Source organism: Halomonas sp. Cn5-12 (genome assembly GCF_021532545.1).
Lineage (GTDB): Bacteria > Pseudomonadota > Gammaproteobacteria > Pseudomonadales > Halomonadaceae > Vreelandella > Vreelandella aquamarina.
In genome coordinates, this window is record NZ_JAKGAY010000022.1 from 1 (window position 1) to 57,671 (window position 57,671).

A 57,671-nucleotide genomic window follows, 5' to 3' on the forward strand; every position below is an offset into this window, starting at 1 on the left:
TTGCTGAGTTGCGTTAGACTGTTTCATGACCTGCCTCCCTCAATAGTGGCTCTGCATTTTGGTCCCTACCTCAACGTAATCCACGACGTTGAGGAGGGGCAGGTCAATCCATGATGTCTACTCGATCCACGCTTAGCGCTCTCGGCTCAGGCTTTACACGGTGAATGAGCCGGTAGACGTAGGCAGAAAGATACGCCCTGATTTTTTCAAGCGAGGCGGACGCCATAGCATCCACTCGCCGAAACAGCGCTTTTACCCGGACGGAAAGCTCTGCCACGCTGAATGGCTTCGTGAGATAGTCTTCTGCTTCCATTTCCAGCCTCAGCACTCTGTCCAGCTCGGCCACGTACATACGAACCAGCTCGCCGATACCTGGGTTATCCTCGATGATCAGTACGTTTCGCGTCATAGCTTCCTGGCTCTCGAAAGGGGCGTTACTCTTTCATGCTGTCGGTGGAGTCCATGTGATCGCTCTCCATGCTCATGTCGTCCATGGAGTGGCTCATGCCATCGACGAGCTGTTGCTCACCGCGCTGTATGACGACGCGTTTAATCGCCTAGGAAATTTGGAAAACTGAGTGAAAAACTAAGCGGCCATTTCTTGCCTTCGCCTTACGCCACCAAGCGCTAGAGCCGCGATTGCTTGCCGGATAGGGTAACGTGGTCTGTACTTTGACCAACCATCGACACGGATAGCCCACTGATTTAAATGGGCGGGCGGCACAAGCCGTTGGTTGATGGCGGGTATTGGCTCACTTTTACTGAATAAGGCAAGTATGAAAAATTACAGCTCGTGGCCCGTTTGGGGTGTGCTGGTCGTCACGCTACTGTTCTCTAGCGTTGGCATGGCGCAAACGCAAGGCGATGAGAGCGAGAACCCGCGTTGGTTCACCATGGATGCGATCAACACAGGGTTGGGTGAAGTTCCCGAAGAGGCGAAGCGTATGTCGCCACGGGAAACGATCCGCAGCTTTTTAAACTTCACCGAAGAGGAAAATTACGCCGATGCGGCGCATTTGTTGAACCTAGCAGACGTTGATCCTAGCGAGCAGTCAACGCGGGGAGCCGAGCTGGCCAAACAGCTGGCGGAAGTGCTAAGGCGCGGCGAGTGGCTGAACGCTTCTAATTTGCCTGGCCGCCAAGACGCTGCTATTGAGGATCCGTCTGGCCAAAACCCTTTGGCTGGCGAGCCACGGCGCAACATTGAACTGGCTGCGTTGCAGGTAGAAGGCCAAGCCTATGATGTGCGCTTAGGCCGCTACCGTGTTGGCGAGGAAGACCCCGTATGGTTGATTATGCCGGAAAGCGTGTCGTCGATTCCCGCACTGTATGAGGAGTATGGCCCCTCCATGCTGGAAAGCTATATTCCCGAACGCTTCAAAGCGTCGTTTGGCGTGCTGAAAATCTGGGAGTGGCTGGCGATCCCTATTTTTCTGATCACGATTGGCTTAGTGGGAGTGGCAACGTATTACCTTGTCAGTTTGGTCGCGCGCATTCTGCCCTCCGGGCTCTCGACCATTTTTGCTGATCAAATTGGCGTGCCCGTCGCGTTCATTGTGGTGTCATTGTTCACCCAGATGCTGCTGGATTACGTGGTGTCGTTTTCAGCGGTAGCGACCACGACGTTTAGGGTGCTACTGATCGCGATCATGGCCTGGGGGGCAGGCACTATTGCGCTGCGGTTGGTCGATACCATCATGCTGCGCATGACCCGCCGCTTGGTGGGGGAAATCGACGATACCAAACCCAAAGACAAACGCCGGCTGCTGACCTCACTCTACGCCCTGCGCCGGGTGATTATTTTAATCACCGTGGTGGCGGTTTCGGTGTATGTGCTGGGGCAAATCCAGCTGTTCGAATCGTTGGGCCTGTCCATTCTGGCCTCGGCCAGTGTGTTGGCCGTGCTGGTCGGTATCGCGGGGCAGACGGTGCTGGGCAATATTCTGTCGTCGTTCCAACTCTCACTGGCCAAGCCCATCCGCATTGGCGATTTGGTGATCTTCGAAGGGCAGTGGTGCTATGTGGAAGGGATTTTCTACACCTTCATTCGGCTGCGTTCTTGGGATGAGCGGCGGTTGATCGTGCCGGTCACGTACTTTACGTCCAAACCGTTAGAAAACCTCTCGGTGAAAAGCACCAAAATGTACCGCTTCTTGGAGCTAACCCTGCACCTGAGTGCCGATATCTCCCAGGTTCGCGAGAAGTTTTTAGAGTTTGCCAAGGAAGAGGAGTGCGTGATTGAGCACCATAAGCTGCTCTGCTACGTCACCGGCCAAACTTCCCACGCACAAACGGTCACCTGCTACTTAATGACCTCGGACCCGCTAGCGGGCTGGACCGCTGAGATGAACGTGCGTGAGAAGCTGATGGCCTATATCCGCGACGAACATCCCGAGTGGTGGCCCCGCGACGTGGTGGTGATTAGCCATCATGATATTGCGCGTGGGGAGCATGCTAGACAATCAAGCGGCCAACAGAAAGGTGCGACTGGACAAACCGGTGAGTCAAACGACTCAAGTGACGCACCGGACGGCGGTGCTGAGTAAGTTCGCCAGAAAGGGCAGCGGCCATGCCGCTGCCCTTTTTACTAAGATGATTCAGCCGCCAGCTGCGCTTCGGCAAGCCGTTTCGCGCCAGCAAAGTCTGCTTTTCCTGACCCCAGACGAGGTATCTCTTCCACGGTGAGCCAGTCGCTGGGAATCATTAACGCGGGCGTACCGTGGCTACGCAGGGCGGTTTTGAGCGTTTTGGCGTCCAGCGCTGCTTCGCTCAGTAGGACGATGCGCTCGCCTTTGTTTGCATCGGGCAGGCTGACGGCCATCAGCGGTATGTTGGGGTCGTCGACGACCGCTCTGACCGCGGCTTCGACGGCGCTGAGGCTGACCATTTCGCCGCCGATTTTGGCAAAACGGGCGTAGCAGTCGATCAGTGTTAAAAAGCCATCTTCATCGATAAACCCTTTATCGCCGGTAACGTACCAGCGCTGGCCGTCGAAGCTTTTGAGGACCTGTTCGGTGCGCTGGGGGTCGTTGAGATAGCCCTGCATCACCTGTGGTCCGCTGATCACAATCATACCTGGCTCGTTGGTGGGTAGCTCCTCGAAGCTCTCTGGATCGACGACCTTAATGCTGGTGCCGGGGAGCGGCATACCCACGGTGCCGGGCTTATTACCTTTTTGTACCTGCTGGTAGTGAACGCCGACGGCGTCGGGTAGGTTAACGGCCGCCACGGGAGCGGTTTCTGTCGCGCCGTAACCTTCATAAATCGCCTTACCGAATTTTTGCGCAAACCCTTCACGTACGCTGTCATCCAGTTTCTCGGCACCAGCCACCACAATACGCAGGCTTTCCAGCATGGCGGGCTGTACCTTTGGGCTGCGGTTGAACAGGCGCAGCATGCTGGAGGTGCCGAACATAATGGTGGCTTTATGCTTGGCCACCGCGTTGGCAACACCTGGGGCATCGGTGGGGTCGGCGTGACTGACCAGCGGTAGCCCTTCGATCAATGGCAGTAGCTGGGTGACGGTAAAGCCGAACGCGTGAAAGAGCGGCAGCGAGGCCATGACCACATCGTCGTGCTGGGTATTGAGCACGTCGGAGGTCTGTTTGATATTGGCCATCAGGTTGCGGTGGCTCAGCATCACACCCTTGGGCTGCCCTTCGCTGCCGCTGGAGAACAGAATGGCCGCCGTGGCGTCCGCATTCCGCCCATAGCAGAACAGCGCTTGTAACAACCAAGCGGGCAGCAGGCGCACGGCAAGAAACGTAGTGACGCGCTCAAACCGGGAGATCCCCGCCTGTAGATCTTCCAAATAGATCACCTGCTTGCCTTCTAGCAGCGATTCCACCGCCAGCCCCCGCTGGCTCAGCTTTTCCATAAAGCGGCGCGAGGTGACGACGGTGCGAATATCAGCTTGCTGCAGCGCAGAGGCAAGGGCAGCTTGGCTGGCAGTGTAGTTCAAGTTCACCAGCGTTTTGCCCGCGAGCAGTGTGGCCATATTGGCCAGTACCCCAGCAGTGCTGGTAGGCAGCAGTAGGCCAAGCGTCGATTCGTTGAGGCTACGGTGGCGAAAACGCTTGGCGAGCAGCAGGCTAGCGGTGAGCGCTTGACCTGCGTTGAGTGAGCGGTTCAAGGTGTCGGCCAGCGCTGGGGCGCTTGGGCTGCGTTTGACACTGTTGATCCAGGCCTCAGGCAGCGAAGGCAGCTCCTCCATGGCGTGTTGCCACGAGTGGGTCGCCTGCTCGAAGATACGCCGTTTGAGTACGTCGGCGGGGGTGTCTTTGGGCAGCGGTTTACCAAAGGCGACTACCACAGAGCGGTGCAGCGGCGCATTGCGTAGCTCTTTGAGTTTACTAGACGAGCGGGAGAATTGGCTGCCCCACAGGCCACGCAGGTAAAACGGCACGATGCGCACGTCTGGGTGGGCGTGTTTGCAGGCGCGTTCGTAGCCTCGGCGCAGCTCGCCCAGCTGGCCGTTGCGGCTAATCGCTCCTTCGGGAAACAGGCAAACCACTTCCCCTGCGTTGAGCTGCTCGGCCACGGCGGCCAGCGCGTTCTCGGCCCCAGCGCCGCGCTCGATGGGAATGCAGCCCAGCGCTTTAAAGAACCAGCGTAGGTACCAGCGCTGGTAGATGTTTTTCAGCATCACAAAGCGCACCGGGCGCGGGCTGGCAATTTGCACCATCGCCCAGTCTACCCAGCTAATGTGGTTGCCCAGCAACAGCACGCCGCCTTGGGCGGGCAGGTTTTCCAGCCCGTGAACGTCTACGCGGTAACGGCGGGTAAGCAGGAAGCTGAGAATGAAGCGCACTAAGCTCTGGGGCAGTTTGAAAATGGTGTAGCCACCGCCCACCATCGCCACGCTGGCGACCAATAGCAGCAGGTAATGGCTATCGACCCCCGCCAGCGCGAACAGCGCGGTGAGCACCAAAAAGCCCAGCATCGAAAGGTTTTGGATCCAGTTATTGGCGGCCAGCACGGTGCCTAGCTCGTGATCCGCCGCATGAAACTGGATCAATGCGTTGAGCGGCACGATAAATAGCCCGCCCATCATGCCGATGAGCACAAAGTTGAGCGCTTGGCTGGTGGGCGTGGTGAGGAGAGGAAGGCACCAAAGTCCGACGGCGACCCCGACAGCACCCAGCGGAATTAACCCGGTTTCAATACGGTTGCGGGAGAGCTTGCTGGCTAACAGCGAGCCGAGAGCAATGCCGATACCGCTGGCGGCGAGAATGGCTTGCAGCACCAGCGTGTTCTCAATGCTGAGCGCCTCTTTGGCATAGGCGGGAAAAGCGGCTAGCAGCACTTGCCCCACCGACCAGAACGTCGCCAACCCAATGATGGAGAGCCGCAGCACCGGCTGGCGGGCAAGAATACTCAGATTGTTTTTTAGCGCAGTGCCGCTGCGGTAGCGTGCCCACGTTAGCGGGGTAGCCGCAGGCTGTGCTTCATCTAGTTTGAGCCGATAGAGGGCGACGACCTGCAGGCCGCTGTTAAGCACCAGTAGCCAGCCCAGTGGAGCGATATGGCGCAGTAGGTCGCTTGGCGTACTGGCGCTGGGGGTGACCCAGTGTTCAAACAGGGCGGTAAACGCCACCGTACCGGCCAGGATCGCACCAATGGTAACCGCCTGCACTAGCCCGTTGGCTTCGGCTAGCCGGGGTTTACCAAACAGCCCTTTCACTAGGCCGTACTTGGCGGGTGAGTAGAATGCAGACTGAATAGCCAGCAGCAGCGTCATCGCAAAAGCGAGCCAGAACCAGCCCTGGTAGTAGGCGGCGGTAATGCCCAGCGACACCGCCACCGCCGCCCAGGCGGAGAGCCTTAGCACACGTACTTTGGGCGTGCTGTCGGCAATATGGCCTGCTGGACTGAAGAGGAGAATAAACGGCAGCAGAATTAGCCCATTCACCAGAGCGGTAAGCACGACCTGGGTCGCGCCATCGTAGCTTTTGAAAATCGTATTCTGAATGACGATTTTGTGCCCGAGATCTACAAAGGCATTGAGAAAGATGGCCATCAAGTAGGGCCAAGCGCCCGCGATGCGCAGCAAAGGTTGCATGGTATGTTGCCTTAGTCGCCGAAAGTTAACGCACTGTCGGCAAACGGGGTGAGTGTTGCAACGCTCACCGTTCAAGTTGAGTTATATGGGCTTTCCGGTATCGTTAATGTTTAGATGCCTGATGCCCATCGATGATGTGTCAGCATATTGCCCGTCTATTCACACCAGAAAAAGCCGTCACGAGAAACTTCCGATGAATCGTACCCCTTTTCAGGCCTTGGCCTGCCCATTAGACGGCGAACCGCTCCAGTTGGAAGGTGGCACGTGGCGGTGTGCCTCAAACCATAGTTTCGATGTGGCGAAACAGGGCTATATCAATCTGCTACCAGTGCAGCAGAAACGCTCCACCGACCCTGGTGATAGCAAAGCCATGGTGGCCGCACGCCAGCGCTTTTTGGCGGCGGGTGACTATGCGCCTATAGCAAAGGCGCTTAGCCAGGCGGTGATGCGCCACTGTGAGCAGGCAGAAACGTACAGTTGCCTGGATGCAGGCTGTGGCGAGGGTTACTACCTGCGCCAGTTGGCCCAACAACTGCCAGACGTGCAGGCGCTTTCACTGATGGGGCTGGATATCTCGAAGTGGGCGGTGCAGTCGGCGGCGAAGCAAGACGATAAGCACGCACCGATCAGCCGTTGGGTAGTGGGCAGTAACGCCCAATTGCCGGTGCAGTCAGCAACGCTGGATAGCGTGCTGTGTATGTTTGGCTTTCCGGTATACGGTGAGTTTGCACGTGTACTTAAGCCGGGCGGGCAACTGCTTCAAGTAGAAGCGGGGCCGGAGCACCTGCGCGAGCTGCGGGAAATTATTTATCCCACCTTAAAACCTGCACGTGAGAAAGCGCCTGATGTATCGGAAGGGTTTGTTCACCGAGCTTCCGAGCAGATTCGCTACGCTATTTCATTAGAAGGGGCAGACGTTATCCGCGATTTGCTGACCATGACGCCGCATTTGTATCGTGCCAGTGCGGAGGGGCGCGAGCGAGCAGCTAACTTGGAGCAGCTAACGCTGACTATTGATGCTCAACTAATCGTATGGGAGAGGATTTAATACCCAAACGCAAAAAGGCCCGCCGAGGCGGGCCTTTCTGTTTGAACCGTTCACCTAATGGGTGAGGGTTCTAGCAAACTTTTCAGTGCTATCTAGAAAGATAGGACTTAGGAGATTTGCTTGATGTTAGAAGCCTGAAGGCCTTTTTTACCCTGGGTAACGTCAAAAGAGACGTTAGCGCCTTCCTGAAGGGTTTTGAAGCCGTCAGACTGAATTTCAGAAAAGTGTGCAAACAGGTCGTCGCCACCGTCAGAAGGAGCGATGAAACCGAAGCCTTTGGTGTCGTTAAACCATTTAACTGTGCCAGTTGCCATTGTGTAGATCCTTTGCGCTAAAGCGCCGTAATAAAGTTCCTGGTATTACCCAGATGAAGTAGCGGGTGAAACAAGGAATACAATATCAGGCTGCCGAAAAAGATCGTACACTTCTGAAACCATGCTGCTTGCTAACCAACTGACGCTACAGTGTCATGCTTCTTAGCCTAGGTCAAAGCCTTTCTGCATTTATTTTCATAGGGCAGCGAGTGGTAGGTTCGCTACTTCCAACCCATTTTCCAGGTGCTATCGTCTTTTAGCGTTGATCGTATTCATGATGGCTCCAGTCAATAGTGTTGAGCAGGGGCACGCCGTCTATCCTAGCTAAAGTGGCGGGAGACTCCATGCTAAGCTATTTAGTCGGCGTAATGGAGCTCAAGCAAACGCCACGCTGGTTTGGCAACCCGCGATGATGCTACATGACGTGGTTTTCCATTGATTTATACCAACCTGATTTAAACCAACAGGGCATTCAATGACATATTTATGGAAGCGCTACCTTCAAGCGTCGCTCATTTTGCGCGTCACCATCGCGCTGGTGATGGGTGTTCTGGTGGGTATTGTGGGCGGTGACTGGGTGGCCGTTTGGCTGGCACCGCTGGGTGATTTACTGCTACGTCTCCTGACTTTCCTCATCGTACCGATTGTTCTGTTTACGCTCATGGTAGGGGTGAATCAGTCTCGGGAAGGAAGCGCAGGGCGCGTTGGCGGCAAAGTGTTTATTTACTATTTGGCCTCTTCTGCATTCGCCATTGTGGTGGGCTTAACCGTGGCAACGCTATTTAGCCCAGGCAGCGGCATGACGCTCAACGACAGCGCGAGCTTCTCGGTACCCGAGAATCCCGGTGTGGTCGATGCGCTGCTCAATATCGTGCCGGGCAATATCGTGGCCGCTTTTGCCGAGCTCAATATGCTGGGCATCATCTTTACCGCGCTGGTGTTCGGGATTGCGCTGTTGAAAATGCGCCAATCTGAGCAGCAGCACGCGCTTGGCGAGCAGCTTTATCAAGTTATTGAAGGGTTAAACGAGGTGACCCTGAAGGTGATGTCGGGGGTGCTGCATTTTGTGCCCATTGGCGTCTTTGCCATTGTTGCTGAAACGGTGAGCCAGCAGGGGATGGAAACGCTTCTTTCGTTGGGTGACATGGTGATGGTGCTGTACATCGCACTCGGCGCACAGCTGTTGATCTACTGCGCGGTGATGCTGCTGTTTGGCGTGAAGTTACGCAGCTTTTTTGGTGAGGCGCGCACGCCGATGGCCACCGCGTTTGCAACCCAAAGCAGCTCCGGCACACTGCCTGTCACGATTAACGCCGCGCAGCGTTTAGGCATCCCGAAAAGCATTTATAGCTTTAGCCTGCCCCTGGGAGCAACGCTCAATATGGACGGTGCCGCCATCCGTATTGCCATTTCAGCGGTGTTTGCCGCCAACGTGATTGGCGCGCCTCTGGATTTGATGAGCATGGTGCAGATTGTGCTGATCGGCACGCTGGTGACGGTAGGCACGGCTGGGGTGCCGGGGGCGGGCATTATCATGATTGCCACCGTGTTTGCTCAAGTAGGCCTGCCCATTGAAACCGTGGCGCTATTAACCGCCATTGATGCCCTGGTAGGCATGGGTGCAACAGCGCTGAATGTCACGGGAGACTTGGTCGGAACGACCGTGATTGCCCGAAGTGAAGGGCATACGCTGGCTGAAGCGCCTGATGAAGAAGGCGGCCACGCGGTGGAGAACGGCTAATCCGTATTCAGACGATAGGGGAGGTCAGCATGGTTTACGATCATGAGTATCGCTACTTAGAACGCGCCGTGGCGCTAGCAGAAGAGGCGCTCAACGCCGGTGATGGACCCTTTGGCAGCGTATTAGTCAGCGCCTAAGCCGTTTCAACCAGAGTTTAACAAACGCCGCCTTGCGCAATGCAAGGCGGCGTTTGTTAAACTAATGACGCAATAAGAGATTACGCAATGAGAGAGGCTAGTGCTTCAATATGACGTAGAAGGCGTGAATGATGCCTGGAATGAAGCCAAAGAGCGTCAGCAGGATATTGAGCCAAAAGTGTCCTTTGAAACCGACCTCAAAAAACACCCCTAGCGGGGGAAAGATAACCGCAAAAATCATCTTGATCGGGTCAGTCGCGGTAAACGCCATGTAGCCTCCTTTGCTTACACCGTTAGTATAATGTTGCCCAGCCGCCAGTGTAGAACTAATCCCTACACTTGGCTAATTAGTCACTCCATCATACCACTACCATTTTACGTAGCCGTTCCCCGATGAACGTCATAACGTTGAGCGCTCACTGATGATTCATTGGGGTTTTTCATTGGAAAGGATGCCATGACTCGCTATCTCCCTCCTTCATTATTGTTACTCAGCACCGCTTTTGCCGCCCCCGTATGGGCACAAACCGATACAGAAGCCGTGCTGCCCACTGTAGAAGTCAGCGCACCGCGCTTGGCGCGTGAGCTTTACGCCACGCCTGCTGCGGTCTCGACGATAGATCAAGACGCCATTGCCCAAGGCCAGCAACGGGTGCGTTTGGATGAGTCGCTCAACCGGGTGCCGGGCGTTTTCCTGCAGAACCGCGATAATTTTGCCCAAGGGCAGCGTATTTCGATTCGCGGCTTTGGTGCCCGTGCGCCGTTTGGGGTGCGAGGCATTACGGTGATGGTGGACGGTATTCCTTACACGCTGCCGGATGGGCAGGCCCAGCTAGATGCGATTGATTTGGATAGCGCTGAGCGCATTGAGGTCATTCGTGGGCCGTCCTCGGTGCTCTACGGCAACGCGGCGGGTGGCGTGATCGACATCACCACCGCCGATGGACGCGACAACCCCGGCACTCGGCTGCGCATGGGTGCCGGTAGCGATGGCTACCAGAAAGTGGCGCTGCAAAATGGCGGCGTGCAGGGGGATTGGTCGCACCATATCAGCCTCACCGGGCTGAACGTAGATGGCTACCGGGAGCAGAGTTCCACCGAGAAGTATCTACTCAATGCCAAGCTGCGCCGTGAGCTGGGCAGCGATCGGGCACTCACCGCCATCATCAACTTGCTGGATAACCCCCGCTCGGAAGACCCCGGCGCGCTCAACGCCCGCGAGGTGGCCGAAGGGCGCGACCAAGCCGCACCGAACTCGCTGGCGCTAGATGCCGGTCAAACCGTCGACCAGCAGTTGATCGGCCTGCAATACGAGGATTTGTCTGCAGGGGAGGGCGAGCTGTACCTGAAAGGCTTTATCGCTCAGCGGGATTTTGAGCAACAGCTACCGTTTGTGGGCAGCAGCCGCTTGGGCTATCAGCGCGATTACATGGGCGCTAGCGCCGAATATCACCACGAGGTAACGCTAGGCAACCTGCCGCTGAATTACATCGTTGGGGTGGATGCCGCACGCCAGAAAGATGACCGCTTCCGCAACGATGTGAATCCCCAAGGGGCGGTGGGCGAGCCGCTCGCGGATGAAACCCAAACCGCGACCTCCACTGGCGTGTTTGTCCAGGGGGATTTAGCGCTGTCGGAGCTGCTGACGCTGTCGTTGGGCACGCGGTTTGACCGGGTAGATCTCGATGTCGACGACGATTTTGCCGCCGATGGCGACCAGAGCGGCCAGCGCACCTTCAACGAATGGAGCGGCTCTGCCGGGCTGAGCTACCGCTATCGCCCGCAGCACCAAGCGTATATCAATACCGGCACGGCCTTCGAGACGCCGACGTTCTCTGAGTTTGCCAACCCCGCTGGCGGTGGCTTCAACCCCAGCGTAGAGCCGCAAAAAGCCTGGAACCGTGAAGTGGGGCTGCGTGGTTACATCGAGCCGCTGGCGCTGGATTACGATGTCGCGCTCTTCTCCGTCCGCGTGCGCGATGAGCTGGTACCCTACGACGAAGGCGGCCGTACGTTCTACCAGAACGCCGGGGATACCAACCGTGATGGTGTCGAGCTGGCGCTGGGGTGGCAGTTGGCCGACCAGTGGCGCTTGGACAGTGCGCTGACCCTGGCGCGCTACGAGTTCGACGAGTTTGCCACTCCTTCTGAACGCTTCGATGGCAACCGCATTCCCGGCCTGCCGGAACAAACCTGGGTGAACCAGCTAACGTGGGAGAACCTTGACGAGCGCTTCGCCACGTTAGAGACCGAATACGTCGGTGACTTGGTGGCCGATAACGCCAACGAGACGTCGGTGGATAGCTACTGGCTGGTGAACCTACGGGTGGGCGACGGCTGGCAACTGAGCCAACAGACTCGGCTAAGCGCTTATGTGGGCCTGCGAAATCTGCTGGATGAAGAGCACTACTCCAATGTGCGCTTGAACGGCACCTTTGGACGCTTTTACGAACCCGCACCAGGGCGCAGCGTTTATGGTGGTGTCGAGCTGAGTTTTTAACGCTGGCTATGCTTAAGGCTGACTCAGGGTTCAGGTAGCGCCAGATGCAAAAAGGGCGGCCTATGGCCGCCATATCAGTCAGTTAAAGTATTGATCTATCAGTTACGCTTGGTAAGTCTGCTGTGGGAGGCCGCTTTAGCGGGCGAATGGCGCCGTCAGGCGCCTTGGCTAAGCCACCAGTCGCGAGCTGAAGCTCCCTCCCACCAGCACTAGCTGACTCCGTAGAGCTAGCGGTTACTCCGGTAACGCGTAGCCAATCACGTAGTCACCCATCTTGGTGCCAAAGGTACCGTGACCACCGGCCGTCACCACCACGTACTGGCGGCCGTCGGCGCCGGTATAGGTCATCGGCGTGGCCTGACCACCGGCGGGTAAGCGCGCTTTGTAGAGCTCTTCACCCGTGGTGATGTCGTAGCCGCGTAAGTACTGGTCCAGCGTGCCGCTCAAGAAAGAGACGCCGCCAGCGGTGGTCAGCGGGCCGCCCAGCGCGGGCACGCCCACGTTCAACCCAATCGGCAGGCCAAAGGGCATGCTGTCGCGGGTGGTACCGTTGCGATGTTTCCACACCACTTCCGACGCTTGCAGGTCGATACCTGCCACATCGCCCCAGGAGGGCGCTTGGCAGGGTAAGCCCAGCACGGAAAGCAGCGGGCCTAGTTCTACCGCATAGGGTGCGCCTTCGTTAGGCTGTAGGCCTTGTTCACTGGCGGAGCCTTGGCCCTCTTGCACTTGGTCACGGGGCACCAGCGTAGAAACAAACGCGAGGTACTTCGCACCGGTAAACAGCGCCTGGCGTTCAGGGTCGACCGCAACGCCACCCCAGTTCATTACCCCCACATTACCCGGGTAGACGATGCTGCCTTCCAAGGAGGGCGGCGTGTACTGGCCTTCGTAGCGCAGCGAGCGGAACTGGATGCGACACATCATCTGATCGAACGGTGACGCGCCCCACATATCTCGCTCGGTGAGCGGTGGTGGCAGCAAGTTCAGCGCCGAACGTGGCTGCGTTTCTGCGGTCCAGTCGCCTTCGATAGCCCCTTGCGGTGCGGGCACTTCTTCGATTGGCACGATGGGCGCGCCGGTTTCCCGGTTGAGCACGTAAAGGCTGCCCTGCTTGGTGGGCTGAATCACGGCGGGCTGGGTGCCGTTAGCCGTTGCTAGGTCGATCAGAACCGGCTGAGCCGGGGTATCCATGTCCCACAGGTCGTGGTGAACGAATTGGTAGACCCAGGCCACTTGGCCGTCGTTCAGGTTCAGCGCTACGAGTCCTGCGCTATACGTTTCATCGTTTTCAGAGCGATCGGCACCGTACTGGTCCGGGGTGGCGTTGCCCATGGGCAGATACACCAGCCCTAATTCTTCATCGACGCTGATAGGGGCCCACACGTTGGGAGAGTTGCGGGTATAGGTTTCACCCTCTTCGAGTGGGGCGGTGTCGTCTGGGTTGCCACTGTCCCAGTTCCACACCAGCTCGCCTGTGTGCACGTCGAAAGCGCGAATCACGCCGGACGGCTCGTCGATGGAGCTGTTGTCGGTGACGTGACCGCCCAAAATGACCAAATCTTCCGTCACCGTGGCCGGGGAGGTGGAGTAGTAGCCGCCGGGGGAGAACTCGCCAATGTTATTGGTGAGATCCACTTCGCCGTTGTTGCCAAAGCTTTCGCAGCGCTCGCCGGTATCGGCATTCAGCGCAATCAGGCGGGCATCGGCGGTGGGCAAATACAGCCTGCGCGGGCACATTACGTCCGTGGCGCTAATCATCTCAGAAGCGTCACCTTCATCGGATGCTAGCGCCAGGCTGTCGCCGAGGCCGCTGATGAAGAGCAGGAAGGCCAGGTCCAGGTCGAACTGGCTGCCGTCATCAAACAGCACGCGAGGAGTGGCCGGGCCGTTTTCCGCAGGCGTCGTGCCATCGTTAGCGCTGCTGTCGGTGTTGTCAGCGTCGTCGTTTGAGGCTTCGTCGTTAGAAGAATCGTAGTTAGCGGCATCGTAGTTAGCAGCATCATAGTAGGCGAGGCCGCGGCAGGTCATGTGGGCCCAACCGGAGAAGTCGTCGGCGCCCATGGTGCTGATATTGGGATCAAACTCCCACAGAGTTTCGCCGGTTTCCGGTGACAGCGCCATGGCACGGCTATGCGACGTGCAGATATACAGGCTATCGTTGACTTTCAGCGGCGTGTTCTGGTTAGTGATTTCCGGCGGGGCATTGGGGCCGGGTTCATCGCCGGTTTGAATGCGCCATACCTCTTCCAGTTCGCCAACGTTCTCGGGCGTGATTTGGTCGAGTGACGAGTAGTGGGTGCCAGCATTGGTACCGCCGTAGGCAGGCCAGTCGTCGCCCGCGACCTGGGCCGGATTAACGTCCTCGGTGTTATTGGCGGACTCGATGGTGCCCTCGATGGTGCCTGGGTAGCTAAACTGGCTGGCGATGGCGACGATGATAGCGGCGCCAATGCTGGCCATAAGGGCGAGGCTGCCACCGCGCGAGTTGAGCGGTTTGCGCCACCACGGCAGCAGCATGATGATGCCGATTAGGCAGGGAATGGCGACCCTAGGTACCAGTTGCCACCAGTCTAGGCCTACTTCCCAAAGCGCCCACACCAGGGTGGCGAACAAAATGAGGGCGTATAGCCAAAGTGCTGCGCCTTTGCGCAAGGCCAGCAGCAGCCCAGCCACCACCACGGCGACCCCAGCAATTAAGTAGTAAGCACTACCGCCCAGCATAAGCAGTTGGCCGCCACCTACGGCAAGTGCTACGCCAGCTATCGCTAGCAGCAAACCCAGCAGCAAGGCTGGCCATTTGCCACGATCACGCGTGTGTTCATCCATGAGGTAAACCCCTATTGACAACAAGTTGATGCTGCTTTGATAAACATCAAAGCAGCGGCTCCACAACGTGCCCTAACCCATCGGCAGCGCCGATGGGTTAAAACACACATTGATTAGCTGTGATTTTAATAATCAATTCGCTTTTGGTCTAACACTTTGCTGGCTAATTATTTCTATCGACAAAAAAGCCGCGCTATTCACCATAGCGCGGCTCAGATAGATAAGCTGGGAAAGGTGTCAGATTTAACCTAGCGTAACCTCGTTAACAGCAGCCTGGTGCTTAATCAGATAGCTTCACCAGCATTTTGCCGGTATTGCCGCCTTCAAACAGCGCTAAAAAGGCGTCTGGCGTGCTTTCAAGTCCTTCTTTGATCGTCTCTTTATAGTCCAGCTTGCCATCAGCCACCTGAGGAGCGACTTCATTTAAGAAGTAGCCATAGCTGGCCCAGTGGTCGGCGACAATAAAGCCCTGCATTTTGGCTTTACGTGCCACCAACTGCGACAGGTTACTTGGCCCTGGGGCTGGGGTTTCCGCATTGTAGCCATCAATCATCCCGCAGACGGCAATGCGTGCGCCTTCGTTAAGTTGGCTGAGTGCCGCTTCCAAACAGATACCGCCTACGTTCTCAAAATAGACGTCGATGCCGTTGGGGCTGGCGAGTTTAATGGCATCGCTTAACTCTTGCGCGCTGCGGTCACGGTAGCTGACCGGTTCAACGCCTAGCGACTCCAGCCAAGCAAGCTTATGCGCAGCACCTGCGATACCCACGACATGGCAGCCTTTTGCTTTTGCCAGCTGCACCACCAGAGACCCCACCGCGCCGCTGGCGGCACTCACCAAAACGTTATCGCCCGGCTTGCACTCGGCAATCAGGTTAAGGCCTGTCCAGGCGGTCATGCCGGGCATGCCCAGAACGCCTAGGTAGGCTTGGTCTGGCACGTTGTGATCTGGAAGAGCGGTGACACTATCTCCCGGCAGCTGTGCGATATCGCGCCAGCCGCCCATGTGGCTCACTTTATCGCCCACTTTCAAGTTGGGGTGGTTAGAGGCGATGACTTCGCCAATCGCGCCGCCCTCCATTGGCTTTCCAAGCTGAAAGGGCGCTACGTAGGTGTGCACGCCGCTCATCCGGCCACGCATGTAGGGGTCTACCGAGAGCCAGTGATTGCGAATGCGTACTTCGCCTTCATCTAGGTCGGGAAGCTCCTGGCTCTCTAAGGAAAATAGCTCGCGCTTAGGTAGGCCGGTGGGGTGGTCGGTGAGGGTATAAAAACGAGATAGCATCGCTGCCTCCTGCATCAAGATGGTAAGTTACGCTTCTAGCAGGGTAGAGACCATTAGCACGCATGCAAGTTCGCGGACTTAACACGAGCATATAAAAAAGCGGCCCTGGGTGGGGCCGCTTTACTCAGCATTTGCTGCAACGCTGATCGCTTAAGGGGTATCACACGCTTGCGGATGTGTTATCCGTTAATCTACCAGGGTGATCATTACAGGTGCCGTGCCTCGGCGAATCATCCCGAGGGCTCGCGCTGCCCGTTTAGAAAGGTCGATCACGCGTCCTTTTACGAACGGGCCACGATCATTGATCATGACTTCGACTTCTTGTCCGGTATCGGGGCGGGTGACCAGCACCTTGGTACCGAAGGGCAGACTCGGGTGCGCTGCAGTCAGCGCTTGTTGATCGAAGGGCTCACCACTGGCGGTGGTGGCCCCTTGGAAGCGGTCGCTATAGAAAGAAGCCACCCCTTCTTGTAACTCAGTTTGCGCATTGGTTTGATGAGCAACTGCTTGATTGGCCGTCAAAAAAAGCAGTGCGACTGCCAAGCAGGTCGTTCGTAGTCGGTGTTTATGGGCTCCCATAGGAGTACCTCAGTGGTTCGTAAAGCGGACTCCGCATTCGTCGACGAGGTGCCGATAGGCGTATGGATAGTAGCTTGCTATGCAGGGGTCGGCAAGCTTTAAGAAGATCGGCGCAATTGGCCGCATAATTTCACTTTTTATCACATGCCGGTATGCCCTTGCGTTTCAGTGAGTTATGCCGTTCCCATGAAGCCAGTTAATGATGATATTTGTGCGGTGCAATATTTTTCATTAAACGCTCACTTTAACTCGTTTAGCGCCATATAATTCATGTACGACATCACTGCGCTCTACTGCTGACCACTATCTCGCCAATGAACAAGGATGCACCCATGGCTAAGTCTTCCTCTCTTACTCTTTTGATTGTGGCGGTGGGCGGCGTTGCCGTTGGCTACTTTGCCGCGCAAGCGTTACCCAACCAAGCGGCCGCTATGGAAGAGCCTGTAGCAGAAACTACCGCTGAGCAGGACACTACGCCTGCTGCGCTACAAGGCCTGGATTATCTGACCTTGGGCGAGCGTGCGCGGGGTGAAATCACTTCTGCCAGCGAGCTTAACGGTAAGGATGGCAGTCGCTTCACTCGCTACGCTATTTCACTTGAAGAAGAGACATTGGTGGAAATCGCTTTAAGCGGTGCACTGAAAGGTACGGTCGCGCTGTATGACGACCAGCTCCAGCTATTGGCCAACGCTGAAACGGTACGCCACCGTATTGAAGAGGGGGCGATTACATTGTGGTGATCAGCGGTGTTGATGCCCATAGCTATGGGCCTTTCAACGTCAACAGCCGCACTATTGAGCTGAGCGATGCCGATACCATGACGGTGGGTACGCCCATCGATAGCTGGCTCGATACCACCGAACGTGAGATCACGCTAACCATCGAAGAAGCAGGCATGTACCAGATCGAAATGCGTGCCGATGAGTTCGATGCGTACCTAGAATTGGAAGGCCCGAACGGTTATTACCGTGAAGATGATGACAGTGCGGGTGAGTTGAATGCGCGCATTGCCGATTTTCTCGCGCCGGGTACTTACCAACTCACGGCCCGTACCGCCTATGGCACCGACAGCGGGCTGTTCACCCTCGCCATCGAGCCGCGTGATCTGCCGAACGATGTCGAGTTACGCAACGAAGGTGCGCTCACTCCCGATGAAACGCTCAACGGCTGGTACAGCGGCGAGGCTCTGACCTATCAGCTCACGATAGAGGAAAGCTCGCTCGTCACGCTGAGCATGAGCTCTAACGACTTCGATACGTATCTTGAACTGTACGGCGAAGGCGTGTCCTATACTGACGACGACAGCGGCGGTGGTACCAACGCCCGTTTAGAGCAGGCGCTACTGCCCGGCACCTATACCGTGAGCGCACGCGGTTTTAGCGCCAGCGGCAGCGGTATGTTCGAACTAGCGGTGAGCGCAGAACCCACCGAAATGCAGCCGGACACCTAAACGCGACCGCGAAGTATCGGTTCGTTTTCAACAACGCCCCTGCCGCTCTGCAGGGGCGTTGCCGTTCTACGATGATCAGCCCGCCTCATAGGGTGAGTGATTCACAAGGAGGTTAAGATGCTACGCACGTTCAAAACACTAGGAGTGGGTCTATCGCTCGCCGGAGCGCTTCTCTTGGGCGGCTGTTTGGCCGCTGATACATCGCCCTCAGAGCCGTTTGCACTGGCCTCGCTGGCCGTGGAAAAACAGTACGTGGCCCCGGGATGCCAAGGGGAGCAGTGTTCGACGGTGACTATCTCAGCGCTGGCATTTCCCCAGGCGCCTGCGTTAAGCGAGGCCCTACAAACCCGCTTGCTCACCCTAGGCATGGCGATCAGCGACGAGACGGCTGCCCCTGCCGAGAGCTGGGACGCGTACGCTGAGCGCTTCCTGAGCCTAGCTGAAGAGGACAACCAAGCCGCGCCTGGCGACATGACCAGCGAAGCGCTATTGGAAGCCACGGTGTACGCACGTCATCACGACCTGTTGGTCATCGAACTCAATAGCTATGTGTATCATGCCGGCCAAGCGCATGGGCTTCCGTTGACCGAATACATGGTCATCGATGAGCGCGAGCGGCGCATCGTCGAGCCCGAGGACATGCTGGTGGACGGGCAGGAGGCCGCTTTCGATGCCCTTTTGGCTGGCGCGCATCAGCGTTGGATCACTGAGATGGGCCTCGATGCGCAGTTTGCAACCCAGTGGCCGCTGAGTAAAAGCCGCAACATTGCGCCGCTGGAGGACCGCTGGGAAGTGACCTACAACGTTTATGACATTGCGCCCTATGCGGCGGGCCAGCCAACCCTTACGCTCCCCCTTGAGGCGCTGAAAGGCGTGGCCAAGCCGCGTTACCTGGGCCAATAAACTAGCTCTGCGATTGCTCCTAATGGCGTAAAACAAATCGCCGGTTATCGACTACGCTGAAAAGCAGCTCGCCGACACGAGACGTGTGGGGGAGCTGCTTTTTTATTGTTCCCACGAAGACCAATAGGCATGGATCGCTTATGACACCCGATACGCAAGCCGCTCGGCAAGTGCAGCTACTGGTGGTCGATACGCAGGGCCGCTTGCTGCTCAAACGCGAGGCATCGCCTCCCCACTGGACGCTACTGGGCAGCGCGCTGGCTCACGATGAAGATTACCCGGCGGCGGCAATTCGTTTGCTCTTCGAGGAGGCCGGGCTTACCTGCCCCTTGGGGCCGCTACTTCGCCAGCGTGCCCACACCGCGAAAGCGGGCCAAACCGGTGAAGAGCGCTTTTTCTTGGTGCGCTGTCCCGATACCCAGCTTGACACCCACGACAACGCCCAGGGCAGGCTGATGCTGGACGATAGCCGTGACGCCACGCCCTGCTACGCGTGGTGGCCACTCTCGGAAATCCAGAGCAGCGAGAGTGACACCTTTGCGCCGTCCTGGTTGCCAGAGCTGCTGGCCAGCGTGCTGTTTAGCGAGATGATGATGCCCACCTCAGCGGCCCGCCTTTAAGCACCCAACGACCACCAGCAGGGCGGCCGTAGGTAGCCGCCAGTCGAATACGCTCATGCCTGCCAGGACGAGTAGCAACGCTGCCAAGATAGGCACGCCATACGCCAAGCTGCCCACGAGGCTGGCGTGACCGAATCGCAGCGCTTTGTCCCACGCCACCATGGCGATGCCGTAAGGCCCCAAGCCTAGCGCGATGCCTGCCACGAGCGCTTCGCCGCGAGGCAGCGCCACGTCACCCTCCAGCCAAACGCTAGCGATACAGGTGAGTGCACAAGCAATCAACAATAAGCGCGGCAGCAGCGGCGTGAGTGAGATAGGGGCCGCTTGACCTAGCCATGAATAGAGTGCCCAGCAGCAGGCCGCCAGCAGCGCCAAGCCATAGCCGGAAGCCGAACCGCCAACTCCCCCGCTGAGCGCTTGGGGCAGCAGTAATATCGCCGCGCCCGAAAAAGCGATCAGCGCGCCGGCCACGCTTGCCCACTGCAACCGTCCCCAGCGGCTCCACTGGCTCAGCAGCACGAACAGCACCGGCCATGTATAGGTAATCAACGCCGCTTCGGCGGCGGGGGCGAGACGCATACCAATGAAATAGCTGCTAACGGCCCCAACGATCAGTAGCGGGATACCCAGCCACACGCTTAGCCGCCAGCCTAGCGAACAGGTTTGCGTAGCAGCACGACGACTCAACGGCAGAGTGGCAAGTGCACCTGCTAGCAAGGTAAGTGCTGTTAGCTGAAGAGGGGCGGTGTCGCGGGCAAGCTCCACCAGCAGCGGCGCAATGCTCCACAGCGTCACCGCTACCAAGGCGGCGCAGACGCTGAATTTCGGGGATATGACTACTGGGGAGTGAGTGGGTTGCATGACGCGCCTCCTGGAGCCTGCAGTGATCCAACCTTTGAAGAGGACCAAGTCTTGTAATGATCCTATGGCGCGCAGCATACTCATCACCCACTCATCAAGATAACGATCTTTTATGATCAATATCATCAACAGTGGTGATGTATGCGCGCACCCACGTTTGACTTAACGCTGTTGCGAACGCTAGTGGCGATTGCGGATACAGGAAGCGTGACCGCAGCGGCGAAACGGCTGGCCTATACGCAGTCCACGGTGAGTATGCAGCTACAGCGGTTAGAAGCGCAGTTAGCGGTCAGCCTGCACGAGCGAGATGGTCGGCGGCTGCGCTTTACCGCTGAAGGTGAGCGCTTACTGGCTCATTCGCGAAGGCTGCTGGCGCTAAACGACGAGGCCTGGAGCGATATGCAGGCCCGCCAGATTACCGGCGATCTTACGCTGGGCATTCCTGAGGATTACGCCTCGTTGCTGCCGTCGGTGTTTGCCTACTTTCACCAGCTCTATCCGGCGGTGGGATTAACCGTTAAGTGCGCCACCAGTGCTCACTTGGTCGAGCAAGTGAAAGCCTCGGAACTGGATCTGGCACTGGTAACGCGCCAGCGCAACTCCCCAGGGGGCGATGTAATTCGTCGTGAGCCGCTGGTCTGGGCGGTAGGGGTTCACCAGCAGCCATCATTGAGCGACCCCATTCCGCTAGCGCTATATTCCCCAGGGGCGGATGTGTTTCGTGAGGTGGCGGAGCAGGCCTTACAGGCCGCCGGGCGGGATTGGCGAGTGGCTTACACTAGCCAGTCTATGGCGGGGCTTGCGCCGATTGTGACTGCTGGGTTGGCAGTGGTGGTTGTGACGAGGAGTATGCTCACACCTACGCTGCGACCGTTAGATGAGAGTAGCGGGCTGCCTGCTTTGCCGATGATTGAGCTGGCGTTGCACCGTGCGCCGCACCGGCCTTCAGAGCCAGCTCGACGGCTGGGTGAATTGATTCGCGAACAGCTAGCGGCTCCCAGCGAAGCGTTATAAGGTATGTCATTACCTAACAATTATTTTTCTATCGTGACGCCGCTGAACTAAGCTAACGGTGACGACGCTACTGGGCAGGGAGTTTTGAATGCACGAGTTAGATCACTATATCTACCCGCATCGGGTGCTGCACTGGCTGGTAGCACTGGCGGTGCTGCTATCGCTAGCGAGTGGCTTAACCCTTGGGTTTTTGGGCTATGAACGTACTGTAGCGCTCGTCGGGAATACGCTGACCAACCTACTTTATACTAGCCATAAGACCCTGGGCGTCACGGTTCTGCTGCTGATGACGCTGCGCATTATTACCCGAATTGCCTTTGTAGTACCGGATCATGATCCGCCCCTGAATGCCTTTGAGCGCATTGTGAGCACCAGCGTGCACCATTTGCTCTATGTGGGGCTGGTCGTTATGCCGCTCCTCGGCTGGGCAGCCACCGCCACAGGCGGTTTTCCGGTGGAATTTTTCCACTGGCATTTGCCAGGGCTACTAGGTAAGAATGAGGCGCTCTCGGAAACTCTGTTTATGTGGCACGAGCGTGTAGGTTGGGCACTGGTGGTGCTGATTACGCTGCATGTGGCTGGCGCGCTGTTTCATTGGCGAATTAAGCGCGATAACGTGATGAAGCGCATGAGCCTGTTTGATTAAATCGCTGCCTACGCATCTTCTAAGTCACGCTGAACCATAGCCATAAAAACGGGTGGTTTGGCGTGCTTTTTCCGTACTCATAAGCTGCCGTTGGAGAGTAATGGGGCTGCTCTGGTTCCTTGAGTGTAGACCTCTTTTTAGAGCCCTGAGTAAACATGATGCTAAAGCGTGAGATGGCTCAGCCTTTCCGTTAGTCGCTGAATCAGCTGCCCGCTGTGACGCCAATAGTGCCAGTAGAGCGGTACGGTTAATCCTTGCCCCGGTGCGATACTCACCAGTTGGCCTGCTTGCAACTGTTCAGCAGCTTGGCGTTGAGGAATCATGCCGTACCCAATCCCCGCCGTTGCTAAGCGCACGAAGCCCTCTGACGAAGGGCACAAGTGGTAGGGGAAGTGCCCTTGGTAGCCGCACTGCGCCAAAAACTGGTGCTGTAGCTGGTCGTGGGGGCCAAAGACGATAGCGGGGGCTTTTTGAAACGCCTCTGCGCTCGGGCCTTCCGGAAAAAAGCGTGCGGCATAGCTGGGCGATGCCAGCGGTTGATAAGACATATCCCCCACGTGTAGGCAGCGGGCACCGGCAATTGGGTTGGGTGTGGCGCATAGGCAGGCGGCAACATCGCCATCGCGTAGACGCTTTAAGCCTACCTCCTGGTCTTCAATGACCAAATCCAGCAGCACCTCTTCCGTTTGGCAGATATCCGCCACGGCGTCGGCCCACCAGGTCACCACGCTATCGGCATTCAGGGCAATGCGTAGCCTTGGCGCGGCTTTTTCTAGAGAGGGAAGAGCATCGTGTAAATCGCGCTCTAAGAGTTGCACCTGCTGGTAATGAGCTAATAATCGCTGGCCGGCAGGCGTGGGCGCGAGAGCGGGGTGGCGCACCAGCACCGGCTGGCCCAAGCGGACTTCCAGCGCCTTTATCCGCTGTGAAATGGCCGACTGCGAGAGGCCCATCATGTCGCCTGCCCGCTCGAAGCCGCCGCACTCCACCACGGTGGCTAGGGCATGCAGTAATTTGTAATCCACCATGGCGTTCTCTCAGTGGTTGGCTAGGGCAGTTAAGCAACACTGCCGCAATGAGTAAAGGCGCGTGAGCCAAACTGCGTAAATGAAAATCAGTCTCTTTGTTTGACTTGGCAGAGAAGTGCGTCACAATTCGCCGCCTGTGCGTAAAGGGGATGGGGTATGGAATTATTGCGAGTGGTGTTTCGCCATTACCGCTGGCCGTTTTTGGGCGCGCTGGCGCTGAGCCTGATGAGCGCCGGACTGGGCGTGGGGGTGATTGCGTTCATCAACCAGCGGCTGATCGAAGCGGGTAGTGCCCTCTCTGCGCTGCCTCAATTTTTAGGGCTATTGGCGCTGCTGCTGGCGGTCACGCTGGGCACACAGCTAGCGCTCACCTTGTTGGGCCACCATTTCGTCTTCGACCTGCGCTCCCGGCTGGTGAAGCGGATTCTGGATACCGATATCGAACGGTTAGAGCAGCTAGGTAACGCCACCCTGCTGGCAAGCCTCTCCAGCGATGTTCGCAATATCACCATCGGTTTCGTTCGCCTGCCGGAGCTGGTGCAGGGCGTGGTACTCACGCTGGCCTCGGTGGCTTACCTTGCGTGGCTCTCACCGCAGATGGTGGTGATTACCGTGCTCTGGATGGCCTTCACCATGGGCGTTGGCTGGGTGCTGGTGTCGAAGGTGTATCGCCACTTTCATCAGGTGCGCGAAAGCGAGGATCGGCTGTATAAGGATTATCAATCGGCGATAGAAGGCCGCAAAGAGCTGGCGCTTAACCGTGACCGCGCACGGCGCTTTTTTGATGAATCCTACACGGAGAACGCCAAAGCGTACCGTCATCATATTATTCGCGCAGACACCTACCACCTCAGCGCCAATAACTGGTCCAACATCATGATGCTGGGCGCCATTGGCGTGGTGTTTTTCATGGCCAACGTGCTGGGGTGGGCAAGCCCTGCGGTGGCGGCCACTTTTGCTTTGACCCTGCTGTTTTTACGCACGCCCTTGATTCAGGCCGTGGGGGCATGGCCTACACTGATCAGCGCCCAGGTGGCGTTCGATAAACTGGCCAGCCTGGCGTTGGCCGAGTACCAGCCGGGTTTCGAGGTGGAGGACCGCTTCCACGATTGGCAGCGCTTGACGCTCACCAACGTGGTGTATCGCTACACGCCATCCTCCGGGGGTGAAGGCTTCCAGGTGGGGCCGCTCAATCTTACGCTGGCGCGTGGCGAGCAGGTGTTTCTGATTGGCGGCAACGGCAGCGGAAAATCGACGCTGGCGCGCCTGCTGTCAGGGTTGTACCGCCCGCAAAGTGGCCAAATCAGCGTGGATGGCAAGGAGCTTGGCGCACCAGAGTGGGCGGCGTTTCGGGCGCGCTTTGCCAGTGTCTTCACCGACTTTCATCAGTTCGACCAAGCCATGGGGCCAGGCGGCAAAGCAGCCGACCCGCGACTGGTCGAAACCTGGCTCGAACGGTTGCAGATGCAGCAGAAACTGGAGTGGCAGGGTGATCGCGTAGTGAATACGCAGCTCTCGCAAGGGCAGCGTAAGCGCTTGGCGCTGCTACTGGCGATTGCCGAAGAGCGGGATATTTTGCTGCTGGATGAGTGGGCGGCCGACCAAGATCCGCAGTTCCGGCGGCTCTTTTATCGTGAGCTGCTCCCCCATTTGAAAGCGTTGGGCAAAACCGTGTTTGCCATTAGCCATGACGACAGCTACTTCGTCCATGCGGACCGTTTGCTGGAAATGTCCAAGGGGCAGCTAAACGAGCTGACGGGAGCACAGCGCGCCCAGGCCAGTGAAGATGCGGTCGCGCAGATTAGCTCGTGAGCCTACAGTAGCCACCGACGCAGGGTGGCCACTTTTCAGCGGCCAGCTACTGGGCAACGGCGATATTGTGCTCTCCATTGGGGTGGCGTATGACTTGCATCGGCAACCCGTAAATGGCTTCCAGGGTGCTGTCGCGCATTAGCTCGTGGGGAGACCCGTGTGCCAGGAGGCGACCGCTGTGCAGGGCCATCAGCTCATCGCAGTAGCGGGAGGCCATGTTGATATCGTGCAGCACGATCACCACGCCCAGATCGAGCTCGTCGCACAGCTTGCGAATCAGCGCCAGCACTTCGATTTGATGGGCAATATCCAGCGCTGCCAACGGCTCGTCCAACAGCAGGAAGCGGCTGCCCTGGGCAAGCAGCATCGCCAGCCAAACCCGCTGGCGTTCGCCGCCGGAGAGGGTGTCGACCAGGCGGTCGGCGAAGGCTTCCGTATGCGTGAGCGCAATGGCGCGCTCCACGGCTTCTTTGTCGGCCTGGGTGTGGCGCCCTAAGAGGCCGTGCCACGGGTAGCGGCCAAAGCCGACCAGCTCGCGCCCGGTCAAGCTCTCGGCGCTCGGCAGGTGTTGGGGAAGGTAGGCCACCTGACGGGCAAACTCACGATGCCCCCAGTCACTCAGCGGTCGCTGATCGAAATGGATCGCGCCCCGAGCGACCGGCTGCTGCTGTGCCATCAGCTTGATGAGCGTCGACTTGCCGGAACCATTATGGCCAATCAGGCCATACACCTTGCCTTCGTGAAACGTGTGCTCGATGGGATTGAGGATGGGTTTGCCATTGACTTCAAACGTAGCGCCTTTGATCTCGAACATGGACGACTCCTAGTGGCGAATGCATCAATCATCATGCTGCCATTCTAGTGCTAATGGTTCTCATTTTTAATGAAAAAATGAAAAAAATAGCCGACCGCTAGAGAGAGATCGTGAAAGCCGATCCGCACGCAAGGGGCATGCGACTCGGCTGAGGGCTTGGATCATCCGCGCGGGCCGTCAAGGCGCGTTGCGCGCGACACAGTTATCGTAGAAGGTGACCGTCGCGGGCCAATCGCTGAACACGCCGATGGCGCCGACGTCATTGACCAGCGTATCCAGCGTCAGCAGTTTGTCGCCATCACGCTGGATCACGTCTCCGGTGGTGCGGTGGTACCACTGCCCGCCGTCCCCGAGGGGGCCGGAACGTTCGAAGGTCCAGGCGATGATGTCCAGGCCTGCTTCCCTTGCACGGCGGGCATAGCGCGATGCCTGTAGGCGTCTTGCCTGCGCGTCGTTGCCAAACGCGGGGTTCGGTTCGACCAGCATCCAGGTGGGCGGAGCAATGATGCGCACGCCGTGCTCCACCAGGGAGGCCATGCTTGGCTGCCATGTCTCGGGCCGAGTGTGGTCGAAGCCTTCATCGCCGTAGCGACCCTCCAGATAGACCGCTTGACGGCCAAAGGCCGGTTCATGCTCGATCCAGTAGAGCACGTCGTCGATGTCGAACGACTGCGGAAATACGTCGTCGGGGGAGACGCCAGCCGCCTTGTACTCATCGATCATCTTTTGTGCGTAGGCCTGCTGCGTGAACCCCTCGGGGGTATGCTCGGTGAACGGCATGTCGACCTCGGGGGATTTCAGTTCCGGCGCCATCATGACCCCCAGCTGCTGGAAGAGCGCAATACTGTCGGCATGGCTCATCAAGGTACCACGGGATGCATAGAGGTCCGTGCGCCACCCTGGAGTGCCCGCCACGTACTCCTCGATACTCGTGGCATCGCTATTCACGCCCTCCATTTTGCCTTGCAGCGTATGAAAATCCGCGAGCGTTATGTCACTGGTGCAGCAACGTATATCGGCCGCGTTGGTCAAGGCGCCAGTGACGTCATCGAACGCTGGCGGCACGCTGCACTGCTCGGCCAGCGCCGTTTCGACGATATTGGTGGTCGCGTGGAGATCACACTGCGAGTGGCGGCAGACCAGCGCTTCGTCGGCGGTGAAGGCGACGTCGCACTCCAAGATGCCGGCGCCGCCCTGAGCGCCTGCGATATACGACTCTAACGTGTGTTCGGGAAACTGCAGCGGTGCGCCACGATGTCCTATCGACAGCGGCGAGCGGTGCCAGGTGGTTTGCTCGGCGGCACAGCTCAGTAGCGACGCTTTGAGTGCCTGCTCATGGGCATTGCCCGCACTCATATCGTTGACCAGAAAGAGCGGGCGGGGCCCCAGCGTCACTGCCTGCGCCGCCTCGATCAGCGCTTCGTTCCAGCGGGGCGTCTTCTCGCTCTCTTCAGCAATGGCTAGGGCAGGAGCCAGCAGGCTACCTAGCAGCAGTGTGCGGGTGAGAAGGCCGGTCGTCGTCATCATCGAGTCTCTCGTGGGCGCAAAAGGCGTCTAGTTGAGTGTAGGTGAGTGTCGCGGGTTATCGAGTCGACCTTAGGGTGTGCTGATGGGGCCGTGGCTTTGTCGATGCGGTATATCGTTAGAACGACCTCGTTTTGCAGAGCCGATTGACTTGCCTTTTTCAAAAGATAACAATAATTGTTTGCAATATAGACATTGAACACGGCAGGAGGCCAAACGGTGAATACCCAGACCTGGAGCGCTGAGTTAGAGGATATCTTCGTCAATCAGCGGCCTGTGCTCTGTAGTGTCGCTGCGAAGGTCTTGGGCAGTGCCGACCAAGCCGATGATGTGGTTCAGGATGCTTATCTGAAAATTTCAGAAGCGACCACCGTCTTTGAAGTAAAACGGCCCATCTCCTATGTCACTCGCGTCGTGCGCAACCTCGCCATCGATCGCTACCGGCGTTCGGCCTTCGAGTCGATGCTGTTCGCCAAAGAGGAGGAGGGCGACAACGCCTTTTATGCATCAGATTCCCCAGAAGTGATGGCGATTGACCGCCAGGCCTTGGCGCAGGTGGTCGGTGCGCTGGACGAGTTGCCCAAGCGAACGCGCCTCGCGTTCGAACTCTACCGCTCGGGAAGCCATACACAGCGAGAGATAGCGCAGCTGTTGGACGTCTCTCCCACCTCTGTAAACTTCATGATTCGTGATGCATTGACACATTGCCGCCAATCGGTTCGGAGCTAAGCGTTGCTCGATGGCGAAGGGCCGGTTCCATCCCCTCCTTGCGGCTGCTTTGTTACACTGTGAGGCAGTGTTGCTGCCGGTACGGTACGCCGGTCGACTCCATTAGTTCAATGACTAGCAATGGCGAGGTGTCACAGTCACGATGGATAATCACAGCGGCGACGATGCCGTTTGGCAAGCCGCGCTGGAGTGGCTGATGCGCGAGCATGAAGAGGGATTGAGCGATGCGGATCGCTCCGCGCTGCATGCGTGGCTAGCGGCCTCCTCCCAGCACCGGGACGTATTCCATGAGGCAGAACGACTCTGGCTGCTAACGGGACTGATCCCCAACGGTGATGAGCGTAGCTGACCAGTCACCGTTTTTAATCGCCTCCGTCGATTTCCAGGCGGACTCAAAGGTCTTCAGCGATTGCTGACTGCCCAGGAGTCAGCAATCGCTTGACTCGCGTCATGCGATGACGACGTCCTCGCGGCCCCATCCCGATTTTTTCGTCTTTCTCCCCTTCCCGCATTAAATTGTCCCGTCCCTCACTCGTCATTATGGAATGAGAAGCACTATCGTTTTGTTTCTTGTTCCTTATGAACCGGTGAGGTGTTCCCATGACAAGTTGTTTTGATCGTGAAGATGCTGTCTTCCGCGTACTGGTCAACCATGAAGAGCAGTACTCCCTCTGGCCGGAATGGAAGGCGATTCCTGCTGGCTGGACGGATACCGGCGTGCTTGGCGATAAGCCCACGTGCTTAGACTACGTCGAGAAAACATGGACCGATATGCGACCACTGTCGCTGCGCCATTGGATGGATGAGCAAGCGAGCGCCGAGGCGGAGCAGGTGAATGCAGGTTAAGCGCTTGAGGCTGCTCTGCCTACCCTGTGCTGGGGCTAGCGCCACCATGTACCTACGCTGGAAGCGCCACTTACCCGCCTGGATCGAGATCTATCCCGTCGAGCTGCCCGGGCGTGGCGAACGCCTGGGTGAGCCGCTGATCGATGACTTCGAAACCCTGGTGGTGCGACTGTGCGAAGAGCAGGCAACGCGGATGCGCGGTGATTTTGCCCTGTTCGGCCACAGCATGGGGGCGTTGCTGGCCTATGGCATGGCGGCACGCTTGCGCGATGTGGGCCGCCCGCAACCACACATGCTGTTTGTCTCGGGCAGCGCGGCGCCTTCGATGCGCGATCCGGAACGCTTGGCGGGACTGGATAACGACCGCGCCTTGATAGCGGATTTACGCCAACAGGGGGGCACTCCACAGGAAGTCTTCGAAAGCCCTGAACTCTTGCGCCTGACGCTGGACGTGCTGGCAGCGGACTATCGTCTTTGCCGTCGTTTCCGTTATCGCGGTCGGGCGCCGCTGGCACACCCCCTGCACGTGCTGGCCGGGCGCGATGACGATATCGACAGTACACGCCTGGAGGCTTGGCAGCAGATGGCGGGCGGAGCGTTCTCGTTGAGCTGGTTCGAAGGAGGCCACTTCTTCATTCGCCAGCAGCAGGCTCAGGTGCTAGCGACCATCGAACGGGCGCTGGGACGACGGCTAGAGGAGGTGTCCCATGCAGCGCCTGCCGCTTGCTGAAGGAACCCCCGAAGGGCTCGAGGTGTGGCACTTGGCGCTCGATCTGACCGCCCCAATAGCCGACGACGATGATCGGCTGCTAAGCCGAGCCGAGTGGCAGCGCGCCCAGCGGTTTCGCCATCGCGCCGATGCCGTCCGGGCCATGGCAACACGCGCTGCTCTGCGGCGGCTGCTATCTGCGCACACCGGTATAGCGCCAGAAAAGCTGGTGTTCACACAGAATGCTTACGGCAAGCCCGAGCTGGAAAACGCTGAGGGGCCTGCTTTCAATGTCTCCCACTCTGGCCGTGTCGCCCTGATCGCGCTGGCTCCCGGCGGAGCGGTGGGGGTCGATATCGAACGCTGCCGACCCGAGGTGGAATTGGCGCCGCTGCACGGGCTGGTGCTCTCGCCGAGCGAGCGGCGCGACCACATTGGCAGCGCCTCGCTGCCCTTTATGGAGCGCTGGGTGGTTAAAGAAGCGGTGCTCAAAGCCTTGGGCCTGGGCATTGCAGAGCATTTGCAGGCGCTCTCGGTTATGCCCGCTCCTGGGCCATCAGGCACCTATCACCTTGAGCACTCGATCCCCGTTTCATCCTCTTTGCAAGCATGGTCGCTGGCTGCGCCAAGCGGCTACGCCGCTGCCCTGAGTTATTTCGACGCGGACTGTACCTGTTATGCCTATGTCGACCAGGGCCAACGCTACTCAACGACTTTTTAGGAGATCAATCATGGACAGCCAAAGCGCAACACTAACGCAACCAACCAACGTCATATCCCAACGTCAGGGGCCTGCTGATTCAGAGCTGCCCATTATGATTTCTCCCTCTTACCCAGGGCAGCCACTACTGGAAGCCTTTGGCGAGTTGCGTGCTGATATTGAGTCGCTGGTGGCCAGAGTCGGTGGGGTACTGCTAAGAGGCTTCGATGTTCCCTCCGTGGACGATTTTCAGCAGTTTGCTGCTGCGTTTGGTCATCCGTTGCTGAGCTATGAGTTCGCCTCAACACCGCGTTCAGCGGTTTCGTCAGGCATTTATACCTCGACCGAGTATCCCGCTCATCAACATATTCCCCTCCACAATGAGCAGGCCTACACCCGCGAGTGGCCGATGAAGATCTGGTTCCACTGCGTCACCGCTTCCCCCGAGGGCGGTGAAACCCCCATTGCCGATAGCCGCGCCATCTACCGCCGTATGCCCGCAGAGATTCGCGAGCGCTTTGCCCCCGGCATTCTCTACGTGCGCAACTACGGCGATTTCGATATGCCTTGGCAACAGGTGTTTAACACCGAAGACCGCGCCGAAGTGGAGGCGTTCTGCCAGCGCGCAGGGATTCGCTGTGAGTGGAAACCCGACGGCGACCTGCGCACTACCCAGCTGTGCCAAAGCATCGAGACCCATCCGGTCACCGGTGAGCACGTTTGGTTCAACCAGGGCCACCTGTTCCATGTCTCCAACCTGCAGCCTGAAGTGCGCGAATCCTTGGAGGAGCTTCTCGACCCCGAAGACATGCCGCGCAACGTTTTCTTTGCCGATGGCAGCCCCATTGACGACGACATTTTCGATGAGATTCGCGGCGTGCTAGCCGAGGAAACGGTGATGTTCCCCTGGCAGGCGGGTGATGTGCTGATGCTCGACAACATGCTGGTCGCCCACGCACGCACACCTTTTAAAGGGTCGCGCAAAGTCGTCGTTGCCATGGCGGAAGGCCACGGCAATCTCCCCAACGACTGACTTTGACGCCTCATCCCTCGGCCAGGAATTTCAGCAGGTATACCCATGACTACAAGGCACGCTCAGGCAATGAACAGCCATTCGGCCCATCACGATGTTTTTATAAGCTATGTCGAGCACTTGAGCCGTCTGTCCCAGGAAAGACCCGGCGACAGAGCGCTGGTCACCGTCAATGCTCAAGGCGAGACCATCCTCGACTACGCCACGCTGGAGCGGCGTTCACGTGCCCTGGCCAGCGAGCTCCAGCAGCGGTTTCCGGTGGGTGAGCGCGCTCTGATCTTGCTGGATAACGACGAACACTACGTGGTGGCGTTCTTAGCCTGTCTGTACGCCGGGGTGATTGCGGTACCCGTTTTCCCGCCGGAGTCGGCCAAGCAGCAGCATTTGGCTCGTCTTTTTGCCATCGCCGACGATTCTCAGGCTGCCTGTGTGCTCACTTCTTCGGCGGTGATCGAGCTGGTCGCTGCGGCGGGGAAGGACTTCGGTAGCGCTGAACTGATCCCCGTCGATGCCTTGGATGAGCGACGCGCCGAGTGTTGGGTTGAGCACCACCCCCAGCGTGATGACATCGCCTTTTTGCAGTACACCTCAGGCTCCACCGCCACACCCAAAGGAGTGATGGTCAGCCATGGCAATCTGATGGCCAACGAGCGGGCTATCGAAACGGGCTTTTCGATTGGTGCCGACGATGTCTTCGTGAGCTGGCTGCCGTTGTACCATGATATGGGCCTGATCGGCGGCCTGCTGCAGCCCCTCTATCGCGGTATCCCTGTGGTTTTGATGAGTCCCTCCTTCTTCCTGCAGCGGCCGGTACGCTGGCTGGAGGCGATCTCCCGCCATCGGGGCACGGTCAGCGGGGGACCCGATTTCGCCTATCGCCTTTGCCTCGAGCGCATCCGCGACGATCAGCTCAAGGCACTGGATCTCTCCAGCTGGCGGGTCGCGTTCTCAGGCGCCGAGCCGGTGCGCCACGATACCCTCACTGGATTTATCGAACGCTTCCGCCCGGCGGGCTTTGCCGCTGATGCCGCCGCCCCCTGCTATGGATTGGCGGAAGCCACGCTATTGGTTAGCTGCAATTCGCGCGGAACGGGCGTCGTGGGCACGGCTTTTTCACAGCAGTCGCTGGCCGAGGGGAAGGCCGCTTCCGCGGTGGAAGGCAACACCCTGGTGGGCTGCGGTACACCGGAGCCAGGGCACACCATCGATATCGTCGATCCCGAGGGACTGCACTCGCTGACCGAAGGCGACGTCGGCGAGATATGGGTCAATGGGCCTAGCGTGGCGCACGGGTATTGGCAGAACCCAGAAGCAACAGCGCAAGCCTTTGTTACCCGCGATGGGGTCCGTTGGCAGCGCACCGATGGGAGTGATGCCCAGAACCACGATGCTCGCGATGATCGCTGGCTGCGCACCGGCGATCTGGGGTTTCTGCACGAAGGGCAGCTGTATATCGCTGGGCGTATCAAAGATCTCATCATTCTGCGCGGCCATAACGTCTATCCCCAGGATATCGAGAGCGCTATCGAGGCGGAAGTGGAAGCCGTGCGCAAAGGGCGCGTGGCGGCCTTTGCCGTGACGACCCCGGAAGGCGCTGAAGGCATCGGCGTGGCGGCAGAAGTCTCCCGGGGTATTCAGAAGCTGGTCCCCGCCGAGAAGTTGATCGAGGCACTCAGTGAGGCGGTAGGATCCGCCTGCCATGAGCCGCTTTCTGTCGCGCTACTCCTCAACCCCGGCGGCCTGCCCAAAACCTCCAGCGGCAAGCTACAGCGCAGCGCCTGCCGCCAAGGCTGGGAAGCGGGTAGCCTGGATGCCTACGCCATTCACGCCTTTGGGGATTTTGTCAGTGGCGGCAGCGATGGGGATGCTAGTGGTGGAAAGTCATCGCAATCTACTGCGGAAGCAGGGAGCGAAACGGAGCAGGCGTTGGCGAAGCTCTGGTGCCAGGTGCTGGGGGACGGCAAGGAAAAGCCGTTGGGAAGAGATGCCCACTTCTTCGCCAGCGGTGGTAATTCTCTGGCGGCGGTGCAGTTGGCTTCGCGTATTAGCGATCATTGGGCGATTGATTTTCCTACTAGAGCCGTCATGGAAAAGCCGCGCTTTGGTGACGTGGTTGATGAAGTAGAGCGCCGGTTGGCGACTCCTTTGGCCTCCTATCAGGGAGGTGCCCAGAATCCACTGATACCTATTTCCCGCCATGCGGAACTACCTTTAGCACCTGTCCAGCGTCGGCTCTGGTTAGTTGATCGTTTGGCGAGTCAGGCGGGCGACCGTGAGCGTGCCGCCTATAACCTTCCTGCGCTATTTTCCCTGAAAGGGGAATTGAATATAGAGGTTCTAGAAAGAACCGTTAATGCCATCGTTGCGCGGCATGAAGCATTGCGTACCCACTACCCTGAAAGCGAGAGCGGTGATCCCATCGCGGTTGTAGAGGATCAGCGCAACATCGAACTTCCTGTTTTGGACTGCAGCGATCTTGCAGAGCAGGAGCAACAGCGATATCTGCAAGATACTTTCACCGAGTATGCGAACACACCGTTAGATCTTGCCACTGGGCCTTTAATTAAGGCGGGGTTACTGCGTTTTGGTGCACAAGAGCACGCCCTGATCCTGGTGATTCACCACATCGTCTTCGACGGCTGGTCCACGAGCGTATTCATCCGGGAATTTGCCTCTCTGTACGGGGAATTGCTGGAAGGGAAGGAATCTGGGTTACCCGAAGTGGGTATTCAGTACGTGGACTATGCCGCTTGGCATGAGAAAGCACTGTCGGGAGAGGCCTTCGAGCAAAGCGCAACCTTCTGGCGCCGCTATCTAAGTGATGCTCCTCCGCTCTCAACACTGCCGGGGGATTTCGCTAGGCCTGGCCAAGTATCGCATGCCGGTAGTGCCCTGAGCATGACATTGAGTCCAGACCTATCACAAGCGTTGAACAAGCTTGCCACACAGCGTGGCACCACGCTATTTACGCTTCTATTGGCGAGTTTCCAGCTGTTGATGCATCGCCAGACCCGTCAACACGACCTGATTGTGGGAACCGATGTCGCTGGCCGTAGCCATCCCGATGTTGAGCCGTTGATTGGCTTTTTTGTCAATGTAATCCCGCTGCGGTCTCGTTTGTCTGATGGCCAGATTGATTTCGGCCACTGGCTTGAGCAAGTACAGACCAGCGTGCTGGATGCCTTCGATCATCAAAATGTTCCCTTCGACAGAATTGTCGAGCTTTCAGGGATTGGTCGTGAGCGCGACCGTTCCCCCCTGATACAAACCCTCTTCGTACTACAAAACACGCCAACCGAGCGGTTCTCAATTCCGGGCTTGGAAGTGGAGGTAATGCCTCAGCCTCGGCAAGAGTCGAAGTTCGATATGGCGATATTCGTCAATGAGAGTGATACCGGACTATCAGTCGAGTGGGTCTACGCCACCGCATTGTACCGACGCGAAACCATTGAGCACTTAACCGGTGCCTGGCAGTCGCTACTAGCGCAGATCGTGGAAGCTCCCAACATGCCCGTCGAGGAGTTTCGTTTACCCCTAATGGAGAAACACGCTATGCAAAACAAGCTTTCAAAAGGTTCCAAACTCAACAAGCTTGGCAGCCTGAAATCCCAGCCAGGTGCGCGCCCCTCGACCAACAGTGACTCACCGATACGAACGGCATTGCTCGACGAAAAAAGAGTCTTTCCTCTCGTGATCGAAGCGACGGACGCTGACCTTGATGCGGTGGCGTGGGCAACTTCCCAGCGTGACTTCATCGAGCAACACTTACGCACGCATGCAGGCATCTTGTTCCGTAACTTTGGTCTGACCACACCGCAAGAATTTGAAGCCTTTGCCGAGGCTATCCAGCCGGGACTTTACGGCAATTATGGTGACTTGCCCAAGAAAGAAGGGGGGCGCAATACCTACCGTTCAACCCCCTATCCCGAGCGCCAGATGATTCTCTATCACAACGAAAGTTCGCATTTGGAGCGCTGGCCGCGCAAGCAACTGTTCTTCTGCGAATTCCCTTCTCCCGTGGGGGGCGCTACCCCGATCGTTGACTGCCGGGAGATGCTACGCCAACTGCCCTCCGATGTGGTGGAGGAGTTCGAGCGTAAAGGGCTGCTTTATGTGCGCACCTTCACCCGCAACCTGGACGTGAGCTGGCGAGACTTTTTCAAAACGGATAGCAAGGAGGAGGTTGAAGCGCGGCTCAAAGAAGCGGGAATCGAGTGGCAGTGGTTAGGTGATGACGAGCTGCAGACGCGCACGCGCTGCCCTGCGGTAGTCACTCATCCAGTGACCGGTGGCCGGGTGTTCTTCAATCAGGTGCAGCTCCACCACGTTAGTTGCCTTGAGCCTGATGTGAAAGAAGACCTGCTTGGCATGGTTGGCCAGGAGCGCCTGCCGCGTAATGTCTATTTCGGCGACGGCTCCGTGATTAGCGACGAGATGATGAAGGTTGTCGGCGAGGCCTACGAAGCCTGTGCGGTGCGTTTCGACTGGCGCCGGGGCGATGTGGTGATGGTCGACAACATGTTAGCGGCCCATGCCCGGGATCCCTACGAGGGGCCACGCAAGATCGTGGTAGCGATGGGAGACATCTATGAGCGTTCGGCGCTGGAAGAAGCCCAAGGGGCCAGTGCCGATGCCGAGTTGGTCAGTCAATAAAGTCACGGGGTTTGGGAGTCGATAAATGAATGCAATAACGGAACAGCAGAGCCTTGCCCATTGGCCGCTTAGCCCTGAACAACGTGCAGTGTTGGTGGCGGCGGAAACTAGTGAAAGTGATACCCAGCAGGCAGCATCGGCGCAGGCTAATGTCATGGTGGCCGATATCCAAGGTGCGCTTGATAGCTCGCGGCTGGAGCGTGCACTGAGCGACCTGAGGCAACAGCATGAAGTCCTAGCGACGGCTCTGAAGAGCGTAGCGGGGTATCGCGGGCTGCGACACCAGGCGCTTGAAGAACTACCTGCTATTGAGTGGCGGTATGAGGACTTACGCGGCAGCGATGACCAGGAACCACTGCTCGACGGCGATCTCAATGACGCTCTCAAAAACTATAGCGAGGCACTCAAGCTTCGGCCCATGGCCGTCGAGAGTGGCGAGCTGCTACGTCCAGCGCTGCTGCGTACTGGTGAAAAAAACTGGGTATTAGTGCTGGCTGTTTCGGCGTTGGTGGCGGATCGCGGCAGCCTGCAGTCGCTGTTCTCGGTGTTGGTGGAGGCTTACGATCAGAGCGGAGGAGCCGATGATGAGTCGGCGCTGCAGTATTCCCAATTCATCGAATGGCGCGCTTCCCTCGAAAGTGACGATGATGCCGAAGAAGGCCGTGAGTATTGGCAAAATCACCAGCAGCATGCCGAGCAGGCAGGCGCATGCCGTTTACCTGCAAGGCAAGCGCATCGCCATGACGTGCGGGCAGAGCATGAATATGTGGCCTTGCAGCTCGAACCAGACCTCGTAGCGCGTATCGATAGCCTAGCAGATGAGCTTCAAGTATCCGCAGAGGCAGTATTGCAGGCGGCGTGGTGGGCGCTACTCGCCAGGATTAGCGGCAACGAGTGTGTGCTGGGCGGCTGGCAACACGACTGCCGCCAGGATTACGAGGTGATGCAAGGGGCGCTTGGTCTCTTCGACAAGGTACTGCCGGTGCTAGTTGAAGGTATTGTTGATAGCGATTTCTCTAGTTGGATCGCCCGTCTAGCGGAGCAGTTAGAGGCGCATACCCAGGCCCAGGAGTATTGGTCGATTGATGCGCTGCCCGATAAGCGCCACCTCGCAGCGGGGTTCGCATTTTCAGAGGGGGTGAGTGAGTTAAAGTCGGCGGGTTTGCAGTGGCGCTTGCGAGAATTGCCAGGGCCATCAGCAGAATTTGAACTTGCCTTGCACATTGACCGCAGTGAGAGCGGCGTGGTGGCGACGCTCTATACCGACCCATCATGCTATAGCCGAGCGGCGGCCGAGTGTCTGCTGGGGCAGTACCAGACGCTGCTACAGGCTGGCCTCGCCGATCCCGCACAAAAACTATTTTCGGTGCCGCTTATTTCCCCTGAGCAACAGCTGGCGTTGCAGTCGATAGAGGACAGTGTGCTCGACGTGGGTGAGCGTAGCGTAGCGGCCCATATCGCTGACTGGGCGGCTTCGACGCCGGATGTCATTGCCATTGAGGAGCAGGGCCGTACGTTAAGTTACGCCCAACTAGAAGCCCGCATTAGTGATATCGCTCGGTGGCTGGATGGTCAGGGTGTCAAGCGTGGAGACTACGTAGCGCTTAATTTGCCCCGTTCCACCGATTTGGTCGTGCTGCTACTGGCAGTATGGCGTGCAGGTGCCGCCTACCTGCCGCTTGATCCAGAGTGGCCCGAAGCCCGTAAACGGCGGGTGCTTGAGGATGCCCAGCCCGTACTAGTAGTGAGCGCTGAAAAAGCCGAGGCGGAACCCACTTCACTGGCCCTTCCCGGCATCCGCAGTGTGGGGCTGCCACAAGAAGTGGATGAAGCGGGTAGTGCCTTGTCGTTTCCAGAGCCAGACCTCGGCGACGTGGCTTACCTTCTCTATACTTCTGGCTCCACGGGCACGCCAAAAGGTGTGGTAATCGAGCATGGCCAACTGCTCAATTACGTAGCCGGTGCCACAAAGGCCATGGGACTATCGGTATGCCAGCGCTGGGCATTGACCGGGTCGCTGGCTACTGATTTGGGTAATACGGTGCTGTTCGGCGCCTTGTTCAATGGAGCTCGCCTGGTGATCGCCGCACCTGACGATATGCAGGATGGCGACCACTTTGCGCGCTTTATGTCGGCGGCCGATATCGATGCGCTCAAGATAGTGCCTTCCCACCTGGAGGCCCTGCTGGAGTGCGAAGCTCCCCGGTTACCGAAAACGCTTATTTTAGGCGGTGAGGCAACTTCATCTGCCTTACTTTCGAGCATCGCGCGGATCTCCCCCGAGTGCCAGCTATACAACCACTATGGCCCCACAGAAGCCACGGTGGGCGTTATGGTGCATCCAGTATCGCTGGCGCAAGATATTGCAGGCCCGTTGCCACTAACCCAGCTGCTACCGAATTGCCGCTATCGAGTACTTGACGATAACTTGCACGCGACCCCCACCGGTGCCGTAGGTGAGCTGTATCTGGGCGGCGCCCAACTGGCGCGGGGTTATCTCAATAGCGATGCTTCCGCGTTTGTCGAAGATCCCTTTATTGCCGGTGAACGTCTCTATCGCACAGGCGATCTGGCGTGCGTGCTGCCCGAGGGTGGCGTACGCCTTATTGGGCGAGCCGATGACCAGATCAAGCTGCGTGGTTTCCGGATCGAACCGGCGGAAATCGAAAGCATGTTGCAAGCACAGCCAGGGGTTAAACAGAGCCTGGTTCGCCTGGTGGGTCGGGGCGGTGATACCCAGGAACTCGTAGCGTTCCTGATCGCTGACTCCGAGGTAACGTCCGTTGAGGGCCAAGCCCAGCTTCGCGAGCAGCTGGCTGTGCTACTGCCTGAGCCCATGCGTCCTTCTTGTTTTATCTCTGTTGAGCATTTCCCTCGCCTAGGTAACGGCAAGGTAGACACCTTCGCGCTGGAAGCCTTGGCCCAAAAAACCGCGAAAAGAAAAACCTTGGTGAAGCCCCGGGATGCCGTGGAAGCCAACCTGTGTCAGGCCATGGCTGAGCTGCTTGGTCGTGATGAGGTAGGCATTGATGACGACTTCTTCGAGCTGGGTGGGCACTCCTTGCTGGTGATCAAACTGGTGGCCCGCATCCGTAAGCAGTTCGGGATCGAGATAGCCCCCGGTGTGGTGTTCGATCATCCCACCGTCGCTGAGCTGGGTGCCGCTCTACGGGAGAGTTGTGCTGAGGCCAGCACGAGCGGTCTAGCCGAGCTTGATAGCAACTGAGTAGACAAACTTGCCTAGTAACATCATTTGTAACGCGGTACAGGAAGAGGATTTAGCGATGAAGGAATTGGCTCATCCACAAGATGTGGCAGCACCTATTGATGACAGGGAATTGCAAACTGGAGTACCGGAAGCAGTTCGTGAAGGTGAGGCATTGCCTCTGTCATATTCTCAGCAGCAGCTTTGGTTCCTGCATCGTTATTCGCCGGATCTTACCGCCTACAACCAGCCGCGTGCTTACCGGTTTACCGGAAATGTGGATGCGAGGGCTTTAGAATGTGCTTTTCAAGCGCTGATTCAACGCCATAGCGTATTGAGAACGCGATTCTTTGAGCGCAACGGTGTACCACACCAGTCCGTGCTCCCTAGCGTCCCTTTTTCTATTCGTAGAGAAGATCTCTCTGAACTGGCTGCACCAGAACAGGACGAAAGGCTGGCGCGTTCTATCCAGAATATCGCGCAGCATGTCTTCGATTTAGGCGCGCCGCCGTTGCTGGTAGCCCGTTTAATCAAGCTGGCGGAAAACAGCTATGTATTAGTTGTATGTCTTCATCACATTGTCTCGGATGCCTGGTCTAACCGGATCATCGAATCCGATCTGAGTGAAGCCTATCGTCAGGCGTTGGGCCAAAACGAAGATGCGCAGCTTCCAAGCTTGCCCGTGCAATATGGCGACTACGTTCGACAGCAACAGAAGAGAGTGGCGTCGGGCGAGATTGACAAGGAACTTACGTATTGGAATGAGCATCTTGGTGACGATGTCCCGCCGCTGGAAATCACTACGGATCGTGTCTATCCCAAGCAGCAAGAATTTAGGGGCGCCGCAAAGCGTTTCGTGTTGGATAGCAGCCTAGCCAGTTCCCTAAAAACCTTTTGCCACCAAAATCGATTTACTCCTTTCGTGCCACTTTTCGCCGCCTGGCAAGTTGTGCTGGCCCGCTACTGTGGACAACAAGACTTCGCTATTGGTGTGCCGTCGTCAGGTCGCCAGCAAGAGGATTTTCAGGAGGTCGTTGGCTTTTTCATCACGACACTGCCTTTTCGAGTACGAGTGAATCCAGCCATGACGCTGGGTGACGTATGTCAGCAGGCTAAAAAAGATGCAGTGGGATCCCTCAATTATGCTGATATGCCATTGGAGGTCTTGCTCGAACAACGGAAAGTAAAGCGGGATCCCGTTCGACAGCCGCTGTTTCAGGTTATGTTTGGTCTCCAGTTTAGGTCTGATGAGGAGCAGCTTCAGTTAGATGATGTGTCTGTCGAACTGATCGATCTTCCTCAGACGAGTGCAAAGTTTGAGCTGTCGCTGGATATTTTCATCGAGCAGGAGCAAGTGGTTGGCGCTCTAGAGTTCAATTCGGATCTGTTCGATGATCAGACAATTCAACGTTTAATCGGTTACTACCAGAAAGTACTGAGAATCCTATTAGAAAAGCCGGAAACACAGCTCACCACTATCGAACTACCTGACAACGCGGAAAAAGCATTGCTGCTCGACTGGGGAAGCCGCGCAGCAACCGATAGTCCGGTCGAACCCATCCATCACCTGATAGAGCGCCAAGCTGCGGCAACCCCAGAGGCTACGGCACTAGTATTCGAAGATCAGTCGCTCAACTACACCGAACTCAATACCCGCGCCAACCAGTTGGCCCACTACCTGATCGGTCTAGGCGTAAAACCTGAGACCCGGGTGGGTATTGCTGTTGAGCGCTCCATTGAGATGGTGGTAGGGCTGCTGGCTATTCTCAAGGCGGGTGGTGCTTATGTGCCACTAGATCCAGATTATCCGAGTGATCGGTTGACCTATATGGTCAAAGACAGCGGCATCGAGCTACTGCTAACCCAGCAGCATCTTTGCGATGCGTTGCCGGTGGCCGATGGGCTGAACGTCATTGATTTGGATCGGTTGGAGGTTGCTCACCACGCGCCGACCAATCCGAACGTGGCCCTGCACGGCGAAAGTCTTGCTTATGTGATCTACACCTCCGGTTCCACCGGGCGCCCCAAGGGCGCCGCCAACCGTCACCATGCACTGACCAATCGCCTACAGTGGATGCAGGAGGCCTATGGATTAACGGCCGACGATGCGGTGCTACAGAAAACGCCATTCAGCTTCGATGTGTCGGTGTGGGAGTTCTTCTGGCCGCTGATACAGGGGGCTCGACTGGTGATGGCGCCACCAGGCGCCCATCGCGAACCGTCACAATTGGTCGAGCTAATCCGTACCCATGACATCACTACACTGCACTTTGTACCTTCAATGCTGCAGGCCTTCTTGGCGCATGGAGAGGTAGAAGCCTGCACCAGCCTGACACGCATGGTGTGTAGCGGCGAAGCGCTACCGGCAGAGTTGCAGAATCAGGTATTTGCCCGCTTACCTCAAGTGGCACTCTACAACCTCTATGGCCCCACGGAAGCGGCCATTGATGTTACCCACTGGACTTGCCAAGACGATGGACGCAACCAGGTAGCGATCGGCCAACCGATCGCCGGTATCCGCACTTACGTATTGGATGGCGATCTTAACTTGGCGCCGCCCGGAGTCGCAGGTGAACTCTATCTCGGAGGTATTGGTTTGGCACGGGGCTATCTGCACCGGCCTGACCTTACCGCAGAACGTTTTGTCGCTGATCCGTTTGCGCAGGGCGAACGCCTCTACCGCACCGGCGATCTGGTGCGCTGGCGGGAGGACGGCCAGCTCGAGTACCTGGGCCGCCTTGATCACCAGGTGAAGATACGTGGCTTGCGTATCGAACTAGGCGAGATCGAAGCCGAGCTATTATCTCAGCCGGAGGTTCGCGAAGCGGTGGTGGTCACCCAGGAAGGCCCCGGCGGTTCGAGGCTGGTGGCTTATGTGGTTCCCCAAGCCGATAGTGAACTTGACACCAGCTCACTACGTGAAGTGCTGGGGCAGCGGCTACCAGACTATATGGTACCGGGAGTAGTGGTCACCCTCGATGCACTGCCGCTGAATGCCAACGGCAAAGTAGACCGCAAGGCACTGCCTGAACCGGATTTAGCCAGTAGCTCGCAGTATGAGCCACCGCAAGGCGAGGTGGAAGCAGCCTTGGCGAAGGTCTGGAGCGAGGTGTTGGGGGTGGAGCAGGTAGGGCGTCACGATAATTTCTTTGAGTTGGGTGGGCATTCATTATTGGCTCTGAAGGTGTTGGAGCAAATGCGGCATCAAGGACTGAAGGCGCAGGTACGCACGCTGTTCCAATGCCCGGAACTGGCGGCCTTTGCCCGGGCATTGACGCAGGCATCAGAGCAGCAAGAAATGATCACCCCGCCTAACCGCATTCCAGATGGCTGCTCGGCAATCCAGCCCGAGATGCTGACTTTGATCGAACTCAATGCCGAAGAGATCAGCGCCATCGAAGCGGCAGTGCCGGGTGGAGCCAGCAATATCCAGGATATTTACCCGCTGGCACCACTGCAGGAGGGCATTCTCTTTCACCACCGTTTGCAGGAAGAGGGCGATGCCTATGTTACCCCGCGTCTGCTTGGCTTCGACAGCCGAGAACGGCTGGAAACCTTTATTATCGGTTTTAACCAGCTCATTGCCCGCCACGATATTTTACGTACGGCGGTACTTTGGGAGGGAGGTCGTGAACCGGTACAAGTGGTTTACCGATATGCCGAACTAGCCCTCGAATGGCTAGACGTGGAGGGAGATGGTTCTCACTGCGTCGCTCAACGGCTGAATGCCGAGGTGAACCCTGAACATCATCGTATCGATGTGCGTCGAGCCCCCATGCTACGGGCAGTTGCTGCATATGATGCCGAGCAAAATCGCTGGCTGTTGCAGCTACCTAGCCACCACCTCGTCATGGATCACACTACCCTTGAGCTATTAGTGAAAGAAATTTCCCTGATCCAGCAAGGCCGCGAAGATGAGCTACCCCAACCACTTCCATTCCGCAATTTCGTTGCCCAGGCCCGGCTAGGGGTAAGCCAGGAGGAGCATGAGGCCTTCTTCCGTGAGCAGTTGGGCGATATTGAAGAACCGACCGCGCCCTTCGGGCTACTAGACGTTCGCGGCTATGGCAGCGAGATAGAGGAAGTTCGCGTTCCTCTGGATACAGAACTGGCCCGGCAGGTGCGGCAACAGGCCCAGAGCTATGGTGTGAGCACGGCTAGCCTGTTCCATCTGGCCTGGGCCTTGGTATTGAGCAAAACCACTGGGCGGGACGATGTGGTGTTCGGCACTGTGCTGTTCGGCCGCATGCAGGGCACCGAGGGCGCCGAGCGGGCGCTGGGGATGTTTATCAATACGCTCCCTGTGCGTATCAAAATGGGCGCTCAAGGTGTCGATCAGTCCTTGCGAAAAACCCACGAGGCTTTATCTGCCCTGTTGCATCACGAGCATGCCAGCCTTGGCCTTGCGCAGCGCTGCAGCGGGTTGCCCGGTGGAACGCCGCTATTTACCAGTTTGCTGAACTATCGTTATAGCGCATCTCAACAAGAAAGAAGCCCCGCTCATAGCTTGGAAGGAATGGAGATACTGGGTAGCCAGGAGCGTACCAATTACCCATTCGGTATAGCGGTAGATGATCTGGGAGAGGGCTTCCAGCTAGTAGGGCAGGTGAGTCGCACGATTGGTGCACAAAGATTATGTGATTACATGGAAGCTGCTGTAGCTGGCATTGTGGAAAGCCTGCAAACAGCACCGCAGCAAGCACTAAGCGAGATCAACCTGCTAGGAAAAGAAGAGCAGCGGTTGTTAAACGAGTGGGGGGTGAACTCCCACCATCCCGATGCTCAGCCAGTCCATCAGCTGATTGAGCGCCAAGCTGCGGCAACCCCAGCGGCTACGGCGCTAGTATTTGAAGATCAGTCTCTCAGCTACGCCGAACTCAATACCCACGCCAATCGCTTGGCCCACTATCTAATCGGACTTGGCGTAAAACCCGAGACCCGAGTGGGTATCGCCATGGAGCGCTCCATCGAAATGGTGGTGGGGCTGCTGGGTATCCTCAAAGCGGGGGGGGCTTATGTGCCGCTGGATCCGGATTACCCCGCCGAGAGGCTGTTCTATATGGTCGAGGACAGTGGCATCGAGCTGCTGCTTACCCAACAGCACCTGCGCGACATCTTGCCGGTGGTGGGGAGCCTGAACGTTATTGAGCTGGATCAGTTGGATGTGACGCATTATGCGTCCACCAACCCTCAGGTGGCACTGCACGGTGAACATCTCGCCTATGTGATTTACACCTCGGGCTCCACCGGGCGGCCCAAGGGCGCGGTCAACCGTCACCATGCCCTTACCAATCGCCTACAGTGGATGCAGGACGCCTATGGCTTAGCGACCGACGATTCGGTGCTACAGAAAACCCCCTTCAGTTTCGATGTTTCAGTATGGGAATTCTTCTGGCCGCTGATGCAGGGCGCCCGGCTGGTGATGGCGCCACCAGGTGCCCATCGTGAACCGGTACAGTTGGTCGAGCTAATCCGTAGGCATAACATCACTACACTGCACTTCGTACCTTCAATGCTGCAGGCCTTCCTGGCTCATGGCGAGATCGAAACCTGTACCAGCCTGACGCGTCTGGTATGCAGCGGAGAGGCGCTACCGGCTGAACTGCAGAACCAAGTATTGGCTCGATTAACTCACGCGGCGCTCTACAACCTCTATGGCCCCACCGAAGCAGCTATCGACGTTACCCACTGGACGTGCCAAGACGATGGGCGCAACCACGTAGCCATCGGCCAACCGATTGCGGGTATCCGCACCTACGTACTAGACGGCGATCTCAACATGGCGCCTCCCGGGGTCGCAGGTGAACTCTATCTTGGTGGCGTGGGCTTGGCGCGGGGCTATCTGCACCGCTCTGGTCTTACCGCAGAACGTTTTGTCGCCGATCCATTTGCGCAGGGCGAACGCCTCTACCGCACCGGTGACCTAGTGCGCTGGCGGGAGGATGGTCAGCTCGAGTACCTGGGCCGCCTCGACCACCAAGTGAAGATCCGCGGCCTGCGTATCGAGCTTGGCGAGATCGAAGCCGAACTACTCTCTCAGTCGGAGGTTCGCGAAGCAGTAGTGGTCGCCCAAGAAAGCCCCGGTGGTTCTAGGTTAGTCGCTTATGTGGTTCCCCAAGCCGACAGTGAACTCGACACCAGCTCATTACGTGAAGCGCTGGGGCAACGACTGCCGGACTATATGGTACCGGGCGTCGTGGTCACCCTCGATGCACTACCGCTGAATGCTAACGGCAAGGTAGATCGCAAGGCCCTGCCCGCTCCGGATTTGGCCAGTAGCACGCAGTACGAGCCGCCTCAGGGCGAGGTGGAAGAAGCCCTGGCGGAAACCTGGTCTGATGTGTTGGGCATGGATCAAGTGGGACGTCACGACAATTTCTTCGAGTTGGGGGGGCACTCGCTACTTGCGATGCAAATGGCGGCACGCGTTCAAGCTGATATGCAAGTTGAGCTCCAACTATCCGAGGTGTTTAGGAAACCACTGCTGCGCGACCTGGCAGAGTGTATTGCCACGCTAAGCAGCGGGCACTCCTTAGAGCAGTCGCTCTCCGATATTGATTCCTTTATCGACAGCATGGATACCGTTCAATGAGTAACATAGATACCCGTCGTATTGCGGAACGCTTTGCCGGATTACCTGTCGAGCAGCGTCGCGCAGTTTACGACAAGATCCGCACTCAGGGGTTAGGCATTGGCCAGTTCCCAATTCTTTCTCGTCCTGTATCACAACAGACAGCTTGCTCACCCTCTTATGCCCAACTTCGCCAGTGGTTTCTGTGGCGCATGGATCCTCAAAGCAGCGCTTACCATATTACTGGTGCTCTGACCCTTAAGGGCTCGCTGGATACTGAAGCACTGCGGGGTAGCTTCTCCGCCTTAATATCTCGTCATGAAACATTGCGGACGGTGTTCCGCGACGATGGCGAGGGTGGGTTGATGCAGGTGGTGCAGGCTGATAGCAACTTCGCATTGCATGAGGTCGACCTAGGTCATATGCCGAAGGCTGAACGAGAAGGGGCAATAGAAAATGAGGTTGATCGGCTTTGCAACGATCCTTTCGATTTGGAGCAGGGGCCACTTTTGCGCGTGGGGATACTGCGTTTAGCTGAAGAGGAGTACCTGTTAGTAGTGGTAATGCACCACATCGTCTCCGATGGTTGGTCGATGCAGTTGATCATCGATGAATTTGCAGCGGACTACTCCGCTCGGGTAACGGGTGAGACGTGGCAGCCGCCAGCCCTGCCGATACAGTACGCTGATTATGCACTCTGGCAGCGTCAATGGATGGAAGCGGGCGAGAAAGATCGCCAGCTCGCATACTGGCAGGTGGAACTTGGCAACGAACACCCGGTACTGCAGTTGCCGACCGATCACCCACGTCGCAGCGATGGACACTATCAAGCAGCAAGCCACGAAATAATGCTTCCTGGCTCGATGGTGAGCGGATTGAGTCATCAGGCTCAGGCGAAGGGCGCCACCCTGTTTATGACGTTACTCACCGGTTTCCAAGCGCTGCTGTATCGATATACGGGGCAGGAAAATATCCGGGTCGGCGTGCCAATTGCCAACCGCCACCGGACGGAAACCCAAGGCGTGGTGGGGCTTTTCGTCAACACCCAGGTACTGCGCAATATGTTATGTGGACGCCTTAGCCTGGCTGAGGCGCTGGAACAGAGCAAACGTGCAGCTCTGGGGGCACAAGAGCATCAAGATCTGCCGTTCGAGCAATTAGTGGAAGCGCTGCAGCCCGAGCGTAGCTTGAGCCACACGCCGCTGTTCCAGGTGATGTTCAACCACCAGCGGCAAGATCATGGATCGCTGCAGACGCTACCAGGACTGGAACTGAGTACCTGGGCGCTGGAGCAGGGAAAAGCTCAGTTCGAACTGACGCTCAATGTGGTCGAGCGCAAGGATGGTTGCCTGGAGGCAAGCTTCGTTTATGCAGAAGAGTTGTTTGAGGCAACCACCATAGAGCGCCTAGCTCAGCACTATATGGTTATTCTGCAGGCATTGGCAGAGATGCCGGAACGCGCATTGAGCGATGTCGAACTGTTAGATATAGATGAACAGCTAAAATTACAGGAATGGGGCGTAAACACACAGCGGTATCCCAATGCCCAGCCCACCCATCAACTGATTGAGCAGCAGGCTGCTGTAACGCCAGAGGCTACTGCATTAGTGTTTGAGGATGAGTCACTCAGCTACGCCGAACTCAATACACGCGCCAACCAGTTGGCTCACTACCTGATTGGCCTAGGCGTAAAACCTGAGACGCGGGTGGGCATCGCTGTGGAGCGCTCTATCGAAATGGTGGTGGGGCTGCTGGCTATTCTCAAGGCGGGGGGGGCCTATGTGCCGCTGGATCCGGCTTACCCCGCTGAGCGGCTGTCCTATATGGCTGAGGACAGCGGTATCGAGTTGCTGCTCACCCAGCAGCGTTTTCGCGATACGTTGCCGGTAGCTGAGAACTTGAGCGTTATCGAGCTGGATCTGGATAGGCTGGATGTCACGCAATATACCTCGACCAATCCTGAGGTGACGCTGCATGGCGAGCACCTCGCCTATTTGATCTACACTTCGGGCTCCACTGGGCGGCCCAAGGGCGTTGGGGTGAGTCATGGCCCGCTGTCGATGCATCTTCAAGCGATTGGCGCGCGCTATGGACTGACGCCCGAAGACCGGCTACTTCAGTTCGCTTCGATCAGTTTTGACGCCGCTGGGGAACAGTGGTTGCTTCCACTGCTAGCAGGAGCAGCCCTTGTGCTACCACAAGGACGCCATCTAGGAACCGAGACGCTAGCCACTCTGGTGCGGCAGCATGCCGTTAGCGTGCTGTATCTGCCGCCGGCTTATTTACGCCACCTCTATCAAAGCTTGCCGGCAGGTTCCTTGCCGGTGCGCCTATGCATTGCCGGTGGCGAAGCCTGGTCGCGAGATGAGTTTGAGGGAGTTCGTCGAATTTGCCAGCCAGAGCGACTGTTCAATGCCTATGGTCCGGCCGAAACCGTTATCTCGCCGACGCTATGGTCAGACGATGCTGGGTTGGGGCAGTCGCCTCAAGTGCCGATCGGCCAGCCAATTGGGGCACGTAAGGCACTGGTGCTGGATGCCGATCTGAATCTTGTACCGGTCGGCATAGCAGGTGAGCTTTACCTGGGCGGCGCTGGTCTAGCGAGGGGCTATTTGAATCGTACCGACCTTACAGCAGAACGTTTTATCGCTGATCCGTTTGCGCAGGGAGAACGCCTCTACCGTACCGGCGATCTAGTGCGCTGGCGGGAGGATGGCCAGCTTGAGTACCTGGGCCGCCTCGATCACCAGGTTAAGATCCACGGCCTACGTATTGAGCTAGGTGAGATCGAAGCCGAACTACTCTCTCAGCCGACAGTCCACGAGGCGGTAGTGGTAGCGCAAGAAGACTCCACTGGTTCGAGACTGGTGGCCTATGTGGTTCCCCAGGCTGGCAGTGAACTCGATAGCACCTCACTACGTGAGGTGCTGGGGCAACGACTGCCAGACTATATGGTGCCGGGCGTCGTGGTCATGCTCGAAGCACTGCCGCTGAATGCCAACGGCAAGGTGGATCGCAAGGCCCTGCCCAAGCCGGACTTGGCCAGTAACACGCACTATGAGCCGCCCCAGGGAGAGGTGGAAAAAGCGCTGGCGGGAATCTGGTCAGAGGTAATTGGCGTCGAACGTGTGGGCCGTCATGACAACTTCTTTGAGCTGGGGGGGCATTCGCTTCTGGCTCTAAAAGTGCTGGAGCAAATGCGGCACCGGGGCTTGACGGCGCAGGTGCGCACGCTGTTCCAGTGCCCGGAACTGGCGGCCTTCGCCCGGGCATTGACGCAGACATCAGGACAGCAGGAAATCAATATCCCGCCCAATCTGATCCCTCACGATTGTCAGACTCTCCAACCTGAGATGTTGACACTCATCGAGCTCAATGCTGAAGAGATCAGCGCCATCGAAACGGCCGTGCCGGGTGGGGCCAGCAATATCCAGGATATCTACCCGCTAGCACCGTTACAGGAGGGTATTCTATTCCACCACCGGCTACAGGAAGAGGGTGATGCCTATGTCACTCCACGTCTGCTTGGCTTCGACAGCCGAGAACGGCTGGAAGCCTTTATAGCCGGTTTTAATCAGCTGATTGCCCGTCACGATATCCTGCGCACTGCTGTGCTTTGGGAAAACCTGCGTGAGTCGGTTCAGGTGGTTTACCGGCATGCTGAATTAGCCCTCGAATGGCTAAGCGTGGATGGTATCCCATCACAAAGTGTTGCCGAACGGCTGAATGCAGAGGTGGATCCTGAGCGCCATCGCCTCGATGTGCGCCGAGCGCCGATGCTACGGGCGGTGACTGCCTACGATGCTGAGCAAAACCGCTGGCTGTTGCAACTACCTAGCCATCACCTCGTCATGGATCACACCACCCTCGAGCGACTGGTGGAAGAAATAGCCCTGATCCAGCAAGGCCGCGAGGACGCACTGCCCAAGCCGATCCCATTCCGCAACTTCGTAGCGCAGGCGCGTCTGGGGGTAAGTCTGGAAGAGCACGAAGCCTTCTTTAGAGAGCGGTTGGGCGATGTTGAAGAACCGACAGCGCCCTTCGGGCTACTAGACATTCGTGGCGATGGCAGCGATATCGAAGAAGTACGCGTTCCTTTGGCTGCGGAACTAGCCCAGCAGGTGCGGCAGCAGGCGCAGCGCCATGGTGTCAGCACGGCCAGCCTGTTCCACTTGGCCTGGGCGTTGGTGCTAAGCAAAACCACCGGGCGGGACGACGTGGTATTTGGCACAGTGCTGTTCGGCCGTATGCAGGGTACTGAGGGCGCTGAGCGGGCACTAGGGTTGTTTATCAATACGCTTCCGGTGCGTATCAAAATGGCCCAAGGTATCGAGCAGTCCTTACGACAAACCCACGAGTCCCTATCAGCGCTGCTGCATCACGAACACGCTAGCCTTGGTCTTGCGCAGCACTGTAGTGGACTAACTAGTGGCATGCCACTCTTCACCAGTTTACTTAACTATCGCTATAGTGCACCGAAGCACGAAGGTAGTTCCGCTCATATTTGGGAGGGGGTGGAAGTAATAGGCGGCCAGGAGCGTACCAACTACCCGATTGGTATGGCGGTAGATGATCTGGGAGAAGGCTTCCAGCTAGTAGGGCAGGTGAGTCGCACGATTGGTGCACGAAGGTTATGTAATTACATGCAAGCCGCTGTAGCCAGCATGGTGGAAAGCCTGCAAACGGCACCGCAACAAGCGATAAGTGAGTTCAGCCTACTAGGAGAAGAAGAACGGCGTTTATTAAGCGAGTGGGGAGTGAATTCCCACCGGCATCCCGATACTCAGTCAATCCATCAATTGATCGAGCGCCAGGCCGAGGTAACGCCCGAGGCTACTGCATTAGTATTTGAGGAGCAGTCACTCAGCTACGCCGAATTCAATACTCGTGCCAATCGTCTGTCCCACTATTTGATCGGTCTTGGTGTAAAACCGGAGACCCGGGTGGGCATCGCCATGGAGCGCTCCATCGATATGGTGGTGGGCCTCTTGGCGATTCTCAAGTCGGGGGGCGCCTATGTGCCGCTGGATCCCGAGTATCCTTCAGAGCGGCTGGCGTTCATCGCCGAAGATAGTGGCATCGAGCTGCTGCTGACTCAGCACCACTTGCACGAGTCATTGCCGGTAGCGGATGGACTTAGCGTTATCGAGTTGGATCGGCTGGACGTGGCACATCACACCTCTACCAATCCAGCGGTGGCGCTGCACGGTGAGCACCTCGCCTACGTGATTTACACCTCGGGATCCACCGGGCGGCCCAAGGGCGCTGCCATTCGCCATGATGCCTTGACCAACTGCATGGTCTGGATGCAGGAGACCTACCAACTCACCGATACCGATGCAGTACTGCACAAGGCGCCGTTCGGGTTCGACGTGTCGGTATGGGAGATTTTCTGGCCGCTGAGTGTTGGGGCACGCTTGGTGATCGCCCAACCAGGCGACCACCGGGATCCAGAACGCATCATTGAGCTGATTCAGCGGCACGGAGTCACCACGCTTAATTTCGTGCCCTCTATGCTCAAGGCCTTCCTGGCCTATCCTGATGTCAAGGCCAAGACGCGGCTCAAGCATATCATGTGCGGTGGCGAAGCCGTTCCCGCCACTCTACAGCAGGACGTAGCTGAGTGCCTCGACGGCGCCCACCTGCATGACCTCTATGGCCCCACTGAAACCACCATTCATGTCACTCACTGGTGGTGTCGTGATGACGCTCATCGCCAGATCCCCATTGGGCGGCCTATTAGCGGTACCCGCACCTACGTCTTGGATGGTGAGCTCAACCTGGCGCCACCGGGTGTGGCTGGAGAGTTATACCTGGGTGGGATCAGTCTGGCCCGTGGCTATCTCAATCGCAGTGATCTTACGGCGGAGCGCTTTATCGCTGATCCGTTCACAGAGGGCGAGCGCCTCTACCGCACCGGCGATCTGGTGCGGTGGCGGGAGGATGGCCAGCTCGAGTACCTGGGGCGCCTCGACCATCAAGTAAAAATACGTGGCCTACGTATCGAACTGGGGGAGATCGAAGCCGAGCTATTATCCCAGCCAGAGGTTCGCGAAGCGGTAGTGGTAGCTCAGGAAGGTTCTAGCGGCTCTAGGTTAGTCGCTTATGTGGTTCCCCAGGCTAACATCAAGCTCGACACTAGCCCACTACGTGAGGCGCTGGGGCAACGACTGCCGGACTATATGGTGCCGAGCGTTGTGATCCCATTGGAGTCGCTTCCGTTGAATGCCAATGGCAAGGTAGACCGTAAGGCCCTGCCCGTGCCGGATTTGGCCAGTGGCTCGCAGTATGAGCCGCCCCAGGGCGAAGTGGAAGAAGCGATGGCGGAAGTCTGGTCAGAGGTGATTGGTGTCAAATGTGTGGGCCGTCATGACAACTTCTTTGAGCTGGGGGGGCATTCGCTGCTAGCTCTAAAAGTGCTGGAGAAAATGCGGCATCGGGGACTAACGGCGCAGGTACGCACGCTGTTCCAATACCCGGAATTGGCGACCTTTGCCCAGGCACTGACGCAGACATCAGAGCGGCAGGAGGTAATCATCCCGCCCAACCGGATCCCTCAAGATTGTCAGGCTCTCCAGCCTGAGATGCTGCCCTTAATTGAACTCGATGACGAAGAGATCAGCGCCATCGAAGCGGCAGTGCCCGGCGGTACTAGCAATATTCAGGATGTTTATCCGTTGGCACCACTGCAGGAGGGCATTCTCTTCCACCATAGGCTGCAGGAAGAAGGCGATGCCTATGTCACCCCGCGTCTGCTTGGCTTCGACAGCCGAGAACGACTGGGAGCCTTTATAGCCTGTTTCAATAAGCTGATTGCCCGTCATGATATTTTACGTACAGCGGTGTTGTGGGAAAACCTGCGCGAGCCGGTACAGGTGGTATACCGGCATGCCGAATTAGCCCTCGAATGGCTAAACGTGGATGGCGCCTCATCACAAAGCGTTGCCGAACAACTGAATGCGAAAGTGGATCCTGAGCATCATCGCCTTGATGTGCGGCGAGCGCCGATGCTTCGGGCGCTGGCTGCGTACGATGTTAGACAGGATCGATGGCTAATGCAGTTGCCTGGTCATCACTTGGTGATGGATCACACTACCCTTGAGCTACTAGTGGAAGAGATTACCCTGATCCAGCAAGACCGCGAAGATGAATTACCCCAACCGCTCCCATTCCGCAATTTCGTTGCCCAGACCCGACTAGGGGTAAGCCAGAAAGAGCATGAGGCCTTCTTCCGCGAGCGGTTGGGCGATGTTGAAGAACCTACCGCGCCCTTCGGTCTGTTAGACGTTCGCGGCGATGGCAGTGAGATAGAGGAAGTTCGCCTTCCTTTGCCAGTGGAGCTGGCCCAGCAGGTGAGGCAACAGTCACAGCGTTATGGTGTGAGCACGGCTAGCCTGTTCCATTTGGCCTGGGCGTTGGTGCTGAGCAAAACCACTGGGCGGGACGATGTGGTGTTTGGCACCCTGTTATTCGGGCGCATGCAAGGCGCCGAGGGTGCCGAACGGGCTTTGGGGATGTTTATCAATACGCTGCCCATACGTATTAAGACGGGTTCCCAAGGCATCGAGAACTCCCTACGCCAGGCCCACGAGGCCCTGTCTGCGCTGTTGCAACACGAGCATGCGAGCCTCGCCCTGGCGCAACGCTGCAGCGGTCTGCCTGGAAGAACACCGCTGTTCACAACTCTATTTAACTACCGCTATAGCCCGACAAAGGATGAAGACTCTCAGCCTAGCTCGGGCATGATTTTGCTGGATAGTCAGGAGCGCACCAACTACCCGATCACGATGTCGGTGGACGATCTAGGTAACGGCTTTCAGTTGGTAGGGCAGGTGAGCCGTATAGTCGGTGCTCAGCGGCTGTGTGACTATCTGAGTACAGCAATTGCAGGCATCGTAGAAAGTCTGCAAGCTGCATCTCAACAATCATTAAGTGAGATCAGCCTACTCAGAACAGACGAGCAGCAGTTGTTGAGAGAGTGGGGAGAGGATAAGCAACAGTATTCTGACACTTCTCCAGTCCATTATCTGATTGAGCAGCAGGCTTTGGCAACTTCCGAGGTCACGGCAGTAGTATTCGAAGATCAGTCACTTAGCTACGCCGAACTCAACACCCGCGCCAACCGCTTGGCTCATTATCTTATTGGCCTAGGTGTAAGGCCCGAAACCCAGGTGGGTGTCGCCATGGAACGCTCCATCGAGATGGTGGTGGGTCTACTAGCGATTCTCAAGGCGGGTGGCGCCTATGTGCCACTGGATCCGGATTACCCCTCCGAGCGGCTGGCCTATATGGTCGAAGACAGCGGCATCGAGTTGCTTCTCACCCAGCAGCATCTTCGCGATACGTTGCCGATAGCTGAGAGTCTGAGCGTTATCGAGCTGGATCGTCTAGAAGTAGCGCACTATGCCTCGAATAATCCCGGAGTAGCCCTGCATGGTGAGCACCTCGCCTACGTGATTTACACCTCGGGTTCCACCGGGCGACCCAAAGGAGTGGCCAACCGTCACCATGCACTGACTAATCGCTTACGGTGGATGCAGGATGCCTATGGCCTAACGGCTGACGATGCGGTGCTGCAGAAGACGCCCTTCAGCTTCGATGTCTCGGTGTGGGAGTTCTTCTGGCCGCTGATGCAGGGGGGGCGCCTGGTGATGGCGCCGCCGGGAGCCCATCGCGAACCGTCACAATTGGTCGAGCTAATCCGTACCCATGACATCACTACACTGCACTTTGTACCCTCGATGCTGCAGGCCTTCCTGGCCCACGGCGACATCGAGGCCTGCACCAGCCTGACACGCATGGTGTGTAGCGGCGAAGCGCTACCGGCAGAGTTGCAGAATCAGGTATTTGCCCGCTTACCTCAAGTGGCACTCTACAACCTCTATGGCCCCACCGAAGCGGCCATTGATGTTACCCACTGGACTTGCCAAGACGATGGACGCAACCAGGTAGCGATCGGCCAACCGATCGCCGGTATCCGCACTTACGTATTGGATGGCGATCTTAACTTGGCGCCGCCCGGAGTCGCAGGTGAACTCTATCTCGGAGGTATTGGTTTGGCACGGGGCTATCTGCACCGGCCTGACCTTACCGCAGAACGTTTTGTCGCTGATCCGTTTGCGCAGGGCGAACGCCTCTACCGCACCGGCGATCTGGTGCGCTGGCGGGAGGACGGCCAGCTCGAGTACCTGGGCCGCCTTGATCACCAGGTGAAGATACGTGGCTTGCGTATCGAGCTGGGCGAGATCGAAGCCGAGCTATTATCTCAGCCGGAGGTTCGCGAGGCGGTGGTGGCCGCCCAGGAAAGCCCCGGCGGTTCGAGGCTGGTCGCTTATGTGGTTCCCCAAGCCGACAGTGAACTCGACACCAGCTCACTACGTGAAACGCTGGGACAAAAGCTACCGGAGTATATGGTACCGGGCATCGTGGTCGCCCTCGAGGCATTGCCGCTGAATGCCAACGGCAAAGTGGATCGCAAGGCCCTGCCCGAGCCGGAGTTGGCCAGTGGCTCGCAGTACGCGCCTCCACAGAGTGCGGTGGAAGAAGCGCTGGCAGACATCTGGTCAGAAATACTGGGCGTCGAAAGGGTGGGCCGCCACGACAACTTCTTCGAGCTGGGGGGCCATTCGTTATTGGCTCTGAAAGTTTTGGAGCAAATGCGGCATCGAGGACTGACGGCAGAGGTGCGCACGCTGTTCCAATGTCCAGAGCTGGCGGCCTTTGCTCAAGCGTTGACGCAGGCACCCGAGCATACTGAGATCACCATCCCACCCAATCTGATTCCTCACTATTGTCAGGCTCTCCAGCCCGAGATGTTGACGCTAATCGAGCTCAATGCCGAAGAACTTCGTGAGATCGAAGCCGCTGTGCCCGGTGGTGTCAGCAATATTCAGGACATCTACCCCCTGGCACCACTGCAGGAGGGCATTCTCTTCCACCACCGGCTGCAAGAAGAAGGCGATACCTATGTGACGCCACGACTACTGGGCTTCGATAGCCGCGAGAGGCTGGAAGCCTTTATGGTCGGCTTTAATCAGCTGATCGCCCGTCACGATATTCTGCGTACCGCCGTGCTCTGGGAAGGGCTCCGCGAACCGGTGCAGGTGGTCTGCAAGCATGCAGAGCTGGTACTCGAATGGCTGGACTTGGATGGTGCCCCATCACAGAGCGTAGCCGAACAACTGAATGCCGAGGTGGATCCTGAGCACCACCGCCTCGATGTTCGCCGGGCCCCCATGCTGCGCGCTGTGGCTGCCCATGATGTCGAACAAGGTCGCTGGCTACTGCAGCTACCCAGCCACCACTTGGTGATGGACCACACTACGCTCGAGCTACTGGTGGAAGAGATCGTATTGATCCAGCAAGGCCGTGCAGATGAGCTACCCAAGCCCCTGCCCTTCCGCAACTTCGTGGCGCAGGCTCGGCTAGGGGTAAACTCAGACCAACATGAAGCCTTCTTCCGCGAGCAGTTGGGGGATATCGAAGAGCCCACCGCCCCCTTTGGGCTGCTGGAGGTGCGTGGCGATGGCCGCGATATCGAAGAAGTACGCGTTCCACTGGAAGCAGAGCTAGCCCAGCGGGTGCGGCAACAGGCCCAGCGCCATGGCGTCAGCACGGCCAGCCTGTTCCACCTGGCCTGGGCCTTGGTGCTGAGCAAAACGACGGGGCGGCACGACGTGGTATTTGGCACCGTTTTGTTCGGCCGAATGCAGGGCATCGCAGGTGCCGAGCGGGCGCTGGGGATGTTTATCAACACCTTGCCGGTGCGCATCAAAACGGGTACTCAAGGTATCGAGCAGTCTTTGCGACAAACCCACGAGGCCCTTTCTGAGCTCATGCATCACGAGCATGCCAGCCTCGGACTGGCTCAGCGATGCAGCGGGTTGCCTGGAGGATCGCCGCTGTTCACGAGTCTGCTGAACTACCGTTACAGCGCTCTCCAGGAAGAAGGAACGCCTACCCACACCTGGGAAGGGCTGGAAGTGCTGAGCGGCCAGGAGCGAACCAACTACCCCATTGGTATGGCGGTAGATGATTCGGGAGAAGGTTTTCAACTAGTAGGACAAGTGAGCCGCACAATCGGCGCCCAGCGCCTGTGTGATTACATGTGCTCGGCCGTGACAGGCATCGTGGAACGTCTGCAAACGGCACCACGGCAAGCGATCAGTGAGATCAGCCTGCTAGGAAAGGATGAGCATCAGTTGTTGAGCGAGTGGGGAGAAAATGCTCAGCACTGTTCTGACACTTCTCCAGTGCATCAGTTGATAGAGCGACAGGCGGAAGCAACGCCAGAGGCCACGGCTCTCATCTTCGACGATCAGTCGCTCAGCTACGCCGAACTCAATACCCGTGCCAACCAGTTGGCCCATTATCTGATCGGCCTAGGTATACAACCCGAGACCCGTGTGGGCATTGCCATGGAGCGTTCCATAGAGATGGTGGTGGGGCTGCTGGGCATCCTCAAGGCCGGCGGCGTCTATGTGCCGCTGGATCCCGAGTATCCCTTGGAGCGGCTGGCCTTTATCGCCGACGATAGTGGCATCGAGCTGCTGCTGACCCAGCACCACTTGCGCGAGTCCTTGCCGCTAGCGGCTGGCCTTAGCGTTGTTGAGTTGGATCGACTGGACGTGGCACATCACGCCTCTACCGATCCATCGGTAACACTGCACGGCGAGCACCTCGCCTATGTGATCTACACCTCGGGCTCCACCGGGAGACCCAAAGGCGCTGCCATCCGCCATGATGCCTTGACCAACTGCATGGTCTGGATGCAGGAGACCTACCAGCTCACCGATACCGATGCCGTACTGCACAAGGCGCCGTTCGGGTTCGACGTCTCGGTGTGGGAGATTTTCTGGCCGCTGAGTGTCGGGGCACGTTTGGTGATTGCCCAGCCAGGCGACCATCGAGATCCAGAGCGCATCATCGAGCTGATCCAGCGGCACGGCGTCACCACGCTCAACTTTGTGCCCTCCATGCTCAAGGCCTTCCTGGCCTATCCCGACGTCAAAGCCAAGACGCGTCTCAAACATATCATGTGCGGTGGCGAGGCTGTTCCC

Annotated in this window: 32 protein-coding genes (1 of these 32 running past the window's edge); 21 read left to right on the top strand and 11 right to left on the bottom strand. The window is 57.7% G+C overall.

Annotated features, from left to right (window positions below; translation table 11 throughout):
- Positions 1–103: 103 nt before the first annotated feature.
- Positions 104–409 (bottom strand): hypothetical protein, encoded by a 306-nt coding sequence (locus L1249_RS17580; protein ID WP_328284147.1) that lies wholly within the window; start codon positions 407–409, stop codon positions 104–106.
- A 367-nt stretch (positions 410–776) separates the two neighbouring features.
- On the opposite strand from L1249_RS17580, the gene L1249_RS12300 reads away from it, so the two are divergent.
- A complete protein-coding gene (locus tag L1249_RS12300; RefSeq protein WP_235253619.1) occupies positions 777–2,546 on the top strand; it encodes a mechanosensitive ion channel family protein in 1,770 nt (589 codons plus the stop codon).
- A gap of 41 nt (positions 2,547–2,587) precedes the next feature.
- On the opposite strand, the gene L1249_RS12305 is transcribed toward L1249_RS12300, so the two are convergent.
- Positions 2,588–6,061: an acyl-[ACP]--phospholipid O-acyltransferase gene (locus L1249_RS12305; protein WP_235253621.1), complete on the bottom strand. Its 3,474-nt coding sequence runs from the start codon at positions 6,059–6,061 to the stop codon at positions 2,588–2,590.
- 193 nt (positions 6,062–6,254) lie between these two features.
- Between L1249_RS12305 and L1249_RS12310 the strand changes: the two genes are divergently transcribed.
- Entirely contained in the window at positions 6,255–7,109 is an 855-nt protein-coding gene (locus tag L1249_RS12310) for a putative RNA methyltransferase (RefSeq protein ID WP_235253622.1), read from the top strand.
- Positions 7,110–7,216: 107 nt separating this feature from the next.
- Here the strand turns inward: L1249_RS12310 and L1249_RS12315 are convergent, their stop codons facing one another.
- Positions 7,217–7,423 (bottom strand): cold-shock protein, encoded by a 207-nt coding sequence (locus L1249_RS12315; RefSeq protein WP_009095703.1) that lies wholly within the window; start codon positions 7,421–7,423, stop codon positions 7,217–7,219.
- Positions 7,424–7,898: 475 nt separating this feature from the next.
- Here L1249_RS12315 and L1249_RS12320 point away from each other — a divergent pair, with 475 nt between their 5' ends.
- Positions 7,899–9,164 carry a dicarboxylate/amino acid:cation symporter gene (locus tag L1249_RS12320; protein WP_074210970.1) on the top strand — a complete coding sequence of 422 codons (1,266 nt, stop codon included), beginning with the start codon at positions 7,899–7,901 and terminating at the stop codon, positions 9,162–9,164.
- A gap of 234 nt (positions 9,165–9,398) precedes the next feature.
- Here L1249_RS12320 and L1249_RS12325 read toward each other — a convergent pair whose 3' ends face one another.
- Positions 9,399–9,572, bottom strand: a complete 174-nt coding sequence (locus L1249_RS12325; protein ID WP_044629799.1) for a YqaE/Pmp3 family membrane protein — start codon at positions 9,570–9,572, stop codon at positions 9,399–9,401.
- A gap of 186 nt (positions 9,573–9,758) precedes the next feature.
- Between L1249_RS12325 and L1249_RS12330 the strand changes: the two genes are divergently transcribed.
- Positions 9,759–11,801, top strand: coding sequence for a TonB-dependent receptor family protein (locus L1249_RS12330; RefSeq protein WP_235253623.1), 2,043 nt, complete (start codon positions 9,759–9,761; stop codon positions 11,799–11,801).
- A gap of 234 nt (positions 11,802–12,035) precedes the next feature.
- Here L1249_RS12330 and L1249_RS12335 read toward each other — a convergent pair whose 3' ends face one another.
- The 3 genes from L1249_RS12335 to L1249_RS12345 form a co-directional block, all read right to left on the bottom strand.
- Entirely contained in the window at positions 12,036–14,630 is a 2,595-nt protein-coding gene (locus tag L1249_RS12335) for a glucose/quinate/shikimate family membrane-bound PQQ-dependent dehydrogenase (RefSeq protein ID WP_228168710.1), read from the bottom strand.
- Positions 14,631–14,910: 280 nt separating this feature from the next.
- The gene (locus L1249_RS12340) at positions 14,911–15,915 is read right to left on the bottom strand and encodes an NADP-dependent oxidoreductase (RefSeq protein WP_062361357.1); all 1,005 of its coding nucleotides are present in this window, start codon (positions 15,913–15,915) and stop codon (positions 14,911–14,913) included.
- Between the two features lie 186 nt (positions 15,916–16,101).
- Positions 16,102–16,494 (bottom strand): septal ring lytic transglycosylase RlpA family protein, encoded by a 393-nt coding sequence (locus tag L1249_RS12345; protein ID WP_044629795.1) that lies wholly within the window; start codon positions 16,492–16,494, stop codon positions 16,102–16,104.
- A gap of 332 nt (positions 16,495–16,826) precedes the next feature.
- Between L1249_RS12345 and L1249_RS17585 the strand changes: the two genes are divergently transcribed.
- The 4 genes from L1249_RS17585 to L1249_RS12360 all read left to right on the top strand — a co-directional run bounded on the left by L1249_RS17585 (position 16,827) and on the right by L1249_RS12360 (position 19,467).
- Positions 16,827–17,234 carry a hypothetical protein gene (locus L1249_RS17585; protein WP_232059490.1) on the top strand — a complete coding sequence of 136 codons (408 nt, stop codon included), beginning with the start codon at positions 16,827–16,829 and terminating at the stop codon, positions 17,232–17,234.
- Positions 17,228–17,944, top strand: a complete 717-nt coding sequence (locus L1249_RS17590) for a hypothetical protein (RefSeq protein WP_323133910.1) — start codon at positions 17,228–17,230, stop codon at positions 17,942–17,944. Before L1249_RS17585 ends, L1249_RS17590 begins: the two co-directional genes overlap by 7 nt.
- A gap of 117 nt (positions 17,945–18,061) precedes the next feature.
- Complete coding sequence (locus tag L1249_RS12355) at positions 18,062–18,847, top strand: RsiV family protein (RefSeq protein WP_058578672.1); 786 nt, start codon at positions 18,062–18,064, stop codon at positions 18,845–18,847.
- 140 nt (positions 18,848–18,987) lie between these two features.
- Positions 18,988–19,467 (top strand): NUDIX domain-containing protein, encoded by a 480-nt coding sequence (locus L1249_RS12360; RefSeq protein ID WP_054641277.1) that lies wholly within the window; start codon positions 18,988–18,990, stop codon positions 19,465–19,467.
- On the opposite strand, the gene L1249_RS12365 is transcribed toward L1249_RS12360, so the two are convergent.
- A complete protein-coding gene (locus L1249_RS12365; RefSeq protein ID WP_054645110.1) occupies positions 19,450–20,328 on the bottom strand; it encodes a DMT family transporter in 879 nt (292 codons plus the stop codon). The genes L1249_RS12360 and L1249_RS12365 overlap by 18 nt on opposite strands.
- Before the next feature lie 141 nt (positions 20,329–20,469).
- On the opposite strand from L1249_RS12365, the gene L1249_RS12370 reads away from it, so the two are divergent.
- Together L1249_RS12370 and L1249_RS12375 are read left to right on the top strand one after the other, a co-directional pair.
- Positions 20,470–21,342 (top strand): LysR substrate-binding domain-containing protein, encoded by an 873-nt coding sequence (locus tag L1249_RS12370; protein ID WP_054641605.1) that lies wholly within the window; start codon positions 20,470–20,472, stop codon positions 21,340–21,342.
- Positions 21,343–21,430: 88 nt separating this feature from the next.
- Positions 21,431–21,988, top strand: coding sequence for a cytochrome b (locus L1249_RS12375; RefSeq protein ID WP_228168709.1), 558 nt, complete (start codon positions 21,431–21,433; stop codon positions 21,986–21,988).
- A 161-nt stretch (positions 21,989–22,149) separates the two neighbouring features.
- Here the strand turns inward: L1249_RS12375 and L1249_RS12380 are convergent, their stop codons facing one another.
- Entirely contained in the window at positions 22,150–23,016 is an 867-nt protein-coding gene (locus L1249_RS12380) for a LysR family transcriptional regulator ArgP (protein WP_228168708.1), read from the bottom strand.
- A 156-nt stretch (positions 23,017–23,172) separates the two neighbouring features.
- Here L1249_RS12380 and L1249_RS12385 point away from each other — a divergent pair, with 156 nt between their 5' ends.
- The gene (locus L1249_RS12385; protein WP_228168707.1) at positions 23,173–24,828 is read left to right on the top strand and encodes a multidrug ABC transporter permease/ATP-binding protein; all 1,656 of its coding nucleotides are present in this window, start codon (positions 23,173–23,175) and stop codon (positions 24,826–24,828) included.
- A 46-nt stretch (positions 24,829–24,874) separates the two neighbouring features.
- On the opposite strand, the gene L1249_RS12390 is transcribed toward L1249_RS12385, so the two are convergent.
- Entirely contained in the window at positions 24,875–25,642 is a 768-nt protein-coding gene (locus tag L1249_RS12390; protein ID WP_228168706.1) for an ABC transporter ATP-binding protein, read from the bottom strand.
- 177 nt (positions 25,643–25,819) lie between these two features.
- Positions 25,820–27,166: a glycerophosphodiester phosphodiesterase family protein gene (locus tag L1249_RS12395; RefSeq protein ID WP_058578701.1), complete on the bottom strand. Its 1,347-nt coding sequence runs from the start codon at positions 27,164–27,166 to the stop codon at positions 25,820–25,822.
- 219 nt (positions 27,167–27,385) lie between these two features.
- Here L1249_RS12395 and L1249_RS12400 point away from each other — a divergent pair, with 219 nt between their 5' ends.
- The 10 genes from L1249_RS12400 to L1249_RS12445 form a co-directional block, all read left to right on the top strand.
- Positions 27,386–27,895, top strand: a complete 510-nt coding sequence (locus L1249_RS12400) for an RNA polymerase factor sigma-70 (RefSeq protein ID WP_054641603.1) — start codon at positions 27,386–27,388, stop codon at positions 27,893–27,895.
- Positions 27,896–28,037: 142 nt separating this feature from the next.
- A complete protein-coding gene (locus L1249_RS12405) occupies positions 28,038–28,244 on the top strand; it encodes a FecR/PupR family sigma factor regulator (protein WP_054641602.1) in 207 nt (68 codons plus the stop codon).
- A gap of 251 nt (positions 28,245–28,495) precedes the next feature.
- Positions 28,496–28,741, top strand: coding sequence for an MbtH family protein (locus L1249_RS12410; RefSeq protein WP_058578667.1), 246 nt, complete (start codon positions 28,496–28,498; stop codon positions 28,739–28,741).
- Positions 28,731–29,471 (top strand): thioesterase II family protein, encoded by a 741-nt coding sequence (locus tag L1249_RS12415; RefSeq protein ID WP_058578666.1) that lies wholly within the window; start codon positions 28,731–28,733, stop codon positions 29,469–29,471. The genes L1249_RS12410 and L1249_RS12415 overlap by 11 nt, the downstream gene beginning before the upstream one ends.
- Positions 29,449–30,171 carry a 4'-phosphopantetheinyl transferase family protein gene (locus L1249_RS12420; protein ID WP_054641601.1) on the top strand — a complete coding sequence of 241 codons (723 nt, stop codon included), beginning with the start codon at positions 29,449–29,451 and terminating at the stop codon, positions 30,169–30,171. The genes L1249_RS12415 and L1249_RS12420 overlap by 23 nt, the downstream gene beginning before the upstream one ends.
- A gap of 10 nt (positions 30,172–30,181) precedes the next feature.
- Positions 30,182–31,183: a TauD/TfdA family dioxygenase gene (locus L1249_RS12425; protein WP_054641600.1), complete on the top strand. Its 1,002-nt coding sequence runs from the start codon at positions 30,182–30,184 to the stop codon at positions 31,181–31,183.
- A 45-nt stretch (positions 31,184–31,228) separates the two neighbouring features.
- Positions 31,229–35,836, top strand: a complete 4,608-nt coding sequence (locus L1249_RS12430; protein ID WP_228168705.1) for a condensation domain-containing protein — start codon at positions 31,229–31,231, stop codon at positions 35,834–35,836.
- Positions 35,837–35,861: 25 nt separating this feature from the next.
- Positions 35,862–39,062: a non-ribosomal peptide synthetase gene (locus tag L1249_RS12435; protein WP_054641596.1), complete on the top strand. Its 3,201-nt coding sequence runs from the start codon at positions 35,862–35,864 to the stop codon at positions 39,060–39,062.
- Positions 39,063–39,120: 58 nt separating this feature from the next.
- Positions 39,121–45,633 carry a non-ribosomal peptide synthetase gene (locus L1249_RS12440; RefSeq protein ID WP_228168704.1) on the top strand — a complete coding sequence of 2,171 codons (6,513 nt, stop codon included), beginning with the start codon at positions 39,121–39,123 and terminating at the stop codon, positions 45,631–45,633.
- Positions 45,630–57,671: the 5' portion of an amino acid adenylation domain-containing protein gene (locus L1249_RS12445; protein ID WP_228168703.1), read on the top strand. Its footprint extends 1,785 nt past the window's final position; 12,042 of the gene's 13,827 nt are visible here — the first part of the coding sequence; it begins with the start codon at positions 45,630–45,632; its stop codon lies beyond the right edge, outside the window. The genes L1249_RS12440 and L1249_RS12445 overlap by 4 nt, the downstream gene beginning before the upstream one ends.

Coding starts and splice junctions, on each gene's coding strand:
- L1249_RS12435 (WP_054641596.1), top strand. CDS start 35,862: ATGAATGCAATAACGGAACAGCAGAGCCTTGCCCATTGGCCGCTTAGC.
- L1249_RS12395 (WP_058578701.1), bottom strand. CDS start 27,166: ATGACGACGACCGGCCTTCTCACCCGCACACTGCTGCTAGGTAGCCTG.
- L1249_RS12380 (WP_228168708.1), bottom strand. CDS start 23,016: ATGGTGGATTACAAATTACTGCATGCCCTAGCCACCGTGGTGGAGTGC.
- L1249_RS12355 (WP_058578672.1), top strand. CDS start 18,062: ATGCTACGCACGTTCAAAACACTAGGAGTGGGTCTATCGCTCGCCGGA.
- L1249_RS12325 (WP_044629799.1), bottom strand. CDS start 9,572: ATGGCGTTTACCGCGACTGACCCGATCAAGATGATTTTTGCGGTTATC.
- L1249_RS12375 (WP_228168709.1), top strand. CDS start 21,431: ATGCACGAGTTAGATCACTATATCTACCCGCATCGGGTGCTGCACTGG.
- L1249_RS12425 (WP_054641600.1), top strand. CDS start 30,182: ATGGACAGCCAAAGCGCAACACTAACGCAACCAACCAACGTCATATCC.
- L1249_RS12345 (WP_044629795.1), bottom strand. CDS start 16,494: ATGGGAGCCCATAAACACCGACTACGAACGACCTGCTTGGCAGTCGCA.
- L1249_RS12390 (WP_228168706.1), bottom strand. CDS start 25,642: ATGTTCGAGATCAAAGGCGCTACGTTTGAAGTCAATGGCAAACCCATC.
- L1249_RS12360 (WP_054641277.1), top strand. CDS start 18,988: ATGACACCCGATACGCAAGCCGCTCGGCAAGTGCAGCTACTGGTGGTC.
- L1249_RS12340 (WP_062361357.1), bottom strand. CDS start 15,915: ATGCTATCTCGTTTTTATACCCTCACCGACCACCCCACCGGCCTACCT.
- L1249_RS12370 (WP_054641605.1), top strand. CDS start 20,470: ATGCGCGCACCCACGTTTGACTTAACGCTGTTGCGAACGCTAGTGGCG.
- L1249_RS17580 (WP_328284147.1), bottom strand. CDS start 409: ATGACGCGAAACGTACTGATCATCGAGGATAACCCAGGTATCGGCGAG.
- L1249_RS12385 (WP_228168707.1), top strand. CDS start 23,173: ATGGAATTATTGCGAGTGGTGTTTCGCCATTACCGCTGGCCGTTTTTG.
- L1249_RS12305 (WP_235253621.1), bottom strand. CDS start 6,061: ATGCAACCTTTGCTGCGCATCGCGGGCGCTTGGCCCTACTTGATGGCC.
- L1249_RS12320 (WP_074210970.1), top strand. CDS start 7,899: ATGACATATTTATGGAAGCGCTACCTTCAAGCGTCGCTCATTTTGCGC.
- L1249_RS12365 (WP_054645110.1), bottom strand. CDS start 20,328: ATGCAACCCACTCACTCCCCAGTAGTCATATCCCCGAAATTCAGCGTC.
- L1249_RS12430 (WP_228168705.1), top strand. CDS start 31,229: ATGACTACAAGGCACGCTCAGGCAATGAACAGCCATTCGGCCCATCAC.
- L1249_RS12335 (WP_228168710.1), bottom strand. CDS start 14,630: ATGGATGAACACACGCGTGATCGTGGCAAATGGCCAGCCTTGCTGCTG.
- L1249_RS12415 (WP_058578666.1), top strand. CDS start 28,731: ATGCAGGTTAAGCGCTTGAGGCTGCTCTGCCTACCCTGTGCTGGGGCT.
- L1249_RS12330 (WP_235253623.1), top strand. CDS start 9,759: ATGACTCGCTATCTCCCTCCTTCATTATTGTTACTCAGCACCGCTTTT.
- L1249_RS12315 (WP_009095703.1), bottom strand. CDS start 7,423: ATGGCAACTGGCACAGTTAAATGGTTTAACGACACCAAAGGCTTCGGT.
- L1249_RS12310 (WP_235253622.1), top strand. CDS start 6,255: ATGAATCGTACCCCTTTTCAGGCCTTGGCCTGCCCATTAGACGGCGAA.
- L1249_RS12410 (WP_058578667.1), top strand. CDS start 28,496: ATGACAAGTTGTTTTGATCGTGAAGATGCTGTCTTCCGCGTACTGGTC.
- L1249_RS12300 (WP_235253619.1), top strand. CDS start 777: ATGAAAAATTACAGCTCGTGGCCCGTTTGGGGTGTGCTGGTCGTCACG.
- L1249_RS12405 (WP_054641602.1), top strand. CDS start 28,038: ATGGATAATCACAGCGGCGACGATGCCGTTTGGCAAGCCGCGCTGGAG.
- L1249_RS12420 (WP_054641601.1), top strand. CDS start 29,449: ATGCAGCGCCTGCCGCTTGCTGAAGGAACCCCCGAAGGGCTCGAGGTG.
- L1249_RS17585 (WP_232059490.1), top strand. CDS start 16,827: ATGGCTAAGTCTTCCTCTCTTACTCTTTTGATTGTGGCGGTGGGCGGC.
- L1249_RS12440 (WP_228168704.1), top strand. CDS start 39,121: ATGAAGGAATTGGCTCATCCACAAGATGTGGCAGCACCTATTGATGAC.